Origin of the sequence: Pandoraea captiosa, assembly GCF_902459775.1 — a bacterium.
GTDB lineage: Bacteria > Pseudomonadota > Gammaproteobacteria > Burkholderiales > Burkholderiaceae > Pandoraea > Pandoraea captiosa.
In genome coordinates this window covers 115,343-173,013 of the sequence record NZ_CABPSQ010000002.1, presented here as the reverse complement: position 1 = coordinate 173,013, position 57,671 = coordinate 115,343, and the positions used below count along the sequence as shown (strand labels likewise).

The 57,671-nt window shown below is 62.0% G+C and carries 41 protein-coding genes, 1 tRNA gene and 1 pseudogene (2 of these 43 running past the window's edge); 18 read left to right on the top strand and 25 right to left on the bottom strand.

All coding sequences use genetic code 11. The features are described from left to right. The 5 genes from PCA31118_RS06040 to PCA31118_RS06020 all read left to right on the top strand — a co-directional run. On the top strand, window positions 1–90 hold the end of the coding sequence (locus PCA31118_RS06040) for a type II toxin-antitoxin system VapC family toxin (protein WP_044453217.1). Its footprint begins 315 nt before the window's first position; only the last 90 of its 405 coding nucleotides appear in the window; its start codon lies beyond the left edge, outside the window; its stop codon occupies window positions 88–90. Window positions 91–296: 206 nt separating this feature from the next. Then, a complete protein-coding gene (locus PCA31118_RS06035) occupies window positions 297–830 on the top strand; it encodes a sigma-70 family RNA polymerase sigma factor (RefSeq protein WP_246190101.1) in 534 nt (177 codons plus the stop codon). Beyond that, window positions 827–1,957, top strand: a complete 1,131-nt coding sequence (locus PCA31118_RS06030) for a FecR domain-containing protein (protein WP_150624011.1) — start codon at window positions 827–829, stop codon at window positions 1,955–1,957. Before PCA31118_RS06035 ends, PCA31118_RS06030 begins: the two co-directional genes overlap by 4 nt. Window positions 1,958–2,048: 91 nt before the next feature. Further along, window positions 2,049–4,571 (top strand): TonB-dependent siderophore receptor, encoded by a 2,523-nt coding sequence (locus PCA31118_RS06025; protein WP_174990356.1) that lies wholly within the window; start codon window positions 2,049–2,051, stop codon window positions 4,569–4,571. Between the two features lie 174 nt (window positions 4,572–4,745). Beyond that, on the top strand, window positions 4,746–6,290 hold the full coding sequence (locus tag PCA31118_RS06020) for an SH3 domain-containing C40 family peptidase (RefSeq protein ID WP_246190100.1): 1,545 nt from the start codon (window positions 4,746–4,748) through the stop codon (window positions 6,288–6,290). A 97-nt stretch (window positions 6,291–6,387) separates the two neighbouring features. Here the strand turns inward: PCA31118_RS06020 and PCA31118_RS06015 are convergent, their stop codons facing one another. From PCA31118_RS06015 to PCA31118_RS06005, 3 genes are all read right to left on the bottom strand, one after another. Then, window positions 6,388–7,620 (bottom strand): NAD(P)/FAD-dependent oxidoreductase, encoded by a 1,233-nt coding sequence (locus tag PCA31118_RS06015; protein ID WP_150624005.1) that lies wholly within the window; start codon window positions 7,618–7,620, stop codon window positions 6,388–6,390. A 144-nt stretch (window positions 7,621–7,764) separates the two neighbouring features. Further along, on the bottom strand, window positions 7,765–8,118 hold the full coding sequence (locus PCA31118_RS06010; protein WP_044453215.1) for a RidA family protein: 354 nt from the start codon (window positions 8,116–8,118) through the stop codon (window positions 7,765–7,767). A 102-nt stretch (window positions 8,119–8,220) separates the two neighbouring features. After that, window positions 8,221–8,880, bottom strand: coding sequence for a TetR/AcrR family transcriptional regulator (locus PCA31118_RS06005; protein WP_150624003.1), 660 nt, complete (start codon window positions 8,878–8,880; stop codon window positions 8,221–8,223). A gap of 176 nt (window positions 8,881–9,056) precedes the next feature. On the opposite strand from PCA31118_RS06005, the gene PCA31118_RS06000 reads away from it, so the two are divergent. The 7 genes and pseudogenes from PCA31118_RS06000 (at window position 9,057) to blaPNC (ending at window position 26,512) form a co-directional block, all read left to right on the top strand. Beyond that, a complete protein-coding gene (locus tag PCA31118_RS06000) occupies window positions 9,057–10,349 on the top strand; it encodes an NAD(P)/FAD-dependent oxidoreductase (RefSeq protein ID WP_150624001.1) in 1,293 nt (430 codons plus the stop codon). A 2-nt stretch (window positions 10,350–10,351) separates the two neighbouring features. Then, window positions 10,352–10,840, top strand: a complete 489-nt coding sequence (locus PCA31118_RS05995) for a DUF3331 domain-containing protein (protein ID WP_084070258.1) — start codon at window positions 10,352–10,354, stop codon at window positions 10,838–10,840. A 231-nt stretch (window positions 10,841–11,071) separates the two neighbouring features. Beyond that, window positions 11,072–12,841, top strand: coding sequence for a ShlB/FhaC/HecB family hemolysin secretion/activation protein (locus PCA31118_RS05990; RefSeq protein ID WP_150623999.1), 1,770 nt, complete (start codon window positions 11,072–11,074; stop codon window positions 12,839–12,841). 112 nt (window positions 12,842–12,953) lie between these two features. Beyond that, window positions 12,954–14,135, top strand: a pseudogene (locus tag PCA31118_RS27595) (two-partner secretion domain-containing protein); the annotation flags it as partial. A 78-nt stretch (window positions 14,136–14,213) separates the two neighbouring features. Further along, a complete protein-coding gene (locus tag PCA31118_RS05985) occupies window positions 14,214–22,340 on the top strand; it encodes a hemagglutinin repeat-containing protein (protein ID WP_246190098.1) in 8,127 nt (2,708 codons plus the stop codon). Window positions 22,341–22,942: 602 nt separating this feature from the next. Beyond that, window positions 22,943–23,353 carry a hypothetical protein gene (locus tag PCA31118_RS26970; RefSeq protein WP_174990355.1) on the top strand — a complete coding sequence of 137 codons (411 nt, stop codon included), beginning with the start codon at window positions 22,943–22,945 and terminating at the stop codon, window positions 23,351–23,353. A gap of 1,917 nt (window positions 23,354–25,270) precedes the next feature. Continuing rightward, window positions 25,271–26,512: a PNC family class C beta-lactamase gene (blaPNC, locus tag PCA31118_RS05980; RefSeq protein ID WP_150623995.1), complete on the top strand. Its 1,242-nt coding sequence runs from the start codon at window positions 25,271–25,273 to the stop codon at window positions 26,510–26,512. Between the two features lie 203 nt (window positions 26,513–26,715). Here the strand turns inward: blaPNC and metC are convergent, their stop codons facing one another. The 7 genes from metC to PCA31118_RS05945 form a co-directional block, all read right to left on the bottom strand. Further along, window positions 26,716–27,915, bottom strand: a complete 1,200-nt coding sequence (gene metC, locus PCA31118_RS05975) for a cystathionine beta-lyase (RefSeq protein ID WP_150623993.1) — start codon at window positions 27,913–27,915, stop codon at window positions 26,716–26,718. A 167-nt stretch (window positions 27,916–28,082) separates the two neighbouring features. Beyond that, window positions 28,083–29,684 (bottom strand): rhodanese-like domain-containing protein, encoded by a 1,602-nt coding sequence (locus PCA31118_RS05970; RefSeq protein WP_150623991.1) that lies wholly within the window; start codon window positions 29,682–29,684, stop codon window positions 28,083–28,085. 214 nt (window positions 29,685–29,898) lie between these two features. Beyond that, complete coding sequence (locus PCA31118_RS05965; RefSeq protein WP_150623989.1) at window positions 29,899–30,495, bottom strand: cysteine dioxygenase family protein; 597 nt, start codon at window positions 30,493–30,495, stop codon at window positions 29,899–29,901. 134 nt (window positions 30,496–30,629) lie between these two features. Then, a complete protein-coding gene (locus PCA31118_RS05960) occupies window positions 30,630–31,397 on the bottom strand; it encodes an amino acid ABC transporter ATP-binding protein (protein ID WP_150625135.1) in 768 nt (255 codons plus the stop codon). Between the two features lie 31 nt (window positions 31,398–31,428). Next, window positions 31,429–32,121: an amino acid ABC transporter permease gene (locus PCA31118_RS05955; RefSeq protein WP_150623987.1), complete on the bottom strand. Its 693-nt coding sequence runs from the start codon at window positions 32,119–32,121 to the stop codon at window positions 31,429–31,431. Window positions 32,122–32,123: 2 nt separating this feature from the next. Then, on the bottom strand, window positions 32,124–32,816 hold the full coding sequence (locus PCA31118_RS05950; RefSeq protein ID WP_150623985.1) for an amino acid ABC transporter permease: 693 nt from the start codon (window positions 32,814–32,816) through the stop codon (window positions 32,124–32,126). A 15-nt stretch (window positions 32,817–32,831) separates the two neighbouring features. After that, complete coding sequence (locus tag PCA31118_RS05945; protein ID WP_150623983.1) at window positions 32,832–33,656, bottom strand: transporter substrate-binding domain-containing protein; 825 nt, start codon at window positions 33,654–33,656, stop codon at window positions 32,832–32,834. A 217-nt stretch (window positions 33,657–33,873) separates the two neighbouring features. Here PCA31118_RS05945 and PCA31118_RS05940 point away from each other — a divergent pair, with 217 nt between their 5' ends. Beyond that, window positions 33,874–34,755 (top strand): LysR substrate-binding domain-containing protein, encoded by an 882-nt coding sequence (locus PCA31118_RS05940; RefSeq protein WP_150623981.1) that lies wholly within the window; start codon window positions 33,874–33,876, stop codon window positions 34,753–34,755. 35 nt (window positions 34,756–34,790) lie between these two features. Here PCA31118_RS05940 and PCA31118_RS05935 read toward each other — a convergent pair whose 3' ends face one another. From PCA31118_RS05935 to PCA31118_RS05915, 5 genes are all read right to left on the bottom strand, one after another. Then, entirely contained in the window at window positions 34,791–35,363 is a 573-nt protein-coding gene (locus PCA31118_RS05935) for a DUF1993 domain-containing protein (protein WP_150623979.1), read from the bottom strand. A 155-nt stretch (window positions 35,364–35,518) separates the two neighbouring features. Beyond that, entirely contained in the window at window positions 35,519–36,379 is an 861-nt protein-coding gene (locus PCA31118_RS05930; RefSeq protein ID WP_150623977.1) for a class I SAM-dependent methyltransferase, read from the bottom strand. Window positions 36,380–36,496: 117 nt separating this feature from the next. Continuing rightward, entirely contained in the window at window positions 36,497–37,405 is a 909-nt protein-coding gene (locus PCA31118_RS05925) for a LysR family transcriptional regulator (RefSeq protein ID WP_150623976.1), read from the bottom strand. Between the two features lie 58 nt (window positions 37,406–37,463). Then, complete coding sequence (locus PCA31118_RS05920; RefSeq protein ID WP_246190162.1) at window positions 37,464–38,051, bottom strand: isochorismatase family protein; 588 nt, start codon at window positions 38,049–38,051, stop codon at window positions 37,464–37,466. Between the two features lie 279 nt (window positions 38,052–38,330). Continuing rightward, window positions 38,331–39,203, bottom strand: coding sequence for a nickel/cobalt efflux transporter (locus tag PCA31118_RS05915; protein WP_150623972.1), 873 nt, complete (start codon window positions 39,201–39,203; stop codon window positions 38,331–38,333). A gap of 108 nt (window positions 39,204–39,311) precedes the next feature. On the opposite strand from PCA31118_RS05915, the gene PCA31118_RS05910 reads away from it, so the two are divergent. Both PCA31118_RS05910 and PCA31118_RS05905 read left to right on the top strand, forming a co-directional pair. Beyond that, window positions 39,312–39,581 carry a metal/formaldehyde-sensitive transcriptional repressor gene (locus PCA31118_RS05910; RefSeq protein WP_044453200.1) on the top strand — a complete coding sequence of 90 codons (270 nt, stop codon included), beginning with the start codon at window positions 39,312–39,314 and terminating at the stop codon, window positions 39,579–39,581. Window positions 39,582–39,589: 8 nt separating this feature from the next. Beyond that, on the top strand, window positions 39,590–40,234 hold the full coding sequence (locus tag PCA31118_RS05905; RefSeq protein ID WP_343043261.1) for an ABC transporter ATP-binding protein: 645 nt from the start codon (window positions 39,590–39,592) through the stop codon (window positions 40,232–40,234). A gap of 48 nt (window positions 40,235–40,282) precedes the next feature. Here the strand turns inward: PCA31118_RS05905 and PCA31118_RS05900 are convergent, their stop codons facing one another. From PCA31118_RS05900 to PCA31118_RS05885, 4 genes are all read right to left on the bottom strand, one after another. Then, on the bottom strand, window positions 40,283–40,678 hold the full coding sequence (locus tag PCA31118_RS05900; protein WP_150623970.1) for a hypothetical protein: 396 nt from the start codon (window positions 40,676–40,678) through the stop codon (window positions 40,283–40,285). A gap of 88 nt (window positions 40,679–40,766) precedes the next feature. After that, window positions 40,767–42,395, bottom strand: a complete 1,629-nt coding sequence (locus PCA31118_RS05895; protein ID WP_150623968.1) for a hypothetical protein — start codon at window positions 42,393–42,395, stop codon at window positions 40,767–40,769. A 255-nt stretch (window positions 42,396–42,650) separates the two neighbouring features. Beyond that, window positions 42,651–43,868 (bottom strand): hypothetical protein, encoded by a 1,218-nt coding sequence (locus tag PCA31118_RS05890; protein ID WP_150623966.1) that lies wholly within the window; start codon window positions 43,866–43,868, stop codon window positions 42,651–42,653. Window positions 43,869–44,474: 606 nt separating this feature from the next. Then, window positions 44,475–44,996, bottom strand: a complete 522-nt coding sequence (locus tag PCA31118_RS05885; RefSeq protein ID WP_150623965.1) for a hypothetical protein — start codon at window positions 44,994–44,996, stop codon at window positions 44,475–44,477. Between the two features lie 459 nt (window positions 44,997–45,455). Between PCA31118_RS05885 and PCA31118_RS05880 the strand changes: the two genes are divergently transcribed. Then, window positions 45,456–47,342, top strand: coding sequence for a methyl-accepting chemotaxis protein (locus PCA31118_RS05880; RefSeq protein ID WP_150623963.1), 1,887 nt, complete (start codon window positions 45,456–45,458; stop codon window positions 47,340–47,342). 39 nt (window positions 47,343–47,381) lie between these two features. Next, window positions 47,382–47,466, top strand: a tRNA-Leu gene (locus tag PCA31118_RS05875). A gap of 93 nt (window positions 47,467–47,559) precedes the next feature. Here the strand turns inward: PCA31118_RS05875 and PCA31118_RS05870 are convergent. The 3 genes from PCA31118_RS05870 to PCA31118_RS05860 form a co-directional block, all read right to left on the bottom strand. Next, complete coding sequence (locus tag PCA31118_RS05870) at window positions 47,560–48,096, bottom strand: hypothetical protein (protein ID WP_150623961.1); 537 nt, start codon at window positions 48,094–48,096, stop codon at window positions 47,560–47,562. Window positions 48,097–48,423: 327 nt separating this feature from the next. Next, window positions 48,424–49,761, bottom strand: a complete 1,338-nt coding sequence (locus PCA31118_RS05865; RefSeq protein ID WP_246190097.1) for an MFS transporter — start codon at window positions 49,759–49,761, stop codon at window positions 48,424–48,426. A 182-nt stretch (window positions 49,762–49,943) separates the two neighbouring features. After that, the gene (locus tag PCA31118_RS05860; RefSeq protein ID WP_150623959.1) at window positions 49,944–50,825 is read right to left on the bottom strand and encodes an isocitrate lyase/PEP mutase family protein; all 882 of its coding nucleotides are present in this window, start codon (window positions 50,823–50,825) and stop codon (window positions 49,944–49,946) included. A gap of 325 nt (window positions 50,826–51,150) precedes the next feature. Between PCA31118_RS05860 and prpR the strand changes: the two genes are divergently transcribed. Then, the gene (gene prpR, locus PCA31118_RS05855; protein ID WP_150625133.1) at window positions 51,151–53,169 is read left to right on the top strand and encodes a propionate catabolism operon regulatory protein PrpR; all 2,019 of its coding nucleotides are present in this window, start codon (window positions 51,151–51,153) and stop codon (window positions 53,167–53,169) included. 18 nt (window positions 53,170–53,187) lie between these two features. On the opposite strand, the gene gdhA is transcribed toward prpR, so the two are convergent. The 3 genes from gdhA to PCA31118_RS05840 form a co-directional block, all read right to left on the bottom strand. Then, window positions 53,188–54,531, bottom strand: coding sequence for an NADP-specific glutamate dehydrogenase (gene gdhA / locus PCA31118_RS05850; RefSeq protein ID WP_150623957.1), 1,344 nt, complete (start codon window positions 54,529–54,531; stop codon window positions 53,188–53,190). A 184-nt stretch (window positions 54,532–54,715) separates the two neighbouring features. Continuing rightward, window positions 54,716–55,738, bottom strand: a complete 1,023-nt coding sequence (locus PCA31118_RS05845) for a response regulator transcription factor (protein ID WP_425495326.1) — start codon at window positions 55,736–55,738, stop codon at window positions 54,716–54,718. After that, window positions 55,692–57,671, bottom strand: partial view of an ATP-binding protein gene (locus PCA31118_RS05840; protein ID WP_150623955.1) — the 3' portion only. 1,476 nt of this gene lie beyond the right edge of the window; 1,980 of the gene's 3,456 nt are visible here — the last part of the coding sequence; the start codon falls outside the window, past its right edge — the gene reads right to left on this strand; its stop codon occupies window positions 55,692–55,694. The genes PCA31118_RS05845 and PCA31118_RS05840 overlap by 47 nt, the downstream gene beginning before the upstream one ends.

Here is a 57,671-nt window from a genome sequence, read left to right as displayed (position 1 = left end):
TCGCTCGGCGTCACGCTGGTCACGAACAACGAACGTGATTTCGCCGCCTATCCCGGCCTGCAAATGGAAAACTGGCTGAACGACGCCTGATCTCGACACGATCCGCGCTTTCCGGCGCACCCTTCACTTCGGCCCCCCGATCGACTGTCCGATTGCCCGATCCCCGCTGTTTTCGTCAGTCCCGTCTTCCATCCGTCACCGCGCGATAGGTCATGATATGATGCGAATGATTATCATTAACCTGAACAGCGACTAGCTCAGCGACGGTTGCGTGCCGATGCAGCCAAGCCAACACCATGATGCGTGACGACAACGGGGGACGCCAAGACCACGCACGCGCCGACGCGTCCGGCCTCGCCGCGCTCTATCACGATCATCACGGCTGGCTGCGCAACTGGTTGCAACGCAAGCTCGGCAACCACGGCGACGCCGCCGACCTCGCGCACGACACCTTCGTGCGCCTGCTCAGCAAGGACACCCCGGTGTGCCCGCGCGAACCGCGTGCTTTCCTCACCGTCGTCGCGCAGGGGCTCGTTGCCAATCTGCATCGCCATCGCAAGATCGAAGCGGCGTACTTGGAAGTGCTGGCGGCGCAGCCCGAAGCCGTCGCGCCCGACCCGGAAACCCGCGCGATCCTGCTCCAGACACTCATCGACATCGACCGCCGCCTCGATGGCCTGCCGCCTGTCGTGCGCCGCGTCTTCCTCTTGTCGCAACTCGACGGGCTGGCCCAACGCGAGATCGCCGTGACCGTCGGTGTCTCCATCGCCACCGTCCAGCGTCACATCGTCAGGGCGCTGCACGCCTGTTGCTTCGGAGGTCCTGCATGAGCCGCACGAGCCCCGTGAGCCCCATGAGTCGCACGAGCGGCATTGCGCCGTCCACGCCGCTGCCCGAGGCCATCACGCTGGCCGCCACCGAATGGTTCGTCCGTCTACAGGCCCTTGGCATCGATCCCGGCATCGATGTCAATGCCCGCACAGGGGCACATGACGGTAAGGACGACGATGCGAACGCACAAGCCAGCGCCGACGTCCGGGCCGATTTGCAACGCTGGCAACGTTGGCACGATGCCGATGCACGCCATGCGCTCGCGTGGCAGCGTCTCGTCGAATTCGGCGCCCACCTGCGGACCATTCCGCCACTCGTGGCGCACAACACGCTCGCGCGTGTCCGCGTCAACCCGAGCCGACGCCGCATGCTCGGCGTCATCGCCGTGGCGGGCGTGACCGGCGCCGTCTGGACGGCCAGTGAGTCGAACAGCGTACGCGCCTGGCGGGCGGACCTGCGCACCGGCGTGGGCGAGCGCCGCACCGTGCAACTCGCCGATGGCACCACCCTGGCGCTCAACACCGACTCCGCTGTGGACGTGCATTTCTCGCAGGATGAGCGCCGCTTGCGGCTCGTGCGGGGCGAAATCGCGATCACCACCGGGGCCGACGCCGATCATGGGCATCGGCCGTTCTTCGTCGATACCGCGCAGGGCAGCCTCCAGGCGCTCGGCACACGCTTCGTCGTGCGCGAGCATGACGACAGCGCCGCCGTTGCCGTGCTCGAAGGCGCGGTGCGCGTGGTGCCGGCCAACCGCGCGAGTGCCGCCGTGGTGCTGAGCGCGGGGCAGGGCGCGACCTTCGATCGCGGCGCACTGCGGTACCGCTTCGACGACGCGAGCGCCGCCAACGCCGCCGCCGCATGGACACAGGGGATGCTCGTCGTGCATGCCATGCCGCTTGGCGACTTCCTCGACGAACTGAGCCGGTATCGGCGAGGCCACCTCGGATGCGCGCCGGAAGTCGCCGGGTTACGCGTGTCGGGCATCTATCCGGTCGACGATACCGATCGCGTGCTCGACATGCTCTCGCGGGCGTTGCCGGTAGAGGTGCAGCGCTACACCCGCTGGTTCGTCCGCCTTCAGCCCGGCACGCGCGCCGGGACACCGTCACCCAAAATATTTTGACGTCGGATGAGGGGTTTTCGAATCTCGCGGGGCATAGACAGGAAAGCCCCGTTTCGATGTTTCGATGCTCCAACGAAAGGAATCCGCCGTCATGCCTTCTCACGTCAGCCCCACGCCTGTGCGTGGTGAGACCGTTGCCGCCCGCCGCGCCATGAGCGCCATTGCGCTTGCCGCAGGCACGTTGTTCACCGTGACCGCCCTCACCACCATCACGGCAATCACGGCCTCGAACGCCCGCGCACAATCGGTTGCGCCGGCGCCGTCCACTGCGCCCACCGTACCCGCCACGGCCACCCGCGCCGCTCAGTCGCTGCACATTCCCGCCGGCTCCCTGCAACAGGGGCTCGTCGCCTTCGCCCAGCAAACCGGCCTGATGATTGCCTACGACGCAGCACAGATCGCCGACAAACGCACGGCGGGCGTCTCGGGCAGCTATACGCCGTCGCTCGCGCTCGCGATTCTGATCGAGGGCACCGGCCTGCAAGCCACCGGCCAACCGAACGGCGGCTACATCGTCGCGCCCAGTCCGAACGCCACGACCGGCGCCGATGCGGGCCCCGCCGTCGCGCTGGCGCAGACGAACGTGACCGCACAGGCCGAGCGCGACGTCGCGCGTGGCCCGGTCGTCGGCTATGTAGCCACCCGCAGCGACACGGCAACGAAGTCGGACACCTCGATCATGCAGACGTCCCAGTCGATCAGCGTGATTCCCCGCGACCAGATGAACGATCAGGCCGTGCAGACGGTCACCGACGCACTCAAGTACGCCGCCGGCGTGAATGCCGATCCCTACGGCAGCGACACTCGCGCCGACTGGTTCTACATTCGCGGCTTCAACGCCGACGTCTACTGGGACGGCCTGCGCGTGCCGCAGATCGCCAACCGTCCCGGCAGCTACGCCGCCGTTCGTGTGGATCCGTACACGCTTGAACGCGTGGAAGTCCTGCGCGGTCCGAGTTCCATCCTTTACGGCGCGGGCAACCTCGGGGGCCTCGTCAATCTCGTGAGCAAAGCGCCCAGCGCGGAGGCCTATCGCGAGATCGGCATCGACTACGGCACGTTCGACCGTCGGCAGCTGCGCGTGGACATGACCGGCCCGGCCAACGAAGACGGCACGCTGCTCTACCGCATCACGGGCCTCGGCCGCATGTCGAACGCCCAGACCGACAACGTGAGCGACGACCGTCTCATGATCCAGCCATCCATCACCTGGCGGCCGAACGCGCGAACGAGCTTCACATGGTTCGTGAACTACACGCAGGACAACATGGGATCGTCGGTCAGCTACGGCCCCGCACTCGGCATGGTCAATCCCTCGCGCTGGGGTCGCATCGACCGCGACCTGCTCACGGGCGAGCCGTCGTTCGACCGCTATCGCAAAACGCAGGTGGCGACCGGCTATCGCTTCGAGCATCGCGTGAACGACGCCGTGCAAATCCGCTCCACGGCGCGCTTCACCCACATGGACCTCGATTACAAGTCCATCTACGGCACCGCATTGCTCGCCGATCAGCGCACCTACCAGCGCACGGCCTATCAGGCCGCACCGATCCTCAACGGCTGGCAGCTCGACAATAACGTGCAGTACGACGCGAAGACCGGCCCCGTCGCGCACAAAGTGGTCGGCGGCGTGGACTTCCAGACGCAGCGCTTCCTGAACCGCGTATGGACGGGCACAGCCCCGTCGCTCGACCTTTATGCGCCGGTCTATGGCGTGAAGGGCGTGTTGCCCGCCAATCCCACGACAAGCACCGATCAGACGCAAACGCAGCTCGGTCTGTACTTGCAGGACCAGATGCGTTGGGACCGCTGGTATCTCACGCTGGGTGGCCGCGAGGATTTCACGTGGTCCACGACGGACAACAACATCGCGAAAACGTCGGTGGAGCAAACGCCGAACAAGTTCACGTGGCGTGCTGGTCTGCTGTACGAATCGGCGATTGGCCTGTCGCCGTACTTCAGCTATTCGACGTCGTTCCTGCCTACGCTCTCGACGAACCTGGCAGGCGCCCCCTTGCAGCCGACGACCGGCGAGCAGTACGAAATCGGTCTGAAGTATCAACCGCTGAACACCAACGCGATCTTCACGGCGTCGCTCTTCAACCTGACGCAGCAGAATGTCTCCACCGCCGATCCGGCCAACACGCGCAACACGATCCAGACGGGCGAAGTGCGTTCGCGCGGCGTGGAACTCGAAGCCCGCATGAGCCTGACCTCCAGGCTCAACATGGTCGCGAGCTACACGTATCAGGACGTGGAAGTGACGCGCAGCAACAACACCGATCTGGGAAAACGCCCTTATGGAGTGCCGCGCAACATGGCCTCGCTCTGGGCCGATTACAACTTCGGCAGCGTGGGTGACGCCAAGCTCGGCGCGGGCGCGGGCATCCGCTACATCGGGCAGACGGCGGGCGACTCGGTGAACTCGTTTTCCGTGGCCAGCGTGACGCTCGTGGACGCTTCGCTGCACGCCGACATCGGCTGGCGCTGGCGCGTGCAACTCAATGCGAGCAACCTGTTCGATCGGACCTACGTCGCCGGATGCAACACCACCGTGCAGTGCTATTACGGCACGGGCCGCACGGTGCTCGGTAGCGTCACGGCGCGCTGGTAACGCACGAAGGAGCGTCAACACGGCGCTCCATCCGGTGCCCGTGTCGATGGAGTAGCATGGCGAAATCCAGGCTCTCCTTTGCACGACATGGGCGCAATTCTCGCGGCGCGCGGCAGGTCGCCTCTCTCATGGCCCCTGCCGCTCCGTTCACTCCTTTCACTCCTTTCACTCCCGTTGCTCCTGTCGCTCGGCGCGTGCGCCAGCGCGCCGGACCAACCTCCCACCTCGCCGTCCGCATCGGTCGCATCGGTCGCAGCGCCCGCCACGCGCTACAACGTTGGCCGCTTCCCCATCGAGCACTACGATCAGGACGTCGATCGCTGGATCCGGCCCGATGCCCCCGACTACGATCGGCCGCTGCTCCCGGCCCGGGAACAGGCAAAGCGGTTCGAAGCGTTTCGCGCTCGCTACTTCGGCACCGGGCCACGCGACGCGTCCCCGTGGAACGAGACATGGCTCTCGACGTCGCTCCTGACCGCCGCGGGCGCCGCACAGATCGCAGACGCGCAGGCCCGTCGCGCCCGACGCTTCGACAATGGTCGTCCCGGCGTGCGCAAGACCTACGGTGAGAACTTTCAGCCGCACACCACCGCGTGGAACCGCGCCATCGAAACGAACATGGCGCTCGCGCAGCTCGACGCGGACCATGCCAGTTGGGCCTATGATCCGCGCCGTCGCGGCATTACCGTCGACAACGCCCTTGTGCGACTGCTGCCGACGAACGATCCGGCGTTCTACGATTTCCGTGAAGCGGGCGAGGGGTATCCCTTCGATGCCTTGCAAGACTCCGCGCTGCGTCCCGGCACCCCGGTCTACACGCTGGCGCGTAGCGGCGACGGCGCGTGGCTGCTCGTCTACTCGCCGGATCTGATCGGCTGGATCGACGCCCGCACGGTGGCTACGGTCGACGAGCGTTTCGTCGCCATCTGGCGCACGGCAGCAGACCGGGCTCTCGGCGCCATCGTGCGGGCAAACGCGCCATTGAGCGACATCGCGCAGGGCACCTCGACACCGCTCTACCGAACGTTCGCGCCGATCGGCACGGTATTGCCGATCACGCGTTCGCGCGATGGTCGTCAGATGGCCATGTTCCCGGTGGCGGATACGCAGCGTCAGGCGCAGATCCGGATGGCGGCACTCGACGCATCGAGTCTCGTGCCGATGCCGTGGGCCCTCACGCCGCGCCACGTGGCGCAAGTGATGAAGCAGCAGATCGGACGTCCGTACGGGTGGGGCAATACGCTCTTCTACAACGATTGCTCCGCCGAGACGCGCAGTCTTTTCGCGCCCTTCGGGGTGTGGCTGCCACGGCACTCGTCCGATCAGTTGCGCGCAGGAAAGCGCATCGACCTGCGCAACGCCGACATCGACACGCGCCTGCGCACGCTCGCCGAGCGCGGTCGCCCCCTCATGACGCTGATTCACATCAACGGGCACATCATGCTGTATCTCGGCAATGCCGACCACAAGGGGGCGAGCGTGCCGATGACGTATCAGAACCTCTGGGGACTGTCGCCGGCCGATAACAGCCGTCGCAATGTGATCGGCGGGTCGGTCATCCTGCCGTTGCTCAAGACATTCCCGGAAGATCCCGAAGTGCGTTCTCAGGCGAGCAAGCCGCTGTTCGAGCTCAGTGTGATCGGCGGCGATCTGAGCGACGCCGGTGATGACGCTATACGTGCGCCAAGCGTCGACTCCGAGGAAGAGATGCCGCAGTAGATGTCGCATTGCGGGCGTCGCTCTGATCGTCGCCTTTCTCGCTACCGTGTCATGCAGGACGCCGTGGTGAAGGGCGCCCGCAAGCGGGTGTAGGCGTTCAGAAGCGCTCGGCGCGAAACGGCGACGGATCGACGATCGGTGACTCACCGGTCATCAACTCGGCGACGAGACGTCCCGTTACCGGACCGAGCGTCAGCCCGTGATGCGCGTGACCGAACGCGAACCACAGATCGCGATGGTGCGGCGCCGGACCGATGATCGGCTTCATGTCGGGCGTGCACGGGCGGCGTCCAAGCCATGGCACCGGATCGACGCGCTCGCCCAATGGAAACGTCTCGCGCGCCAGCGGTTCGACGGCAGCCAATTGCGTCGGTGTCGGCGGCGTGTCTCGCAATCCCAGTTCGACGCCGGTCGTCAGACGGATTCCACGCGTCATCGGCGTGATGAGGAACCCATGTTCCGCGTCGAGCACCGGCTGGTTGAGCGCCGCCCCCGGCTGCGCGCGGTAGTGCATGTGATAGCCGCGTTTGACCGCCAACGGGAACCGGTATCCCAATGCGCGCGTCACCGTCTCGGCCCACGGCCCGAGCGCCACCACGGCGCGTCGGCCTTCAATAAGGCCCGCCTCCGTCTGCACCGACCAGTGCGGCCGCAACGTCGTGGCATCCCCGGTGTACACCCGTCCGCCCAACGATTCGAAGTACCGCGCGTACGCACCCACGAGGGCGCCGGGATCGCTGACGGAGTCGGACGCGGTATATCGCAGCCCGCCGACCAGCGCGTGCGTGAGCGACGGCTCTTCGAGGCGCAGACGTGATGTGTCCAGCCGCTCGAACGGCACGTCGTATTCCGTGCGCCAGCGTTCGGCATCGCGCAGTGCGGCGTCCATGGCGGCCGTCGTGCGAAACACTTTGACCCAACCGCCTTCACGCAACAGATCCTGCGCGCCGGACGCCTCGATCAACGCACGATGCTCCGTCACGCAATGCGCAATCAGCGTGCTGTAGTCGCGCGCAATCGCCGCGTGACGCGCCGGTGCCGAGTGATACCAGTAGCGTGCGAGGAACGGCGCGATCGTCCCCATGGCCAACGGGTGATAGCGAACATCGGTCGACCGGTTGCGCGCGAAGCGAAGGATCGTGGCGAGATCGCGCGGAAATGCGTAGGGATACACGCCTTCGCGCTGAATCAGCCCGGCGTTGCCGAACGAAGTTTCGTTGCCGGGCGATTTGCGGTCGACGAGGGCGACCGACATCCCGCGTCGCTGCAAATGCACCGCGACGGAAACACCTACGATACCGGCACCTAGCACCAGGGCGTCAAACGTCATGTGCGTGCGCCTGACGGGCGCGTCAGACGATCCGAAGGGAATAGGGAGGAAAGAGGGGCGAAGCGGCAGCGGCCGGGCCCACTCACGCGAGGTCACGCGGCGGTGAGCCCATGCAGCCCATGCAGGCCAAAGTCCGCAGCGAAATTACGCCAGTGCGGTCACGGCGATTTCGACATCGAGACCGGCGCGCATGAGCGGCGATTGCACGCAGGCGCGCGTCGGGGCGTGGCCTTCGGGCACCCAGGCGTCCCACACGGCGTTGAATTCGGCGAAGTGCTTGGCGTCCGAGAGCCAGATGTTGGCGGTCAGCAGACGCAACTTGCTCACGCCCGCTTCAGCGAGCAGCGAATCGATGCGCTGGAGAATATTGGTGGTCTGCTCGGTCACCGACACGTTGGCCGTCTCCGGGACCTGACCGGCCAGATAGACCACGCCGTTGGCGATCACGATCTGGCTCATGCGGGCGTTGGTGTGCAGACGTTTGATTTCGTTCGACATAGGGGGGCACCGTAGGAAAGGAAGACGGGCCGGGAGTCGGCCCGGGTGCCGCTATCTTATACGACGCTTGCGGACGTTCTCAGTCCAGGGCCCCGCGCGGCGTCATTGCCGGATCAGCGCCATCGCACAGTCGAGCACCGTGCGCTTGAGATCGGCCATGCCTTCGGGAGGCAGGAACGGCCCCATCATGTGGCGGTACGACACCGTCTTGCTGATGGCCGACGTGAGCATGAAGAACATGACGTCCGCATCCGACACGGGACGCTGCTGCGCTGCCAGCCAGTCCGCCACGAGCGGCACCATGGCATCGCGATACGGGCGCACGAGCCGTTGCGTGATGATGTCGAGCCGCTCGCCTTCTTCGGTCGCGGCGGTCGAGAAGAACATGCCGACGTCGGGATTCTCGAACACGGCTTCAACGAACACGCGCACCGCCTGTTCGATACGCTCGAACGGTTCGAGCGGCGCATCGCGCAGCGCAATCGTCTGTTCGACCATCGAACGCGTCAATCCCGCAATCTGATCCACGACCGCGACCCACAGTGCTTCTTTCGACCCGAAATGATGCGAGATCAATGCGGCATCCACGCCGGATGCTTCCGCGATCTGCCTCACGCTACTCGCATAGAACCCGCGCTGCGCGAAGATGCGGCGGGCGTTGAGCAACAACGCGTCGGCACCATGCGTGCAGTCGCACGTAGGTCGCCCGCGCGTGCGTTTGCGGGGCGGTTCGGGTTGCGAGATGGCTTTTGTCGGAGTCATTGAGTGATGGGTTAGTCGAATTTGCGAGAGTTTGCCGCATGAAGACAGGGCAACGCGCCAAGTCTACCCGACCTGGGCGGCCCTGCCTGCCCAGACACTTCCTATTTGACATGCCGGGTATACGCTCGCTATTATGCGCTTATTCATCACTTGTTGAATTTGACATTTCCCCCCGAATGTCTCGCGCAAACCGAATCGTGATTGTCGGTGGCGGTATCGCCGGCCTGATGCTGGCCACTCGTCTGGGCAGAACGCTCGGTCGTGCTGGCGCTGCGCGCGTGACACTCGTCGACTGTCATCCCACGCATCTCTGGAAGCCGATGCTGCACACCGTGGCGGCAGGCACGCGCGACGTTGCGCACACCCAGATCGCGTATCTCGCGCATGCGTGCAGCCATGGCTTCACGTATCAGGCAGGACGCATGAGCGGGCTGGACCGTGTGCGTCGGGAGATCGTGCTGGAGGAAATGGAAGGCCATGACGGCAAGCGTCTGCTGGGCGAGCGTCGCGTGCCGTACGACGCGCTGGTCCTCGCCCTCGGTTCGCAGGCCGACGACGCGTGTGTACCCGGCGTTCGCGACGTCTGCCATTTCATCGATAGTCAGCCGCAGGCACAGGCGTTCCACGCGGCGTTGCAGTGCGAATCGCTGCGCAGCGCCGTCAACGACGACGCCCTGCGCATCGTCATCGCCGGTGGCGGCACGACGGGTGTGGCGCTTGCGGCCGAGCTGAGCCGCACGTTCGCGCTGGCGGCCGGTTACGGGGATCCGCAGATCTGCGAGCGGTTGAAGCTCACGCTCGTCGAGCGCGGGCCGCGATTGCTGGGCGCATTTCCCCCGGACGTCTCCGCCTCGACGCAGGATCAGCTCGAACGGCTGGGCTTTCGCGTGCTGACGGAGACGCGTGTGGTGTGTGCGGATCGCGACGGCTTCTATCGTGACGACGGTCAGCTCATTCCGGGCGATCTGCTGGTGTGGGCGGCAGGCGTGAAGGCGCCGGACTGTCTGCGTGGCATTGGCGGGCTGACGACGAACGACGCCAATCAGCTTGTCGTGCGCGCCACGTTGCAGACGGCGCAGGACGAACGCATCTTCGCGCTTGGCGATTGTGCGTCGCTCACACCAGAGCAAGGTAGCAGTGCGTTGCCGCCGACGGCTCAGGTGGCAACACAGCAGGCGGCGCATTTGGGCCGTCACCTCGGCGCGTGGCTTGAGGGCCGCGCAATTCCGCCGTTCGCGTATCGCGATCCCGGCGCGTCGTTGTCGCTGTCCGGCTACAACGCGTTCGGTGCGCTCGGGCGATTCGGCTTTTTCAAAGGTGGCATCGTGCGCGGACGCTTTGCGCAGTGGAGCCACGCCATGTTGTACCGACGTCATCAGCATGCGCTGCACGGGTACGCTCGTGCGACGGTGTTGTTGGGCGCGGAAAAACTCGGCGGCCTTCGCGGGCCGCGCATCCGGCTGGCCTGATCATGCGAAGCGACCGAACCAATTGCCCGAACCGAAGCGGCAGCAGCCGCACCTCCGGAGCCGCCTCGTCCGCGACTTCCCCGACGTCCACCACCTCCCGCGCTTCGCGCTCGTCGCGCGCGGCACGCGATCAGGGCGTGTGGCAGCACACCGTCGCCATGCTCGACGCCGAGCCGGTGGTATGCCACCCGGTGATTCCGTACACGCGCCGCGCGCCGATCGTGCGTGTGCTGGAGATTTCCAGCGAACTGACGATCACTGTGTCGTGGAACGACCCCACCGGGGGCAACTACGGCGCGCAGATCTGGCGCATCCGAAAGGCGCATCACCCGGGCGTGTGCGCATTGACGAACGAGACGATCGACGTCGGCGACTTCGTCTACCGTCCGCTGTTCGGTGACGTCCCACCGCTCAATGCGGACGCGATGATCTCGGCGGAAGCCATTCGCGCAATGCGCGAGTCGGAAAACCGCGAGCTCGAACCCGCGTAGCAACGCGCGACACGTCTCACCGCCCGAAACACCCACGCGCTGAAAAGTCGTCCCCCCCTCCCCCCGTTTTGTTTTCAGCGTGTTGCCGCCCTTTCAGGGCGGTTTTTTTTATGGGTGCGTCGGTAGTCCGAAGTGTTGGGGTATTAGCGCAAAGCATGCATTGAGCGATCGACGTAGATTTTTCGACTGCCTTCATTGGCGTCCGGTCGACAATTCTTCGTTCAATCCGTAATGCCCATCACCAAAACGCAGGCCTTGTTCACGGCCTACATGCTGCTCGCCTCGGGGACACAGGCGCAGCAGGCAAACACTCAAGCACCTCCATCTCAGGCAGAAGCTGCCGCCAGGCTACGCGCCGAACAGGACCAGCAGCGACAGCAGCAGCAAGACGCCAGACAACGCGAGTCGATGATCCATGCGCCAACGGTGCGATCGGTACGTGAATCGCTCCCGGAATGGCCGACACTTCCGCACGAAACGCCGTGCTTTCGCATCGACGCCATTGAACTCGATACGCCGGAAGCGTTGCCGGACAGCGCGCGAACTCAGGGCGCTTCCCTGCTTCCGCACGACCGTTTCGCTTTCGCCCAACAGTGGACGGACCATTACGTCGGGCGCTGCATGGGGAAGCAGGGTGTGGACGCGATTGTCAAAGGGATGCAACGCGTCATCCTGAGTCGCGGCTATGTCACGACGCGCGTCTTGTTACCCGAACAGGACCTGTCGGGCGGCACGCTGCGCATCGCATTGATTCCAGGAGTCATCGACCAGATACGTTTCGCCGATCCGGGGTTGTACGGCACCTGGAAGAGCGCGTTTCCGGCCCGGGGTGGCGATCTGCTGGACCTGCGAGACCTCGAGCAGGGTCTCGAGCAGATGAAGCGTGTCTCGAATCAGACTGTCTCGATGCAGATCGTTCCGGCACAGGGCCCGGGAAGCAGCGACGTCGTACTCGACGTTGCTCGCACGAAGCCCTGGACGCTTGTCGCCTCGGTGGATAACACAGGCACGCGTGCGACCGGCAAGCTCCAGGGCAGCGTATCCCTCGGCGTCTACAACCCCCTGGGCCTGAACGACGTATTCAACGTAGGTATGACGCACGACTTGTCGGTACGAGACAAGGCATTCCGCTCCCATGGATGGAATGGCAGTTACACCATTCCCTGGGGATATTGGCGCGCAACACTCGCCGCCTATGCAAACCGTTACTACCAGCAAATCGCGGGGGTGAATCAGACGTTTGTCGCCAGCGGGAACTCGCAGACGGCCGACGTCAGCATCAGTCGCGTGCTTTCACGCGGACAGCGCCACGTGTCCGGTGCGCAAATCCGTCTTTCCCGACGATTCGGTCAGAGCTTCATCGAAGACATCGAAATCGCTCACCAGAGGCGCAATGACGCCGCCATCGAGGTCGGTTTCACGCATCGCCAATATTGGGGGACGACACAACTTGACGGTTTGCTTGCCTACCGACAAGGCATCGGCGCCTTCGGTGCCCGGCAAGATCGTCTCGCGGCCAACGGTGGTCCGACGTATCGCTATCGCATGGCGTTGCTCGATACAACGCTCTCGGCGTCATTCCTCGCTGCAGGGCAACCGATCCGGTATGTCACCACGCTCCACGGCCAATACACCGGCAACACGCTGCATTACATCGACACCCTTTCCATCGGCGGTCGCTACACGGTACGAGGCTTCGATGGCGAAACAATGCTGGCAGCCGCACGCGGTCTCTACTGGCGCAACGAAATCCAACTGCCCATAGGGCTTACAGGACACGCGCTCTATACCGGCATCGACTACGGGCAGGTGTGGGGACCGCAACCCGTCGTGCTCAACGGAACTCGACTTGTTGGCACATTCGTCGGCGTCAGGGGAAATGTCGCCACCCGGGCGGGAAGCTACGGCTACGACGTCTTCGCCGGCACGCCCGTGTACAAGCCCGCCGGTTTCCAAACGGCGAAGTGGACGGTCGGGTTTCAGTTGACCGCGCAAATCTGACTGCTCGGAACGGCGTGCGTCGTTCCAGAACGATGCGGCGCTCGACACCGTGCTTCCCAATTCGCCTGGCGTTCCCTGCGCTACGGCAACTTTCATCAGGCCGATCAAGACAATGAACAAGCACATCTTCCGCTTGGTGTACAACCGGTTGCGCGGCATGCTGGTCGCGGTGGCGGAGACCGTGTCCGCGACCGGAAAGGCTGGCGAACGGTGCACAACCGACCGTAACGCCACCCATGGCACCGACCATAAGACTGCCGATAATGCCGACCGACGACTCTGCCGCTTCCCCATACGCGCCTTAACGTTCGCGGCGCTCGTCACATTAGGCACGATCCCTGCCGCCGTCCGGGCGCAGATTACCGGCGCAGGGAGCCACGCGCCGTCAGTCGTCCAGAGTGCGAACGGCATTCAACAGGTCGACATCAACGCGCCGAGCGGCGCGGGGGTCTCGCAAAACACGTACTCGCAGTTCGACGTGCCGCGTGCCGGTGCGGTGCTGAACAACTCATCGGTCATGACGCAGACGCAGCAGGCCGGAATGATCAACGGCAATCCGAACCTTGGTCCCGGCCAATCGGCCCGGATCATCCTGAATCAGGTCAACAGTGCATCGCCGAGCCAATTGAGAGGCTATCTGGAAGTCGCGGGAAACCGTGCCGAAGTCGTCGTGGCGAACAGTGCCGGCATCGTCGTCGATGGCGGTGGCTTCATCAACACGACGCGCGCGGTCCTCACGACCGGCACGCCACTGCTCGACGAACATGGGGCGCTGCGCGGATTTCAGGTCACGGATGGCAGCATCGCCGTGCAAGGCGCAGGACTCAACGGGAAGCACGTCGATCAGGTGGACCTGATTGCTCGGGCCGTGCAGGCGAACGCCGATATTTATGCAGGGTCGTTGAACGTCATCACAGGTGCGAATCGTGTCCATCACGATACGCTCGCCGCCGCGTCGAGCGCGAGTTCATCCGCGCCTCCCACGGTTTCCATCGATGTCAGTGCGCTGGGCGGCATGTACGCGAATCACATCGCGCTGGTTGGGACCGAGAAGGGCGTGGGTGTCACCAATGCCGGAACGATAGCGTCGCAATCCGGTGATCTCACGCTCACGAGCGCGGGCAGGCTCGTGCAGACCGGCAAGGTGAACGCGGCGGGCAAGGTTTCGATCACTACCGACGGTGTCGCGAATGGGGGAACGATTTACGCCAAGGAAAATGCCAGCATTCGCTCGACGGGTGCATTGATCAACGAAGGCGCGTTGGGCGCTGGCGGCGACCTGCAACTCCACGCGAACGACGTCAATTCCACTGGGACCCTCGCGGCCGGTGTGGGCGATGACGGCACCGTGGCGAGGGCCGCAAACCTGCTCGTGCGCGCCGTCGAGCGACTGGATGCCCACGGTCTGAATCTCTCGAGCGGAAACACATCGATTCACGGCGGGCGTCTCGATCTCTCGGGGAGCGAAACCACGTCCAACGGCGAATTGGCGTTGACGGGTCGCGATGGCGACATCGATCTCTCGAAGTCGAACACCCGTGCGCAAGGGCGTTTCGTCGCCAGCACACCGGGCGTTTTGGTCACCGACGGGGCAACGCTGGCGACCGGGCGCGATCTGGCGCTGGTTGCCAACCGCATGTCCAATGCCGAGGGGCGCGTCACGTCGCAAGGCGAGATGGTCGTCACGGCCACAGGGGGAGTCTCCAATCGTCGTGGAGAGTTTGTCTCGGACGGTGCTTTGACATTGCGTGGTGGCGTCATCGAGAACACGCATGGAACCTTGCAAAGTGCCGCCGCGCTCACGCTCGTCGGGGAATCGCTGGATAACGGCGCAGGTCGCGTCGTATCCCTGAACGCCGATGGCCTGAACATCAAGACGTCCGGTGAGCTCACCAACGCGTCCGGGGACGCGAAGCATGATGCCGATCCTGCCGACGGCGGTTTCATCGGTGGAAATGGCGCGGTCACGCTGGAAAGCGGGCGTCTTCGAAATCGTGGAACGATCCGCTCGAAGACCGACCTTTCGATCCACGCGCAATCGATCGACAACGATGCAGGCCACCTCTTTGCCGAGCGTCGCGCCATCGTCAATGCGCAGACAAGGTTGACCAACGTCGGCGGGCACATCACCGCAGCCGACGCGTTATCGATCCGGACCACGACACTGGACAACGCGCGCGGCAACATGCAATCCGGCCAACTGGCAGTCCATGCCACGGATCTGGTGAATCGAGGGGGCGCTATTACGCAAACGGGCGGAGCCGCGATCGACATCGACGTCCTCGCGTCACTCGATAACTCGGACGGCGGCACAATCCAAACCAACAGTGCCGACCTCACGTTGTCGCCCGCCGCCTTGATCAACAGCAACGGCACGATCCTCCATGCCGGGAACGGCAAACTTACCGTCCATTCCGCTCGCGGTGCCCAAGACATCCGCAATGCGAACGGCAAAATTCGGAGCAATGGAAGCGTCGCGATTCATGCAACGCACCTCGATAACTCGGGAGGGTTGGTCACGGGCAGAACGGGGCTGTCTGCGACATTGCGCGGAGGTCTTGACAATACAAAAGGCAAACTGCTGACAAATGAAAATGCGTCGCTTGTCAGCGACCGTCTGACGAACGACGGCGGTGAAATCAGCGCGGGTTCCAGCGCGTCCGTACACACTCAATCGCTGACGAACCACAGCGGCGCCATCCTGGCGCCGACGCTCATTTTGACCAGCGAGACTGCGGTGGACAACAGTGCGGGAGAGATCAAGGCAAACCACTTGTCGCTGTCGACGACCGATCTGACGAACCCACGCGGGGTAATCACGCATTACGGCACATCGGCGATGACGTTTGACGTCAACGGTGCCTTCGATAACGCAAATGGCGGCGTGCTGCAAAGCAATGGCACCGACCTCATACTCCGCCCACGACTGTTGAACAACAATGGCGGGACGATTCTGGCCGCCGGGCGAGGCAAGCTCAAGATAGCGCCCGACAAAGGTGCGGGGCGCGTTCTCAACGACGGCGGGCGAATCGTATCAGGCGGTGAGTTGGACCTCATCGCTGCCCGAATGGACAACGCCGCCGGTGAACTCACGGCCAGAGGAAATGCCATGGCCGACGTTCGGGGCGATATCCAAAACTCACGCGGCCGCATCCGGTCACTGGGCTCGCTATCCGTGAACAGCCAGGGTGCCCTCGAAAACATCGAAGGCCAGATTCAGTCGGGCACTGAAGGGGACGGCAGCACGCTATCGGTAAAAGCGGTATCGATCGACAACGGGCGCGGGCTCATCAGCCATCTGTCGAAGGGCAACACGACATTCGACGGAGGAACGCTGATCTCGAATCGTGGGGGCGTGATAACCGGGAGCGGGCGTGTCGCGCTGGTCGCATCGAAAGTCTTGAACACCGACGGTGCGCAATTGAGCGGGGAACGCATATCGGTGGTCGCCTCGGCGCTCGACAACACGGACAGTGACATCGGCACCCTCACGGACTCGGTGGGAGACGTCGTCCTTGAGACATCCGACGCACTCACCAGCACGAATGGGCGAATCGGGGCGACGCGAGATCTCAAGGTGAGTGCCGCAACGCTCGCGGGCGGCGGCGCGTACCGTGCAGCAAACGACGTGACGGTCAGCGTCAAAGGCAACTTCACTACGACACCGGCACTGGCGTTCTCGGCGGGCCGCACCGTCAAGTTGTCGCTGCCGGGTACGTTCGAGAATGCGACAACGTTCCATGCCGTGAAGCACTTGGACATCACCGCGGGGAACATCGTCAACAGCGGGTCGATGACAGCAGGGGGCAAGCTCACGACACGGTCGGATACCTTCCGGAATACCGGATCGGTCGTTGGCGCGGACCTATCGCTGAACGCCGGATCGTTACTCTCGAACGTCGGCGCGACGGCGCTTATCGGCGCGACAAACGATCAGGGCACGTTAGCACTGCTCGCCCCATCCATCGAAAATCTCGACGAGACGACGGACGTCGATACGCAGGCCAGGACGGCGATCTATGGATTGGGACGTATCGTCATCGCCGGCGGCAAGGACGCCACCGGCAATTATCTGAACGCTAACCTGATTCGCAACCAGTCGGCACTGATTCAGTCCGGCGCAGATATGGCACTGCACGCGGATCGGGTCGTCAACACGCGACGAACCATGCGCACCTCCGGCTTCGTGTCCGCCGTCGATCCCGCGTTGATCTCGCGCCTGGGCATTAGTTTGCGTGGTCGCACCGGCAAAGTGAATACGAAGGATCCAGACGCGATTGGCGGGGTATACGTCAAGCCTCCCGGTGGCGGGGAATGGAACAGCGATTACCTGTTCACGAGCTACTGGGGCGTCGCGACCGCGAACACGGTGACGTCGACAAGTCCACAGGCACAGATTCTGTCCGGCGCCAATCTGAACGCGTCGTCCATCAACGTCTTCCAGAATCATTGGAGTGCGGTAGCGGCTGCCGCCGACATCGAGATGCCGGCGTCACTGGATCAGAACAGTTGGAAAGATCAGACCGCGCCGGCCGTTCGCGTGCGGTATTCCGGTCACTATCACTACGACAACTACGACAGGAGCAAGGCCGACTGGCAGCTTCCGTTCGGCGACGCCACTTTCACGACACACCGCCCCGGTGGATACACGAGCGTCGCGCCCGCTGACATCCGCACCTATGCGCTTCCGGCTTATGAATCCACCTTTGTCGCGAATGGCGTGTTGTCCGGTACCGGCGTGAGCATCGATAACGCAGCCGGGAATGTCGGAATGCCGTCCTTAGGACTCAGGCGCGGGCAATCGATCTCGGAGGCGAATGTCGGCATGGTCGAGGGCGGCCTGGGCGGCCTGGTCGACGTTGAGGCAGGGACGACGTCAGTGACCGGTAACACCGCTTACGTCGACCCGATCGTCGCGCATTCGACGGCTGTCGACGTCATCAGCCGCCTGACGATTCCGCAAGGCGGTCTCTTCCGGCCGGTGACGGCGCCCGACGCGTCCTACCTGATCGAATCCAACCCGGCGTTTACCAACGCAAAAGCGTTCATTTCGAGCGACTACTACCTCCATCAGATCGGCGTGAATCCGCAAACGGTGGCCAAGCGTCTCGGCGACGGCATGTACGAGCAGCATCTGGTACGAAGCCAGATCACCGCGCTCACCGGCAAGATCGTGCCGGGCCCGTACACCGATCTCCCCTCGATGTACGAGGCGATGATGCGCTCAGGTGCGGCGCTTGCGAAATCCCTGGACCTGTATCTCGGTATGAGCCTTTCGGCGGAACAGGTCGCTGCGCTTACCCATGACGTCGTCATCCTGCAGTCGCAGGTCGTCGATGGACAGCCCGTGCTCGTGCCCGTGGTCTATCTGGCGCCGACGACGCAACGGCAGACGGACGGCCCGTTGATCGCAGCAGCCGACGTGCGACTGAAGAACCATCAAGCGTTGACCAATAGCGGCACGATTCGCGCGGACCGCAACCTGACGATTGACGCCGAGCGTATCGATAGCGCATTCGGCGCATTGCAAAGCGGCGGCTTGATGACGCTGACGACTGTGGGGAACGTCGACCTCAGTTCCGCTACGGTGACGGCGGGCGAGTTGGCGCTCAAGGCCGGGGGCGATCTACTGCTCAACACGACGTCCACCACTGTCGATCAAGTGAGCGATACGGGGGCAACACGCGTGTCGACCACATTGGGTCCTGTCGCCACACTCACCGTCGAGAAAGACGCTGTGATCGCAACCGGCGGCAATTTCCAGCAAAACGCCGGGACGCTGAACGTCGGCGGAAATCTCGGGATGGCAGTCGGTGGCAATTGGGAACTGGGATCCGTCGTGACCGGTGAGCGCAAGCGGGTCGAACGCGCGAATGGCGTCTCGGATACGAACATCAATAGGGCGACGGGCAGCATCGTCAACGTCGGAGGTGTCACGCAAATCGGTGTGGGTGCCGACGTGACCGCAACCGGGGCCGATTTGCACTTTCAAGGAGGAGGCGCCATTGCAGCCCAAGGGGATGTGTCCCTGCGAGCCGCAGTGACTACGTCTACGGTACATGGCAGCAGCGCCGGTGCTGACCGAGACGGCAGCTATTACGAATCGTCGACATCGTCAGACGACGCCGTTATCGGCACGCGGATACGAAGTGGCGACAGTCTTGCCATTGCTGCCGGTCACGATATCGATCTCCTCGGCAGCGGCGTAACGCTGGAACGTGGTACAGCCACGCTGGTGGCAGGCAACAATGTGAACATCGGCGAAGTTACCGAAACGCATGAGTCACATGGTCGGAACGGCGGAAGCCGTGGCGGATTCCTCAGTAGTCAACGCACCGCCAGCACCTCCGACTCGAAGACTGTGCAGGCCAATGGAAGCATGGTGTCGGCGGATGCGATCGTTATCGCTGCGGGCAAGAATCTGGACGTTCGGGGAAGCACGATCGTCGGCACGAAGGACGTCGCGCTGCAGGCCGGACAGGATTTGCATATCCAGTCGGCACAAAGCACGTCTGAGCAGCACGCCACTTACGAGGAAAAGCGCTCGGGATTCGGCGTTTCCGGTGGCGTGGGCGTCTCCTACGGTAACAGCGAGCAACGTGACCGCACCAACGACACCGCTGTTGCGCAGACGAGCAGCCTCGTGGGCAGTCTTAACGGCAGCGTCAGCATGGTCGCCGGTAATGACCTGACCATTCGCGGCAGCGACGTCGTCGCCGGTGGGAATGTGACGGGTATCGCGAAGAACATCACCGTCGAATCGGCGACCGACCGACAGCAGCATGACGAATCGCACGAGATGAAGCGCTCGGGCTTCACGCTCGCGATCAAGTCGCCGGTCATCGATGCGGCGCAAAACGTCGTCGGTCAGGCAAAAGCGGCGGTCGATAACGGTGGGGACGCCCGCGTTTCCGCGCTGCGCGGCTACGCCGCCGCCAGCGGCGCCTATAGCGCTTACGGGGAAGGGAAGAGCGCTGTCGATGCGCTGGCCAAAGGCAAGCTTCCTGAAGGCAAGGTCGAACTGAGTTGGGGCGAATCCAGCAGCAAATCGACTTCATCGATGGACAGCACGCAGAACGTCGCCAGCCATATCAGGGCCGGGGGAGCGGCAGCGTTGATCGCGACCGGAGATGCTGCAACGGGCAAGGGCAACGTCAATGTCGTCGGTTCAGACATCGATGCGAAGGACGTGTTGCTTCAGGCGACCAACGAAGTCAACTTGCTGAGCAGCGCCGATAGCGAATCGACCCGTAGCGACAACCAATCGAAGAACGTGGGGTTCGGTGTGTCTTACGGCACGAGCGGATTCGGCGTATCGGCATCTTTTTCGAGGGCAAGCGGCGATGCAAATTCCGACTCGACATTCCAGAACAACACGCACGTCAACGCCAGCCGTTCAGCGGTGATTGCGAGCGGTGGCGACACCAACCTGGCCGGTGCCTCGGTAAGCGCCGAAAGATTCGGTGCGCGGGTGGGGGGCGATTTGAATATCGCAAGTGTGCAGGACACAAGTGAAGGTTCTGCGCATCAGGAGAGCATGGGCGGCGGCGTGAACCTGAGTATGGCCGGCGCGTCGGGCAGCGCGAGCTATGCACGTGGCAACGCCAGCAGCAACTATGCGAGCGTGGTGGAGCAGTCGGGCATCAAGTCCGGCGACGGCGGGTTCGACATCGGCGTTGCGGGGAACACGGACCTGAAGGGCGGCTACATCACCAGCACAGCGGGTCCTGAGGAGAATCGATTGACGACAGGCACGCTCACGTTCTCCGACATCGAAAATCATGCGGACTACAGCGCCAACAGCTTTGGCTTTGGTGGCGGGTTTACCGTCGGAAATGGCGGGGCTAACGAACGCAAGACGGGGAAGACATCCGGCAAGAACACCGGTGGGATTTCTCCGATGTTGCCGCAAATGGAGAGTGGCAGCGAACGTGGCACGACCCGTGCGGGCGTTAGCGAAGGCACGATCACGCTGACCGATGAATCGAACCAGCGACAGGATCTGGCAAGCCTGAATCGAGATACTACCGACTTGAACGGCACGGTCGCTCGCACGCCGGATCTGCAGAATTTACTTAGCGACCAATCTCGTCTGATGCAGGCCGCGACGGCGGCCGGTGAGGCAGTGGCACGCGATATCGGCACCTACGCTGACAAGAAGGCCGAGAAATTGGAGAAGCTGGCCAAGGACACGGATGATCCCGCGTTGAAAGCGCAGTATTTGCAGGAAGCGAAAGAATGGTCCGAAGGCGGCGACTACCGCGCGGCAATGCACGCCGCAGGCGGGGCGCTGGTCGCGGGACTCGGCGGTGGCAACGCACTAGGTGGTGCATTAGGCGCGGGCCTGACGTCCAAGCTCGGTGGCGTGCTCAATGACCTGAGCGACGAGATCAAAAAGAAGCGCCCGACGGGAAATGCCGATGTCGACGAAGCATTGGGCCAGATCGTGGCAACCGTCGTGGGAACTGCCGTTGGCGCAGCCGCGGGCGGGACTTCCGGGGCGTTCACCGGGTTCAATACCGATCGGTTTAATCGGCAGTTGCATCCGGACGAGAAGAAGTGGATTAGCGCCCAAGAGGCCGCGTACGCGAAGCGATATGGTCTCACCGATCAACAAGCGCATGACGAACTTACTACGCAAGCCAACCTGCAAGTCCAAAACGGTTCGACGGGCACCTGGAACCAGCGCGCCAGCAACTTTCTCGCACAAGCGCACGGAATGTTGCCTGCGGACGGTGCGAGCGGCCCCGGATACATGTTCTACGCGACGCCCGATCAGAAAGCGAACGTCGAAATGTACGCGAAACATTATCCCGACGGGATCGGAATGAATGCTCCGAATGCTCGAACTATCACGGAATCGGCCGTCAGTGATCAAACGGCACGCGACAAACTAGGAAAGGAAACCTGGATCGCCACGACGGTCGCAACGTCAATTGCTACGGGCGGGGTAATCGCAGCTATTCCTGGTTCGCCGATTTTTGGTTCTACGGGGGCATTGGGAAGCGGTTCTTGGACGTCTCCCGTTGGAATCGGTGCAATTAGCGGCGGAGTGAATGCCGCATCACAGTACTACAAGAATGGTGAAATCAGGCCATTCGACGTCGGGTATGCCGCACTTGCAGGATGGGGCGGTACGTACACGAAATTTTTGGGGAGCATTGCAATAAACGCAGCGACAGGCGCGGCCAATACCATGACAAATAATTTTATTTCCGGAAAGAACGACAGTGTGCTAATCGGTGCAATGATGAATGCAGGTGCCGCAGGTCTTGGCTACGGCGTAGGCGCGTTCATGAAAAACACGATTTTTTCGTTCGCCAAGTCGAAAGTAAGTTCCTACGAATGGTCTAGCCCCGGCGTTTGGGCGAAACCATCAGGAAGGAACATTTTTACAGCCAACAACACTCCAATGATTGGCTCCGCGGTCGGTGGCGCAACTGGGACAGAGGCTGCAACAGAAGCGTTAAATGGCATGGTTTTTTATTTTAATAATTGACAAATGCTTAAATTTATTTACTTATTTTTTATCGCTTTTTTGTCGTCTTTTTTTTGCTTCCTGATGATCAAAATATATGCATTTTCTGTGATTTGGTATGCATATGGAGTCGCTCCGATGTGGGGGGATGTTGACACGCGGTTCGTCTTAGTAAACGGAACACTTCTAGGGACAGTTTTCTATATATTTGCATTTATTCATTTAATATCAGAAAGCTAATAGCCAGTTCCGCTGAACGTAGATAACCAGGAAATTCGCCGCCGCACCGGCGTCGAACTTTAAAACTCAGTGACAATAAAATGACTCACTGGCTCATTGCATTTCTCAGGTCACGGATAATTTTCCCCAACAGGAACGCTAATTAATTTTTGTACCGCAATTAAATCCTCGAACGTCAACACCGCAGTGAACTGCGGCAAAGCGGGAGTCCGCAGTTCCGCAACTTACGTCGATGGAAAATTGGCCGGCGCAGGATATGACATCGACTGGACGGGCGTTCCGTCCGTGACCGGAGGTACCACTTCTGCAAGTGGAACGACGACCTGCACCATGGACATCTGTAACGCTTTAAGCAAGGCGACTCAAAGCTTTTTGCCATCTACATGAACATCATTATTTGCAGACGAATCGTCGCATTTCTTGCAATTCTTTCATTTCAGATTTTTTCGTTTTTTTCGATATTCAAATCTCTTGTCGACAAAAAATCATTGACCGCTAGAATTCTCGCCTCCACGACGACCACCTTTTTTTGCACATCCATAGTCTTCGGAATTTTATCTCTGTTTGCGGCGGGTTTTTTCTTTATCAAAATGATTAATAGCCCGCAACCAGGAAAGAGCATTTTTGGTGCAAATGGATTAACGCATCACTCACTCATCTCCGACGACTATCTCAACAGTCGCGGAAAACTCTATCGGACCCGAACGATTCAATTTCTTTTGATTTTCGGTGTCTGCTGGCTTGCAGGCGTAACATCAGGAATCACTTCTATCTGGATTGTCAACAACGAATAACGATCATTTCGCCACATCCCAAGCGAATGTGACAAGAATCTTCATCAGATAGAAAGTCCAATTCGGGAGTTTATGAAAAAAGTTAATTTCTCAAAAATGGGTGAATTTCTTCTTATTTTCATTTCAAGCCTCTTGGTGTGCTGGGCCCTCTTGTCAATCGCCTGGATTATCGGGTTATTTATCCATTGTTTATTCACTACAGGGTGCTACAAGAAGCTTGAATTTATCGACCTAATAGAATTTATTAACATAAGAAGCGTGATTTTCCGAGGGCTTTTGATGTCCTTAGCTTTCACGCTAATTCTGTACACCAGCGCTTCCTTCCGAAAGTGATCTACGGTAGCGGTTGGAGAAGCGGTGGCGACGCATTCGGCTCCGCACGATGCGAGGCTGACGTCCAAACACGGCGACATGTTCGCTTACGTGAGCAACCTACGGCGACAGTAGCACCCGGCAAGCCTTCATAAAATTACCAGCAATCAACTCGACGCTTATGACGGTCAGTTTTTCGATTGAATTATTCGCAATTCCATTTTTCTTATTCATTCTCACCGTAGTCCCTGCGATTCGGCGACGCGTAGACCGTGTCGGGGGGCGAAGTATTTGCAGCATCCGTGCGATAGTGATTATGGGAAGCGGAGCGATTCGTAGTGCCGGAACATTCTATCGACTAACTCTCTACGAGCGACACCTCGTAACTTGTCTTTTGTTTGGAACTTCATACCGTTATCGAGACGTGAAGGTGATATCTAACGAATGGGGAAGTGGGAAACTCTTGATTTCCATACATGGAATCAAAATCACTATTTACGGAAGCAAAAGATCGATAGACGAATTTAGAAGAAATCTTGAAATTAAACTAGGCAAGAACTCCACCAAATAGTCAAATATCAATTTTCATAATCTCAATTCCGATGAAGCGTGATTTTCCGAGGGCTTTTGATGTCCTTAGCTTTCACGCTACTTCTGTACACCAGCGTTTCCTTCCTAAAGTGATCTACGGCAGCGGTTGGAGGAGCGGTGACAACGCAATAGGCTGCGCGAGGGGTGGGGCGTGGGGCTGACGTCTAAGCGTGCAAGCACGTTCAATGACCTGAGCGACGATACCGATAACGGTGACGCATTCGTGACTGGCGCTGTCGGAAGACCCTATCCTGCACCGGTGGGAAAACTTGAGTTCTCAATCGTCGCCGGAAGCAACGTAGCGGGGGCCAACGCTGAATCCACGAGCGACTATTTGCAGGGTGGCTCGTTTGGCGCGTCCGGATTTGTTCCAACTGCAAATCCTTTCGTCGGCGTGGGCGGCGGTATCAATCATTCGTACACAGGTGGTTGGGCACTCGAGTCCGCGATCGGAACGACAGGTGCAGGTGTGACTCCGATTGGTCATGGACATAAACTTGGCGAGTGAGCAATGTCATGAAGAAGCCATGGGAACAGATGTTGCGCGAAACTTTCACCAAGACTCTTACTGAGAAATACGACGAGGCAACTCGATCACAAAGAGCGGTCTATTGGATGACGATTGTGGTCGTGTGCCTCGTGATCGTTACCGTATTGGTTAAATATTCATGAGTTCAAGCTGCTGCTCGCGATCAGATTTCATCGTTATGACGCTACCTTCGGCCAGCCTTGATGAGTTCCACTGTCACGACTGCGCAATGCATTTCCTCAAAGGCGTTCGACGACGTCGTCAAGTTTCGAAGCGGATGGACTGAGCTTGTACGTAGAAGTGAATCGTGCTTCATGTGCCTTTCCGCTTACGACGCTTCGCTCGAGCCGACATAAGTTGCGTCCGTTACATCCGTTACGTCCCCCCGCTGCGCCTCCCCTCAAATTTGGGTTTACGCTTCGTGCATCGCTCGCAAGGGTTCAGAATGAACGGCCCGATGCGCCTTCATACGGAGATGACCGTCGATGAACAAGCCCTACTTCACCCTCTTCGCTGCGCTCGCAGCGACTGCCGCCATCGGCTGGATGGCCTTCAGCGCACGCAGTTATGCCGCGGAGGCGAACCCGCTGGATCAGACGAATCCTCGACAGGCCGAAATCAAATCGCTCGTCGACAAGACCATCGGCCCGCTCATGGCGCGTCAGGAGATCCCGGGCATGGCCGTCGGGATCGTCTTTGACGGACAGTCCTATCTCTTCGATTACGGCCTCGCCGATAAAGCCGCCAACAAGCCGGTGACGAACGACACGCTGTTCGAAATCGGTTCCGTCAGCAAGACGTTCACCGCCACGCTCGCCGCCTATGCGCAAGCCGCAGGCGCCCTCTCCCTTACGGACAAGACAAGCCGTATCGCCCCCGAATTCGCCGGCACTCCGTTCGGCGACGTGAAACTGCTGAATCTCGCCACGCACACCACCGGCGGCATGCCGCTGCAGGTGCCGGACAACATCGGAAACACCGACGAGATCACCCAATACCTCAAAGCGTGGAAGCCCGCCAAACCCACCGGCACGGTACGAACGTACTCCAACGTCAGCATCGGCGCGCTCGGTTGGCTGACCGCACGCGCCATGCACGGCGACTTTGCCACGCTCATGAGCGACCACGTCTTCAAGCCGCTGGACCTCAAGCACACCTACCTGAGTGTGCCGGAAGATCAGCAGGCCAACTATGCATGGGGATATAAGGATGGGAAGCCGGTGCGTGTGAGCCCCGGCGTGTTCGAGCCGGAAGCCTACGGCGTGAAAACGACCGCGAGCGACCTGCTGCGCTTCTTGCGGGCGAACCTCGGTGAGACAGTGCACGACCGACGTCTTCGCCACGCGATCTATGCGACTCGCTCCAGTTACTTCTTCGATGCACCGATGACGCAAGACCTGATCTGGGAGCAATACCCGTATCCGGTCACCGTCGACACCCTGCTCGAAGGAAATTCGTCGCGCATGGCCTACGAACCGACGCCCGCTCGCGAATTTGCCCCGCCGATGGCGCCGTCTCCCGTCTCGTGGGTCAACAAGACCGGCTCGACGAATGGCTTTGGCGCATACGTCGCCTTCGTGCCGTCCAAGCAAATGGGTATCGTGCTGCTCGCGAACAAGAACTACGCGATGGATGAACGCATTCGCGCCGCGCATCTCATTCTGACCACGCTCGACGGCGCGCGAACGCCCCCCGCTCCGACACCTACGCCGACGTCCACGAAGTAGTCACCAGTCAGCCGACGAAAACGGCATGCGGCCGGATCGCATGCCGTTTCCTTTTTCGACGTGACCTCGACCCGACTACGTCTCCGTCCCACGAACAGCCAGCGCATCGCGGCGACACGACAGCCGCAGTTCGGCACCTCCCGGCCATCGCGGACACGCCCACCGCCGATGCCGAACGTCGGAACGTCGGTCCCGCGTAAATCTCAACCGCCGAACACCTTCCCGAACGCCGCCGCCAGATCGTCGATCAGATCCTGAGGATCTTCCAGGCCGATATGCAGGCGAACGATCGGCCCCGCATGCGACCAGTCCTCGCACGTGCGCGTGCCGACCACGTTCGACACCGTCGCCAGGCTCTCGAACCCGCCCCACGACGCGCCAATGCCGAACAGCGTAAGCGAATCGACGAAATGATCGGCCTGCTCCGGCGTTGCGTTCGCAAACTCGAACGACACCAAACCGTTCGTGCCGAGACAATCGCGTTGCCACAACGCATGTCCCGGATCCGTCGGCAACGCAAGACAGAACACGCGCGCCACATCCGGCAACCCGTCCAGCCAATGCGCCACCTCCAGTGCATGTCGCTCATGCATCTGCAAACGCGCAGCGAGCGTGCGTGTGCCGCGCAGCACCAGATAGGCGTCGTCCGGACTCACGGCGACACCCTGCGCGTCGGCCATCGTCGAGAGCGTCTGCCAGACTTCCTGTGTGGTCGTCACCGTCCCCATCATGACGTCGGAGTGGCCACTCAGGTACTTCGTCGCCGCCATCACGGAAATATCCGCGCCCAACATCAACGGACGGCATTGCACGCCCGATCCCCACGTGTTGTCGGCCACCAGCAGCGCACCATGGCGATGGGCCAGATCGGCCAGCGCCGGGATGTCGCACATCTCGTAGACGAGTGAGCCGGGCGCTTCCACGTAAATCAACTTGGTGCGCGCCGTCATGTGCTCGGCGGCGTCGCTGCCATCGGCACGGAAAAACGTGACGTGCACGCCCCATGGCTTGAGAAACGTCTGCACGAAATGACGCAGCGGCTGATACACGCAGTCCGCAACCAACACGTGATCGCCCGGCCGCACGTATGCGAGGAACACCATGGAGATCGCCGCCAGCCCCGTCGGAAACAGACGCGTCCGATATCCGCCCTCCAGCCCGGCCACGACGTCCTCCAGTGCAAAGCCCGTCGGGTTCCCCCGCGCGCCGTACGTGAACATACGCTCGGTGCCACGACGGCGACGAGCATCGTTCATCGCATCCATCGACTCGAACAGCACGGTGGAGGCGCGCACCACAGGCGGATTGACGGCATGACCGCCAACGACGACGGTATCCGTGCCGCCCTTCACCAGGCGTGTGGCGAGACGGGAAGGGCGAGTATGGGGGGCTTGTCGGGACATGATCTGGCGTAGTGAAGGCGATTCGGACGATTCAGGGAGTGCTGACAGTTCGGACGATGGCGTCGTGCGCATCTCGGCGCACACGACGCGCCGACGCTGGCGCCTCGATTTCGGATAAAGCACTCACGCCTGGATAGCCACATCGGCACCAGGCGCGTCTGCACAGCTTACTTCGTGGCAGCGGCATCACCAACACGGAATGCGCCGCGCTCCTGCTCGTCGAGCTGCGCGAGCAAGCCGGTCTCCCACGCGAGATACTGACGCGCCGCAGCCTTGTTGCCATCGTGCCGGTCGTGCACGAAAAAGAGGTAGTCGATGCACTCCGCATCCGGCGGAGACTCGGGCGACGCCTCGACCGGCTGCCCCGCCGCCGACCACGCGTTGAAACCACCGGCGAGCCACGAGAACGTACGTGAGTCCTGCGCATGCGCGCGTCGCCAGTCCGCAACGAACAACTCGGCAACACCACGCTCATCGGCGATCACCACGACGTCGCGTCCGGCAGGCAGCGAGGTCGGTCGCGGACGAATCGCCCATTGCGCGCCCGGCACGTGGCCGCGCCGGAAACTCATGCTCGGTCGCACGTCGATTACCGTCACGTCGCCGTTTGCCAGCCCCGATGCCAACGTGGCGACGTCGACTTCGGGCAGCGTCGCGACAACGCCCGGCACCGGCTCGGCCAGCGACGCACCGCTCGCAAGTCCATCGCGCAACACGTAAGCATCGTGGCCGAGCTGACGCAGCCAGCTCGCCACGATCGGCGCACGCACGCCGTCGTTGTCGAACAGCACCACGCGCGCATGCCGCACCCCCACATACTGGTCCGTCGCCTGAATCAACTGACCGCCCGGCGTATGCTGCGCACCCGGCAATGTGCCCGCAGCGAACTCCTCCGGCGTGCGAACGTCGCACAGGAAAAGCGTTCGTGACGTATCCTCCGCCCATTGTGCGAACGTCGCGGCGTCCACCTCGGGAACGCCGAAACGCTCGGCAAGCGCGTTGCTGGCCTCACGCATCGACGCAACGCTCGACGGCGTGACCGTGTCGGGATAGCGACGCGTGCTGCCATGTTCGAGCGGGAGGTCTTCGAGATACCAGCCCTGCGTGCCGTTCTCCAACGCCATGACCGGATTGGGAATGCCGAGATTGATCAGCGTCTGCGCCCCGATGATGCTTCGGGTGCGGCCCGCACAATTGACCACGATAGGCGTCGTCGTGTCCGGCACGAGGTCACGAATGCGGTAACCGAGTTCTCCGTTCGGGCAGCAGATGGACGACGGAATCGTCATCTTGAGGTATTCGTTCACCGGTCGGCCGTCGAGAATCACCACGTTGTCGCCACGCTCGCGCATGGCCGCGAGCTCGCGCGCCGTCACGCGCGGCGTGTGATACGCCATCTCCACGAGCTCACCGAACGTCTTCGACGGCACGTTCACGCCGGCGAACAACGTGAAGCCCGCCTGACGCCAAGCGTCGGTGCCGCCCTCAAGCACGTAGACATCCGTATATCCAAGCGCCGCCAGACGTTGCGCCGCCAACACCGCCACGCTTTCGTCGGTGTCGTACACCACCACGCGTGCGTTGCGACGCGGCGCGAGCCGCAAGATATCGAGTTCGAGCCGACTGTATGGCAACGTCACGCCATAGAAGAGATGCGCCTCGCCGTACTGGCCGTGCTCTCGCACGTCGAACACGGCGATCTCGGCGCCGTCGTGCAACCATGCCTTGAGTCTGGCAGGCGGCACAAAATGAGGAGTGAACGATGTCATAGCCGATGTCGTAACGTAATGTCGGTTGTCGGTTCCGCCAGGCCGAGGCCAAAGCGTAGGGATGAGTCAGTCCGCACCGCCTGTATTGGGCGGTGTGATGCAGTCGCAAAAGGTGGCGCAGGTGGCGCGGCGGGTCCCGCGCCGTCAGGAATATCGGCGGTCGCGCTCGACCGATGGCGGGCTTCGCATCGGTCGATGCGGCATCACTGGTGCATCAGCGGCGCGTCTTCACACCGATATCCATCACCTGATACGTGCCTTTGGCGAGATCGAAAGTGATGCGCTCGGTGAGCGTTTCCAGCGCACGGCCATACATGTGCAGGTGACGAATCGGCGCGTCGCCCTGAATCTCGACCGCGTGAATGTCGTCCGACGCGAGCGCAATCCCGTGCCCCGGGTCGACCACGACCGTGTCGCTCACTTCGAGCGTGCCCACGCCGGGCGTCTTGCCGTCGTCGGTACGACGATAGACATAGTTGTATTCGACACCTTCGACCGCCGCGATGCACGCCCACGTCGTGTGGTTATGCGGCGTTATCTTCTTGCCGGGACGCATGACGTTCAGATACAGCGCATACGTTTTGTCGGCGTCTTCGTGAATGAGATAGCGCGCTTGCAACTCATCATTCGACGGCGGCGGAAAATCGGCTTCGCTCCAAAGCGCGGTGCGTGCCGCGAGCGATTTCACCTGTTCGAGCACGGCAGCGAGCGCAGGGCGCGTTTCGCCCGCCGGGGCGAGCGCCGCCTTCATGGCGGCAATGGCGTCGCGCACGGCAGCCTGGCGCTGTTCGGTCATGGGGGATGTGGACATGATGAAAGTCTTCTCCGTAGTGCTTTGTTTTACGAGGTGCGCGGGGCAGAAGTTGCCAGCCCTTGCCGGACATTACGCGCGGTCGTTGGTTGATGCGTTCCAGTTATCCGGTCTGTAGCGCGAGGACGCGTCCGTCAGACCAGCACGGCCTCGCGCGGCACGCTGATCGTGGGCGACGGTCGCAGCACGTCCTGCAGGAACCGCTGCGCGCGGGCGTGCTTCGGCTGGCTGAAGAATGCCGACGGCGGCGAGTCCTCCAGCAACTGTCCCTGATCCATGAACCAGACGCGGCTCGACACGTCGCGCGCGAATCCCATCTCGTGCGTCACGATCATCATGGTCAGTCCGTCGTCGGCCAGCGATCGCATGACTTGCAACACCTCCTGCACCATCTCCGGGTCAAGCGCACTTGTCGGTTCGTCGAACAACATGAGCGGCGGCTTCATGGCAAGGGCGCGGGCAATGGCCACGCGTTGCTGCTGCCCGCCCGACAGGTTCGCGGGCATGGCGTCGATCTTGTGCACTAGGCCAACTCTGGCGAGCAGCGACTCGGCTTGCGCTACGGCTTCGTCGCGCGACATGCCGAGCACCTTCGTCGGGCCGAGTATCAGGTTCTGTCGCACGGACAGGTTCTGAAAGAGATTGAAGCTCTGGAAGACGAAACCGATGCGCGCGCGTAGCGCGTTGAGCTTCACGTCGCGCGCATTCACATCCTTGTCTTCGAAGAGAATCCGTCCGCGCTGAATCGCTTCGAGTCGCGTAACGGTACGAATCAGCGTCGACTTTCCCGAGCCCGAAGGTCCGCACACGACAACGACCTCGCCGCGCTCGATGGTGGCGTCGATGCCCTTGAGCACATGGTGTTCGCCGTAGAACTTGTCGACCTTCTCGAATGCGAGCATGCTCATGATCGCGTTCTCCCTTGTTGAACTCTCATGCCAACCCCGCGCGCTGACGTGCGATGCGTCGCTCCAGCCAGCCGGCAAAGCGAGAGATGGCGAAACACAACACAAAATAGAATGCTGCGAGAACGAGAAACGTTTGCAGCGGCTTGGTCAGCGTGATCGTATTGACCTGCGCGGCCGAGTAAGTCAGTTCCGGCACCCCGATCACATAAGCGAGCGATGTCGCCTTGATGATCGACACGAACTGATTGACGATGGAAGGCAGCATGTTCGCGAGCGCCTGCGGCAGCTGCACGTAACGCATGCTTTGCAGCCACGACAATCCATTCGAGCGCGCCGCTTCCATCTGGCCGCGCGGCAGGCCTTCCAGCCCGGCGCGCACGATCTGCGACAAAAAGGCGCTCTCGTAGACGATGATCGCGCATACCGCCGTCGTGAAGGCCGACACCTCGGCGCCGACCAGCAACGGCACCGCGAAGTAGGCCCAGAAGATGATCATCAGCAGTGGAATACCGCGCACCAGCCGTGTCCAGATACCGGCGGCACGTCGCATCCAACGCCACGGCGAGACCTGCGCCAGCCCGATGAGCACCGATATCGGAAACGAAATCACGAGGCCGAGCGCCGACAGAATCAGCGTGACGGCGACCCCGCCGAGCGGGCCATTGGGCCAACTGCCAACGAGAAACAGCGCGAGATAGTCGTGAAGAATCTCGTACATCGTCAGACTCCCGAGGGCGCCGCGCGGCGTCTGGCGAAGTGCTCCGAGAGCGCCATCAAAGCCAGCGTGCCGATCAGGTAGAGCACCGTTGCCACGAGAAACACGTCGAACGTGCGAAACGTCAGGTTATCGATCTGGCGCGTGCGATACAGCAGTTCGTGCACGCCGATCGCCATCGCCAGAGAACTGTTCTTGAAGAGCAGCAGCGCCTGATTGAGCAACGCGGGCAGGGCGACGCGAATGCCTTGCGGCAGGATGACGTAGCGAAACGATTGCAGGTAGGTCAGCCCGATGGACCATGCCGCTTCCTGCTGCGTGTGGGGAATGGCACGCAGCCCCGAGCGCATGTCCTCCGAGATGAAGGCCCCCGCGTTGAGTGCGAGCGCCACCGTGGCGAAGAAGAACTCGGTGTTGCCCGCATTGATCCAGTCACGCAAACCTGTCGGCAACAGTTGCGGCACACCGAAGTACCACACGAGGATCTGCACCAGCACCGGCACGTTGCGGTGATACTCCACCACCGCGATCACGAAAGCCTTGAAGAGCTTCACCGGCAAGGCGCGCAGCGTGGTAAGGACCACGCCCACCACGATCGCCAGCATCCCGGAGACCACGAACAGGCGCAGCGTGGTGAGCACCCCGTCGCGAAACAGCTTCAGGTACCCGTCTTCGAGCAGAAACGAGAGATCGAACATTGTGCGACGTCTCGCTCACTGCACCTTGATCGGCTCGACCTTGTAGTCGCGCGTGAACTTGTAGACCGACTTGCTGCCGAGCCATTTGTCGAAACTGTCCTGCAAGCCGTTCGTCCTGTCGTATTCGACGAGGATCTTGTTCACCGCCTCGCGCAATGTCGGCTCGCCCTTGTTCATCACCACGCCCCAGCGCTCTTCGAACACCGGCTTGGTGAGCAGGCGGTATTGCTGGCCACCCTTGACGGCGGCTTCGTTGGCGAAACGCGCGAGAATCAGCTGACCGGCGACGAGACCTTCCACCTTACCCTGTTGCAAGGCGAGGAATGCGGACGAAATGTCGTGGAAGGTGAGCAGGTTCGAGTCCGGCAGACGAGTGACCGACACGGCCGCAGAACTGGAGCCTTCCGATGCCGCGATCTTCTTGCCCGCGAGCTGATCCAGCGTCTGCACCGGCGAATCGGCGCGCACCAGCACGCGAATCGGCGCGACGAAGTACTGATCGCTGAAGTCGACCTGTGCGGCACGTGCAGGCATCCAGGCAACGGCAGCGGCGAGCACGTCGACACGCCGGGTCTTGAGTTCAGGGATACGGGCGTCGGTCGACAGCGCCCGGTGTTCGAGCTTCACCCCGAGACCCTTGGCGAGCGCGTTGCAGACATCGACGTCGAATCCGACGATCTTGCGCGTGGCGGCGTCGGGAAACGCGTAGGGCTCGCTGGCGTTTTGCGTGCCGCAGACGAGCGTGCCGCGCGCCTTGATGTCAGCCAACTGGTCGGCGTGCGCGATACCCGTCATGGCGAGCGTCGCGAACAGCGCGGCGGCGAGATGTCGTTGCCACATGATGCTGAGTCTCCTTGGGGGGAGTGACCGAGAGGCATCGATCGACACCAGGGCTAATGACGCGAATCGATTAGCGCAGAAGCCTTCGATGCCGGATACCCTCGGATCACATAAATATTGCTTGAGTGTCAGGCAGGTTATCCACCAAAATTCTCAAGAACAATTTAATTTTTATCCCGAAAACATTAGCGTTTCTGAAGTATCGACATCCACGATCATGCGAAATCTCGATATCGACCTGTTGCGGACTTTCGTGGCGATTGCCCAGCATGAGACGTTTGCCGCGGCCGCCACCCGGGTCGGGCGTACGCAGTCCGCCATCACGCAGCAGATGCAACGGCTAGAGCAAGAGATGGGGTGTGCGCTGTTCGAAAAGCAGGGGCGGCAGAAGACGATGACGGCCGACGGTCTGCGGCTCGTGGCCTATGCGAACAAGATCCTCGCGCTCAACGATCAGGCGGTGCAGGTGATGCAAACGCGCGGGCCGGCGGAGAAGTTGCGCATCGGCTCGCCGCACGATGTGGCGGAGTCGATTCTGCCCAGCATGTTGCGACGGTTGTCGAAACTCTCTGCGGAATTGCAGCTGGAAATCATCGTCGGACGCAGTCCGCATTTGATGGACGCGCTGCGCGATAACGAACTTGATCTGGCCATCTCCACGCGTTACGACGAAGGCTTCCCCGGCATCAAGCTGCGCACCTCGCCCATGGTGTGGATCTGTGCGGACGACTTCATCTTCAACGCGGCGGCGCCCGTGCCGCTCGTGATGGCGGACGAACTCAGCCTGTTCCGGCGTCTGTCGATCGAGCGGCTCAACGCCGCGGGCATCGCGTGGCGCACGAGCTTCATCTCGCCCACGCTCACCGGCATCAAGGCAGCGATCAGCGCAGGCCTCGGGGTGACGGCCCGCACGACCGAACTGCTCGACGCGAACATGCGAGTGTTGTCAGAAGCGGACGGGCTGCCGCGTCTGCCCGACGTGGCGTTCTATCTCTACGTGCAGCCCACCTGCACAAGTCAGGTGCTGCGCGAGTTGTTCGAATCGACGGAGCATATCGCCACGCGCTTCGGCCCGCCCTTCATCATGGGCGATACGTGATGCGCGTGATGCTTGACTGACGGTGCGCGAATCTGTCATCCCTTCGGTGCAGTTCCGGGACGCAGATACGCGACGGCATGCGCCACGTACTCGGCCTTGCCCAGCTCAACGCCGTACTGACGCAGGATGCTGTAAGCGGTGTTGGTATGGAAGTAGAACTGCGCGAGGGCCCAGTCGCGCGCGTATTGCCCGCCGGTCATGTCGAAGACCACGCCGTTGGGCAATTCCAGCGCGATGTCGATGTACTCCCCGGCGTCGAGCGCATTGCCGGGAAGCGTTTCGTGAAAGGCAATGGCATTGGCCAGACATGCCTTCGCCTGGGCGAATGTGCCGGGATGCTGTGCGCTGTTCCAGCCTTCACGTTGAATCGCCTTCGCCGCTTCGGGAATCGCTTCTCCTCTCAGGCGGTACACCGGCTCCATCGACAGATAGCTTGCAAAACGCGCCTGCGCCGCGAGCGGGTACATGTCGGGGGCGAGTCGCAGCGTCATCAGCGTGTCGGCGTCCTTGCCCTGCGTCTTGGCGTACGCCGCGGCCTTGTCGAGCCACGCCGACTGGCCGCGCAGCATTTGCACGAACGTGGGGATGAGAAGTTCGGTCAGCGTCATACGGTCCCTCCGGTGGACTTTTATGGATATGCGCGGCAAACCGCACCGCCGGGGCAGCTTATCGCGATATCGCGCCATTCGCACAACAGGGTGGGTCGATACCCGTCAGGATGCACGTGGAATATGACGACTTGTGCGCTACCGGCATCGCGCCCTCACGTCATGGCGACCAGCAGTTCCTCTGCGTTGGCGGGGGGACGCAGCCCGTCGGCCCGGTTCGCAAAATACTGATCCGTCAACGCCGTCGCCGACACGTGCTGCACGTGCGCAAAGCCGTTCGCCCTGGCCAGGTCCATCATCTCTTGCGGCGTGAAGAAGCTGATGAAGGGCGTGCCGCTCGCGCGCGCCCCTTTGGCCGCCATTTCCAATCCGGGACGCACGTCGGCGTCCGCCATCTCCAGCGGCAGCAGGAACGTCATGGCGAACGTCGATCCCGGCGCGAACGACGCCACCTCCCGCAGCGTCGCGGCGTTCGCCTCGCGCGTGAGATACATGCTCACGCCCGTGGAGACGATCACCGCGGGTTGCCGAGGATCGAAGCCCCCGGCGAGCAGCGCATTGCGCCATGCGTCTCCGGCTTCGAAGTCGACGGGCACGAAGCGCAGCGCGTCGGGCACACCATAGCCGGTGGCGATGAGACGATCGTGCTTCCAGCGCTGCGGACCGGGCCGGTCGACTTCGAAAACGGTCAACGATCCGGCCAGTTCCGGATGACGCTGCACGAAGCTGTCGAGCCCCGCGCCGAGGATCACGTACTGGCGTACACCGTTGCGGCATTGCGCCACCACGAGGTCTTCGATGTAACGCGCGCGGGCGACGATGGAGGCGCGAAATGCCCGCGTGAACTCCGGATTCATGTCACCGCGCTCTCGCCAGTCGTCCGGGGGTTCGAGCAGCCGTAGTCCCACGATGTCGGTGAGCACATGCGGTTCGGCGTCGACTTCGAGATGCAATGCCCGCCACAACGCCACACGCGCCGCCGTACTCTCGGGTGCAATGTCTTTCGGATCGGTCATGAGATGCCTCGCGAATCGGAACGGAGGTTGCCGTCGAATGGGTAATTCTCACATGACGTCCGAATCTTCGCCGGGCAATGGCACTGGCATCGCACCGGCAGTCGCTCTGGCAATCCTTCATGCGACGGATTGCGCCTCGCGATAGTGTTCCCCCATGAAATCGATGAACGCCCGCACCCTGACGTTCACGTGGCGCGTACGCGGGTACAGCGCGTAATACTGGCTTCGACCGAGCGAGTATTGCGGCAGCACGCGCACCAGTGTGCCGTGGGCCAGCGCCGCCCGCACGGTGTGCCCGGTAAACGCCGCGATACCTGCACCGGCAAGCGACGCCGCGTAAAGGGCGGTAATGGCATCCGTGGTGAACCCGCCGCGCAATGCGACATGCTGCGTGGCGCCGTCCGAGTCGGCGAGACGCCACTCGTCAGGGTTGCTTGCGCCCGCGAAGCGCAGACATTGATGTGACGCCAGATCGTTCGGCGTGCGCGGCAATCCGTATTGCGACAGGTAGGCGGGAGACGCGACCAGTACCGTGTCCGATGTCGTCAGGCGCTTCGCCATCAAGCCGCTGTCGGGCAACGGTGCGCTGCTGATGCGCAGTGCGAGGTCGAACCCCTCGGTCAGCAGATCGACGAATTGATCGCTGCACGACATCGTCAGATCGATGTCGGGATAACGCAGACGAAACGCGGGCAACCATGCCGACAGTTCCAGCGTGCCGACGGCCAGCGGCACGCTCACGCGCAACGGGCCGACGGGATGCTCGCGCTCGTCTGCAATCGTGTCGGCCATGGCGTCGATGCGCGCGAGGATGTCGACGCAATGCCGGTGGTAACGCTCGCCCGCGTGGGTCAGCGAGAACCGACGCGTGCTGCGATTGACCAGCGCCACGCCCAGCGCGGCCTCCGTCTGCGTCAACTGACGCGACACGCTCGAATGCGACATTCCCAGCGATTGCCCCGCGCCGGAAAAACTTCGGGCCTGGACCAAAGCGACGAAAACGCGCATGGCGAGCAATGAATTCATGTCGAGTGCAGCGAGAACGCAAAAACGGAGAAACCGAGAACGACGGTCGGGGATTTTGTCAGCGCAGCGGCAGCTCGAGCACCCGGTCAGTGGTCATCACGTCACCGAAGGTATCTTCGATCTCCGCAAGGGCCGCGCGATGCAGGGCGGCGTGACTCACACGGGAGCCGTCGGCGCGCACGATGTCGCGGGTTGCCGAGGCGTCCGATGCTACCACGACGCGATAGCCCAACGGCACGGCGTCGCGTGCCGCGCCGGCAACGCAGGCGTGCGTCATCAGCCCGGCGATCAAAAGCGTGTCGATGCGTGCGGCCTTGAGCCTTGCGTCGAGATCGGTACTGGCGAATGCGCTTACAGACGTCTTCTGTAGCACCGTGTCGCGCGGGCGAGGCGTCGCACCGGGTGCGAAGTCGATGGTCTTGCCGTCCTGCGCGAAGACGGCGGCGCCCGCCGGGGCAATGTGCTGAATCTGGAAGACGGGCATCCCGGTGCGGTCGGCCAGTGCAAGCAGTCTCCGTGTGTTGGCGAGCGCCTGCGCGCCGTCCGGAATCGGCATGCGGCCCGTGAAGTATTCGTTCTGGAAATCGATAACGACGAGTGCCGTGCGTTTCGGGTCGAGACTGTCGATGGGCGTTGCACCCAGCATGGCGCGAATCGTCGGGGCGGCGGCGGGTGTGGCGCTATGCTCCGCAGCGGCGGTGGTGGCAGTGGTGGCGTGGGCTGTGCCACCCGCCGCTGCGCATAGCGACAAGCCAAGCGTCGCGAGTTTCAGCGTGTCGATCAGCAGTTTCGTCATGGGTCGTCCTCTATCGATGTCGTGGAGGAGACCAGTCTAGGCACGCATCTTCATGCGAAACAGACCCCGAACGACACAGCACCTGTGCAGCGGCTGCACGAATCGTGTTCGGTGGGCGTCAGATGTGAATCAGATGTGAGTGAGGCCCTGATACAGCACGTACAGCCCCACGAGTACGATCAGCACACCGGAAACGTACGGCGCCTTGCGCGCGAATTCGCCGAATCCGTGCCATCTGCGAGAGATGTGGCGCACGCTGAGCGCCGCCAGCGCGCCGGATGCCACCATGGTCATTGCCAACCCGATGCTGAAGCACAGGACAAGTCCCGCACCGAGCGCGAAGCGTTTGAGTTGCAGGCACAGCAGCAGCACGGTGATCGACGCGGGGCATGGCACCAGCCCGCCCGTCAGGCCGAACAGGACGATCTGACCGGTGGAGACGTCGCGCCCGGAAAAGCGTCGTTCGATGTCGCGGGCGTGGGCACGTTCGTGGGCGTCCTGATAGTCGCCGGTTTGCCCCAGCACGGGTGAGCCGGTGTGGACACGACCGTGCGCCGAAGCGCCGTGGTCGTGGTCGTGGTCGTGGTCGTGGTCGTGGTCGTGGTCGTGGTCGTGGTCGTGGTCGTGGTCGTGGTCGGCATGATCGTGCGCCTGCGCGCTGACGTTGTCGCGCCACGTGCGCCACAGCATCCATGCGGCAACGGCCAGAATCAGCACGCCGGAGGCCACCTGGAAATACGATTCCGTCGCCTCGGCATTCCAGTTGCGCCCGAAGTACAACCCCGCCATCGCCACGATCCACACGACCGCCGTATGCGAGACCGTCGCCGACAGGCCGAGCAACACCGCCTGCCCGACGGTGCCGCGAATCGCCACGATGAACGCGGCCATCATCGTCTTCGAGTGTCCCGGCTCAAGGCCATGCAGCGCGCCAAGCAGGATCGCGCTAGGAATGAAAAGCCAGGCATTGCCTTGCTGGAGGAGGGTGGAAAACTCAGTCATGACACAGCGCTCAGGAGAAAACGTCGTCCGCGCAATATACTCCCCCTCAGTATATTTGTGTTAGCATTTTTTCCATCTAATTCGTGACAGACAGGAGCGCGACAGACCGTGCACACGATTCGGGACAAGAACAAGTTGCTGGCACGCGTGCGTCGCATTCAGGGTCAGACGCAGGCATTGGAGCGCCAGTTGACGCAGGAGGGCGATTGCGTGGAGATCCTTCAGCAGATCGCGGCCATTCGCGGCGCGATCAATGGGCTGATGGGGGCCGTCATCGAAGGGCACCTCGCCGATCACGTCATCAACGAACCCGACCAGGCGCATCGCGAAGCCGAACTGGCGCCGCTGCTTCATGTCATCAAGGCTTATCTAAAATGACCGATGTCATGGGCCAAGAACCGCTGCTTCGCTTCGAAGGGCTGACCCAACGCTTCGACGATTTCACACTTTTCGAGAACCTGCGCTTGAGCGCGGGCCCCGGCTGTTTCGCGTTGCGCGACGAGGGCGGCGGCGGCAAGACCACGCTGCTGGGCATGCTGGCGGGCACCGTCGATACGGGTGGCGGCAAGGTGTGGATCGCTGGGCATTCGTTGCAGAGCGCACCAGATGCGGCACAAGCAGCGCTCGCAGTGGTGCCCTTCGATTGCCTGACGCAGCCATCGCAGACCGGGCGCGAATTTCTGGCGCAACGTGCGGCGGCGCGTCAAACGACGGTGGGAGCAGATGTTCTCGATCTGGCCGATCGCTTCAGCCTCACGCCGCACATCGACAAGCGCTTCGAGCAGATGTCGACGGGCACGCGCCGGAAGTTCTATCTGACGGCCCTTCTGTTCGGCTCGCCACGCGTGATTCTTGCGGATGAGCCGACCGGTGGCCTCGACGGCCCTTCGCGTGCGGTGCTCATCGACCTGTTCACCACGTTTGGCAAGGACCGCTGCGTCTTCTTCTCTACGCATGACGATGCGCTTGTCGAGGGATGTCACGCCAGAACGGTGGGGTTCCCGGAACTCGCGGGCGGCGGCCTTCGGTGAGACGGGGCAGCGGGGCAAGCTTGCCCCGCTGCGTTCAACGCATTGCAATCAGGACTTCGGCATCAACATATCGTAGTCTTTCAATCCGTCCAGCACGGCGCTCAGAGACTCGATCCTGCAGACCTCTTCCATGATGAACTGCGGCACGGTGTGCTTCAGGTAAGGCTGAACGTCCTCGTTTTCTGCGAAGGCGAGAAACCATTTCGCGGTCGCTTCGTTTACTGGACAGAGCATCCAGTCTACGGTGAGTTTGGCGACAGCCTTCCGCCCGTCTTCGTCGAGCGCCAGGAATGAAGGGAGCGTTTGCATGGTAGTCCCCGTTCGATACCCGTCGCGAATGGCTTGCCGCGTGCCCTCCTTCGCGTGCTCGATCCGCGCCGGTTCGTCGGTCCTGAGCAAGCACACCTGCACGTTGCTTTCGGCTTTGTGATGAGCGGTTCTCAAGGGTCAATCTTGACGTATGTCGCCATGCACAGCCGCATCTTTCGCGCGGCCCACCGGATGCGTTCCGAGCGAAGGGCACGTAACGGAGTTAACCACGCATCTGGTACTTCTCAATCTTGGCCGTGACTTCGCGCCAGATCTGGATGCTGGTGAAATACTTCAGTTTGCTTTCGATCGCGACATAGTGGGTCTTTGTCATCGACCCCTTCAGATAGGGCTCAACATCCGGGTTCGCGGTAAGACAATCGAAATGCGACTTGATCTGCCACGCCTGCAGGGACTTCAGGCGGCTAACCGCGCCTTTGACGGCAGCTTGTTTATTGTCGGACGAAGAGAGATTCCTGAACGAAGCGGGCGTAGTGGCTTCCTCGTCATCGGACACGCCGTCGAGCACCGCTTCCCATAAGTCATATCTGGCTTGCTCCACAGGATCTTCGGAGCGGTAGGCGACCATCCTGTATTGATATATCCGGGACATGACATTGGATAGCACCTGGCTGCCAGCGTTTTCCATCTTGCGCGAAATTCCATCCGCGTCGCTCTGCAACAATGTTCCTTTCAGAAATGGCTTCACGTCGTTATTGGCGGTGAGCCGATTGAAATGGTCTTCAAACTTCGTCGATCCAACGGGAAGCAGCCTCGCAACCGTGTGTTGCACGACCTGGCGCCTTTCCGCTTTCGACAGCCCCCCGAACGACGCGGGCGTTTTGGCATCGCACCGGTTCGCAACGCCGTCCAGAACCGCACGCCATAAATCGCCGACGGCAAGTTTAATTCGCGAGTGCCCCCCTCCTTCCTCTACCAACATGCCGTACTCGTCAACTGTCTCGCGGACGAAATTCAATCCGATTCGCACGGCCTTGTCGTAGGTTTCCCGTGGGACGGTATGCTTTAGATAAGGCCGGAGACCCTCTCCCGCGACAAGGCACTCCAGCCACCGATGCGTGTGTTTATCGACGGGCGAAAACACCCAGGAGACCGTTAGTCGGACAACCTCTTTCTTATCCTCTTCGTGTAGCGCGTGGAACGACACCGGCACCGCAACGCTTTGACGGTCACGGAATGCCTCGCGAAGCGCTTCCCACATCTCCTCTTTTGCGTTCTCGATCCTTTGCGCGCGGCTCCACCTGTCAAGCGGCGGACGGATGTCGTTGCCTTGCCCTTCCAGCATGCCGTAATTTTTGATTCTTTCTTTGACATGCCTTAGGCAAGTGAGTCGACCGACTTCCTCGTATGTTGTTTCGGAAACGGTATTTTTTAAGTACTTCTGAATATATTTGTCTGCGGTAAATCGGTTGAACCAACGCTCGGTTTCGTTATTGACTGGACTAAACACCCAGTCGACAACCTGTTTTGCAACCTTCCGCTTTGCATCTTCAGAGAGCTCTCTAAACCATGGCGGAGCCACAACGTCCTGCTTGTTGCGAACGCCCTCGCGAACTGCCGCTTTCATGCGTTCCGTTGCCGGCAAAATGTCCTCCGTTTCGGTGCGAACCGTCGCCGAACGAAGATTTTCGGCCGTCGACACTATCGCGTCCCGTCCGATCTGCAGGCCTGCCAGTGACGGTACCGGGCTGTGCCCAATCGTGCTTAGCTCGGCGGCCATTTCCGCCGTTTTAGGGGGACAGTTTTTTGGACTGGTGTCTTCCGGTTGCAGCCTTGCAGGGATATTCGTAGCGCCACCGGCGGACCCGGTCGTACTTGAGGGGCTGTACATGATTCTGCTCCTGAGTAATCAGAGAATTCGAAGGGAAATTCGACTGGTGTGACGTGCGGTAGAGGCGTCCGCGATGCCTGTCCTCTGTCTGATGGGAATTTCAGATTGGCACTGATCTCGCGGTGCACTTTTGCTTTCCGACCGGCCGCTTTGGGACGGTGAAGCGAGCCGGTCACGGTTGGGAGATTGAGGAAGTCATTGATTGGGGAAAGGCCTGACGCACGCTTGGCCCTTGCGCGGAGGCATTCGCCAATCTCAACCTTGCAGCATGTCGTAATCCAAAATCGTATCTTTCACGCGCCCAAGTCCGCCGCACTTTATGATCGCCTCATAAGTCGCCTTCGGGACAGTGTTCTTCACGTAATTTCTGAAAAATTCTTTCCCGACAACCTCGTAAAACCAAAGCTCCGTTTCCTGATTTATCGGATTCAGCGCCCAATCGATGGTCAGTTTTGCGACTTTGCGCTTGGCGTCCTCGGTCAGGTACATGAAGGACTCCGGGCCGGTAGTGTTTTTTCGCTCGGCAACACCGTTTCGAACGACTTCCAATATCTCGGCTTTCGCGGTTTCAATGGTATTTTTCGTGTCCTCCTCACGCATGCCATACGCGTCGATCAGATCTCTGACGCGCGCCAGACTTTCCGCTTTCGCCACTTCTCGGTACGTTTCGTAGGGCACGGTATTCGTCAGATAGGGCTGGATGGTCGTGTCCGCGGTGAATTTTTCAAACCATGGAGCGGTCTCGTCATTCACCGGACTGAACACCCAGTCGACCGTTAGTTTTGCCAGCTTTTTCTTTTCGACTTCCGTTAAGTTGTCGAAAGACTCCGGCACCGAGATCGCCTGTTCCTCATATACGGCTTTGCGAACCGCGCTCCACATGTCGTCTTTCGCGTGTGCCAGATGCCAGCTGTCGTCGCTATAGACCATGCCATATTTGGTTATTCGATTCATAAGATGCGTACGCTTGTCGGAATACACATCCAGGTTTCCGAACAACGCATATGCGGCGTCGCGCGTTCCCTGAGATATCGATTTTTTTAGGTGCTCCTTGACATCCGCATTGGCAGTGAGGCGATTGAAGTATCCGTCGATTCTGTTGGCGTTTTCCTTGAACACCTCATCAACTGCGCGCTTGACCACTAGCCGCTTATCGGACTCCGACAACGAATAAAAGGATTTAGGCGTCCTGGCGTCGTGTTCGCGTCGATATCCCTCCTCGACAGCCCTCCACAAATCATTGAACTCGCTATCCACGCGAGCGCAAGCCAATCGCCGACGCTCCGTAACGTCCGCAATGGCGTTTGCTCTCGCGGGTGCACTCGCCATCGACATGACGGGGCCGTGCCCAACATTGGTTAGCTCGGCAGCCATTGGCGTCGCATCCTGCGCACGTGGCGATTCGGTCCTCAGGGCGACGGTCTGCGCGGCGGCCGCGACCGGGTGCAGGCTGGAAGAAATCCGGTTTTCCATAGGTCAACTCCTCAACGATGAGAGAGGGGTCCGAAGGCTCGAACCGGCGATGCCGATGACCGGAACGTTGAAAGCGCAACACCGTTAGGCCGACGGCCATTTCACAGTGGCACGCATCGCGCGGTTCACTTTTGTTTTTTAGCGCTGGGCTGTGCGCCCGCGTATGGCTTCGACCCGCCTTGTGACGTTCGCCCGGGCAGCGAATAGGGGTGTGCCCATGCCCCTTCCTCGCTTTTGCATTGACTCTCAGCAACGTCGGTTGCAGGGCCACAGGAAAAATCTCGCCGTGAAAATGCGAGGTTCGGCGACGAGGGGATTGTCGGGGTGTGGAATGCCGTTCCCGGAGAGAAGAATGTGTGCCTGCGGGGCAAGACGTCGAGACGTTGTGCTGCGCGCGACTGCGGCAGCAGCGGAACCGTTTGGCGCGTCGAGCGTGACCGGTCCGGCATTGAGGGCCGCGCCGACTTCCGAATGGCGCGCCGTCTGTTGCGCGTTCAATCGGCTGGGCGGATAAGACCTTCTTCTCCACTGCGCCTACCCCGGCGGACTACAACCCGACCGCCGCGCCCTTGGCACAAGAGCGCGGTGGCAGCCAGCGAGAACCGCTCATTCACTGCGTCTGACAGACTGCAAGAGGCCTATCACTGCTTTTCTATGCGTCTCGTCAAATTTTTCCAGCCACGCAACGTCAAAGGACAACGCACACAAGACCAGTGCAGACTTGTCGTACGGCGGTACGATCTCGACGATGACTTTTAAGGCAGTCTGGCGGTCCGGTTTATCGAAGATGTCGATGTTGTTCAGGATCTCCTTGAAGTTTTCCGGACTCGGCCTGAATTCCTCAAGCTCCTCTATGTGTCGCTCTTCCAGCCCGCCCACCGCGACGATCTTCTTCCAGAGCGCGTAAAACGCCTCGAAGGGAAACTCCGAAGACCGCGCATTAGCCGTGCGTAGCGCCTGAACGGGAGCTGCCGCGCTCTGCTGCCCAAATGGTTGTGTGCTCGCCGTCTGCGAAAGGCCTGCCACGTCCGCAGCGAAACCCTGAGGCATGTCGGCGTATGGACGATCACTGTCGGAAAGCTGAATCGGCGAACCACGGCCGCTGAGGTTGATCGATGACGACTCCATGATGGAACTCCTTCGGTTGGTTGGGGATTTCATCATGTCACTCCGATGGCGCCTCTCTTTCAGATACGAACCGCCCGCTTTGCGATCCAGCGGCCGGTAGCGTCGCTTCCCAATCGCGCCACGGGGTCTTCCATCTCGCATCACGATTGAACAATCCCGATTCCGAGTCGCCTTTCGCCCGGAGGGACACCAATAGAGGGAGAGGCTGCCCAAGGTGGGTGCACGTCTCGCGGACCGAAATCGATGGTCGACGGCCATCGAACCCCATGAAGCGCCGCCGTTGAGGCCCCAGGCACGGGCATTGATCTGCGTTCATTAAAGTTAACGCCGCATTGCGCCGTAAGCGCAGAGAGTATGGACGTAATGGCACCAATGTTTCGCTGCGACGGCACCGTCAGTCCCGCCCGAGCAGTTGCCCCCCAATCCACGGCTCGCTCGCGGGCCTACCGATGAAAGCCCATGAAAGTCACTTCGTTGCGAACCCGGATTCTGCTCATCACCTGCCTGACGGTCGTGGGCGCGCTGATCCTCTCAGGCGTTACGACCTACGTGATCGTGCGCGACAGCATGATGTCGAGCATCGAGCACACACTCTCGGCCGTGGCCACCGGTAATGCCGGCACCGTCGAGCGCTGGTCCGCCGACAAGGCGCAGGCCGTCGTGGCGACGTCGCAAGTCGTCGAAAAAGGCGACCCGGGCGGGCTTGTAAAGCTCATGGGCAAGACCAACGACTTCCCGATCACCAGCATCGGCTGGTCGGACAAGACCTTCTTTTCCACTGCGCCTACCCCGGCGGACTACGACCCGACCGCCCGCCCCTGGTACAAGAGCGCGGTGGCGGCCGGCAAGCTGACCGTCACGAAACCCTACGGCGACTCGTCGACGGGCATTCCCTACGTCGCCTTCACCGCACCGCTCGTGCGTGACGGCCAGACGATCGGGGCCATTAGCGGCGCGGTGGCGCTCACTGGCGTGCAGGACATCATCAAGGCCGTGCACCCCACGCCGTCGAGCCTCGCGCTCGTGGTCGCCAGCGACGGGCAGGTGATCGCTCACCCGGACAGCAAGTACTCGCTCAAGCCCTCGACGGATGTCTCGCCGACGCTCACGGCCGACTCGCTGGCCGGCATGGCCGCTGATGGCGCCGCACCGGTGTCGATGGAACTGTCCGGCGCCCTCAAGCTGCTCAAGGCCAAACGCATTCCCGGTACGGACTGGTATCTGGTCGTCGCCCTCGACCGTGCGGAAGCCACCGCCGGCCTCACGCATGTGCTGACAGCCACCGTCGTGACGCTGGTCGTGCTCACGCTCGCTGCGCTGCTGATCGCCTCGGTCTTCACCTCGCGCGCCTTCAAGCGCCTGTCGATCGTGCGCGACGCCATGGACACCATCGGCTCGGGCGACGGCGACATGACGCAGCGTCTGGATGTGACCGGCCACGACGAAGTGGCGCAGATCTCGAAGTCCTTCAACGCGTTCGTCGACAAGATCAGCACGGTGATGCTCGACGTGCGCACGGGCGTGTCGTCGATGACCTCCGCCACGAGCGAGATCGAGATGGGCAACCGCGACCTGTCGCAGCGCACGGAGGCATCAGCCGGGTCGTTGCAGGAGACGTCGTCGGCCCTCACCGAGCTGACATCGAGCGTCAAGCAGACGGCGGACACCGCCGAGCATGCGACACGTCTGGCCAACGAGGCCAGCGCCGCAGCCGCGCGTGGCGGTCAGGTCGTCACCGATGCGGTCGGAACGATGGCCGCCATCACGCAATCGTCGGAACGCATCACCGAAATCATCAGCGTGATCGACGGCATCGCCTTCCAGACGAACATCCTCGCGCTCAACGCCGCGGTCGAAGCCGCACGGGCCGGCGAGCAGGGACGTGGCTTCGCCGTGGTCGCCGGTGAAGTCCGAACGCTGGCGCAACGCAGCGCGGCAGCGGCCCAGGAAATCAAGGCGCTGATCGAGACGTCCGTTCAGAACGTGAAGAGCGGCACCGAGCGCGTGCAGGCGGCCGGCACGACGATGAACGAAATCGTGGACGGCATCGCGCGTGTGCAGCGTCTGGTCAGCGAGATTCACGGCGCGATGACCGAGCAAAGCGCGGGCATCAGCCAGATCGACCGGTCGGTGTCGGAAATGGATCAGGCGACGCAACAAAACGCGGCACTGGTGGAAGAGTCTGCGGCGGCATCGGCAATGCTCAGCGAGCAGGCCCGCATGCTGGCGGAGACGGTGGCGCGCTTCCGCCTTCGGGAAGGCCATCATGTGGGCGCCAACGGCTTCGGCAGCCCGCATGCGCCCGCGCTGTCGGTGGTCGGCGGCTCGCAACGGCTTGCCGCCTGATAATTTTCCCGTTACAATCGCGCTCCCTTGCAGGACAAAGCCGACGTGGTGAAATTGGTAGACACGCTATCTTGAGGGGGTAGTGGCGAAAGCTGTGCGAGTTCGAGTCTCGCCGTCGGCACCAAGGTTTCAGAAGGCAGAAGATCGAAAGGTCTTCTGCCTTTTTCGTTTTTCCCCGGCCAAAAGGCTTCTCCCGGCGCCGCGTCCGTCGGCCGTCTCACCGTAGCAATCCCGCCTCACGCAGCATTCGCTGCACCGTCGGCCACTGCCCGCGCGCGAATTTGCCGAGCCCGATCCGCTTCCAGTTGCGCTGCACGGCGGCCCGCCCCTGCGGTCCATCCGCCAGAAAGCACGCCAGCGCGGGAAGCCGCAATCGCGGATCGAGCCGCCCGAAGTGAAGAATCAGCAGATGGAACAGCGCGTAGCGTTTGTGCAGGCCGGGCATCGTCGCTTGCCATCGCGCGACAAACGCCTGCCATTGCGGCGTGCCGCCGCCGCGTTGCACGGCGCTCGCCCAGTGCATCACGATGTCAGAGGACAGGTCTTCGCTCAGGCCAACAAAGTCCGACTGGAATCGAAAAGCCGTGTCCGGATCCGGCGGCACTGGCGGGAAAGGCAGGGGACCGAGCGGTTCGGTGAAGTTGACGACGCCCGCGAGATCTTGCCCGATATCGGGCGTCGCGGTGGCCCGGGACGCCTCGTCCATATCCGAAGGCAGGACAAGACTGAGTTCCGGAATGGAAGACAACAGCATGCAAGCAGTCTCCGTAACAACAAGGGACACGAACGAAGGACACGACCCACCACGCGCCATTCGCCACGCGCCGTGTTCGAGATGTGCCTGATGCGTTCGACGCGCTGACGCGTGAGGCGGTCAGGTGGTGACAGCCCGTATCCCACGTATTCGCGATGGAAGCCCCATGCTGTCACCCATTTCACGCCGTTCTTTGCGATACCAACCGCCGGTCTTTGGATTCCGCGCGCATGCGAGGGCGCTCCCTCGTTGCCATATGGGACATTGCGCAATCCCTTCGCCCTAGCGGCGCGGCGCTGCGACAGGCCACGCCGCCGAGTGGCGTCGTCAGTCGAATTTGCGACCGCGCGTCTCCGGCATCTTCAGGTAGACAACCAGCGAGATGGCCGCGCAAATCGTCACATACCAGTAGAAATATGCTTCGTGACCGCTCGCCTTGAAGCGCAATGCGACGAACTCCGTCGTGCCGCCGAGAATGGCGGTGGTCAGCGCATACGGGAACCCGACGGCCAGCGCACGGATGCGCGGCGGAAACAGTTCGGTCTTGGCGAGCATGTGGACCGACGTAAAGCCGGACAGCATGACCAGCCCCGCAAACGACAAGGCGAACGCGACCAGCGGGTCCTGCGTGTGGCTCAACGCCGTGAAGAGCGGCACGGAGAAGAGGGTGGTGCTCACCCCGAAGATCATCAGCACCTTGCGACGGCCGATCACGTCGGACAACAGCCCGAACAACGGTTGGAGCGGCATGTAAAGCAACAGCGCGATCGTGGAGACGAACGTCGACGTCTCCTTCGACAGGCCGACCGAATTCACGAGGAATTTCTGCATGTAGACGGTGAACGTGTAAAACGCCACCGTTCCGCCGATCGTGATCCCGATGGCCAGCAGAATCTGCCGCCAGTGCGCGAGCACTTCGCGCGTGATCGATGCCTCGCGCTTGCGGGCGCTGTCGACGAACGCTTCGCTCTCGGTCACGTTGCGGCGCATGTAAAGCGCAAACAGCGCCAGCACGCCACCGAGCACGAACGGAATGCGCCATCCCCAGTGCTCGATCTGCTCGGCGCTCAGCCACCAGCGTTGCATCACGAGCATCAGCCCGAGTGCGACGAGTTGCCCCGCCACCACGCTCACTTGCAGGAACCCGAGGAAGAAGCCCTTGCGATTTTCCGGTGCGACTTCGCTCAGGTACGTGGCGCTCGTGCCGTACTCGCCGCCCATCGACAGGCCTTGCAGCAAGCGTGCAGCGATCAGCACGATCGGCGCGAGAATGCCGATGGTCGCGTAGCCGGGCGTGAGCGCAATCATCATCGAGCCGACGCTCATCGCCAGCACCGAACCGGTAAGCGCCGCCTTGCGGCCGCGACGATCCGCGTACAACCCGATGAGCCAGCTACCCAAGGGGCGCGCCACATAACCCACGGCAGCAATGGCCGCCGTATTCATCAGTTGGACGGTCGGGTTGTCGCCGGGGAAGAACGCCTTCGCGAAGTAGATCGAGAAGATGCTGTAGGCGAGAAAGTCGTACCACTCGATCAGGTTGCCCGCGAGACCGCCGACGATGGACCCGAGTTTGACGGGCGCACGATCCGCCGTGGGCGAGGTTTTCGAGGAAAGCGAGGCGGGGGTTTGACGTGCGGCAAGCGAATCCTGGGGGGGCGTCACAATCTGTCTCCAATACTTGTTGTTTGATGCGGTCATGCAGTACTGCCGGACTGCGGTGATACAGGGGTGCCGCGGTACGGCGGCAAGACGAACGAGGCACCGGCGGCGCGCCGACGTCGGCGCGACGCCGTCGTGCGTGGGCGCCTGCGGTGTTGCAAGCGATGTCGGTAACGTCGTCGCACTCAGTCGGCGGCGTATTGCTTGTCCAGCGCGTCGTAGAACGGCTTGTTCACCAGACGCTGGCGCTCCGCGAACGGCACCACCAGCGAGGGATCCTCATCCAGACGCCCACTATCGCGCAGCGTGCCCAGTGCTTTTTGCATGCCCAGCACGGCACTTTGCAGCGCGGCATTCGCGTACAGCACGATGCCGTAGCCGAGTTCTGCCAGACGCGGTTGCGATTGCGTCGGGGTCTTTCCGCCAATGACGATGTTGATGAGTTGCGGACGCTCGAACAACGCGGGCAGGCGTTCGATATCCGCCAGCGTTTCCGTCGCTTCGATGAAAAGAACGTCGGCCCCCGCCTCGATAAAGCGATGGCCACGCTCGATGGCGGCCTCGATCCCGTCGACCGCAGCCGCGTCGGTGCGCGCGACGATCTGCAGATTGCTGTCTTCACGTGCATCGACCGCGGCACGAATCTTGCCGACCATCTCACCGGCGCCGATCACGGCCTTGCCGTTGAAATGGCCGCACTTCTTGGGCAAGACCTGATCTTCGAACTGGATGGCGTCGGCGCCGCTGCGCTCAAGCACACGCACGGCGTGGCGCACGTTCAGTGCATTGCCGAAGCCCGTGTCGGCGTCGACGATGATCGGCAGCGACACGGCGTCGCGCACCCGGGCGGTGTGCTCGGCCATCTCCGCCAGCCCGACGAACGCCAGATCGGGCAGGCCGAGCGACATGTTGGTCACGCCGGCGCCCGTGAGGTAAAGCGCTTCGAAACCGGCGTCTTCGATGACGCGCGCCGAAAGCGCATTGAAGGCACCCGGCACGAGCAAGCCCTGTCGGGCCTCGACCTTGCGGCGGAATTCGGCGCGGCGTTGGGCAGTCGCGGTGGTCATGATGAAGGGTCTCCCTGTGAGTTATCGGTCAATGGAGACCCTGTTCGCAATCTGCATGCCAGCCACCGCATGACTTGAGAACGTCTAAAAATGCGCTGTCGAATCAGCCACTTGTGCTGGACAGCCCGTCGTCTGCGGATGTGGCAGAATTCACGCAACGCATTTGAAACGTTTCATGGAACACCCCTGAAACGTCAATGAAACATCAGCGAAACGCACCGCACACGGTGACGTGAAACGTTTCGGCGCCGCCGCCAGCGCTCGGTGCCATCCGGAGACAGTCGTCATGCCCCCCAGCCTTTCCGGCACACCGCCGCCACTTGCCATGGACGCCCGTGGCGCTGCGTCCACGCCCCTTGATTCCCGCGCACGTCGTCCGGGCATTGCGCTGGTCAGCATCAGCCGCTTGCAGACCCTGTGCGAGACGGTCGCGCCGCGCTATACCGACCGCGCACGGTTTTATTCGGTACGGGAAGGCTACGGGGCAGCGGTGAGCGCGTTGCAGTCTTACGTGGAATCGGGCGCGGTCGATGTGGTGCTGGCTGCCGGATCGAACGGGGCGTATCTGCGCGAGAACCTGTCGGTGCCGGTGGTTACGGTGAAGGTCAATGGCTTCGACGTGCTCAGCGCCATCACCCGCGCGACGACCACGTGGCCGGACCAGCCCCTGGGTCTGGTGCTGCACGAGACGGTCTCGCGCGAGCTGGACGATCTCGGACAGCTGCTGAAGATCCGGCTCCTTCAGCGTGCTTATCGCTCGGTCGACGAAGTGCAGCATGCCGTCGACACGCTCGCCGCACAGGGCTGCAAGGTCATCATCGGGCCGGGCATGGCATGCGATTTCGCGCAGCAGGCTGGGCTCGAACACGTCTTCCTGTATTCGCTCGGCGCGGTGGAGGAGGCGTTCGAGCGGTCGGTGGAGCTTGCGCGCGTGAGTCGCGAGAAGGAATCGAAGCGCATGCGTCTGAACACCATCGTGGCGCACATGCGCGACGGTGTCGCGGCGTTCGACGAGAACGGTCAGCTCGAAGCGGTCAATCCCGCCATGTTCACGCTGCTGGGCGTGGACGCCGAGCGGGTTGCCACGCCGGGCGCGCGTCAGTTCGAACTGTCACGCAAACTCGGGCCGATGTTGCGCGAGCTGTCCGAGAGCGGCATCGCAATCGAAGAGCGGCTCGAACATATCGACGGACGTGCGTTCATTGTGAGTTGCGTGCCGATCTACGAGCACGGCATGCGCTCGGGCGCCGTGGCGACGGTGCAGGACGCGCAGATGGCACAGCGCATCGACCGCTCACTGCGCACGACACAGCGTCCGAAGCACCTCGTGGCGAAGCACGAGCTTGCCGAACTGGTCGGCGATTCGCCGCAGATCGAAAAAGTCCGGCGTCTGGCGAGCACTGGCGCGTTGCACGACGCCACGGTACTCCTCACCGGCGAGAGCGGCACGGGCAAGGAACTGGTTGCACAGGGCATCCACAACGCGAGCGCGCGACGTGGCAATCCGTTCGTCGCATTCAACTGCGCCGCGTTGCCGGAAGGCCTGATCGAGAGCGAACTGTTCGGGCACGACGAGGGCGCGTTCACCGGCGCGCGCCGTGGCGGAAAGGCGGGTCTGTTCGAGATCGCGCATACCGGCACGATCTTTCTCGACGAAATCGGCGAGATGCCCGCCGCGATGCAAAGCCGGTTGCTGCGTGTCTTGCAGGAGCGCGAAGTCATGCGGCTGGGCTCGGGACGCCCGGTGCCGGTGGACGTTCGCGTGATCGCCGCCACGCACCGCGATCTGAACGCACTGGTCGCGCAAGGGCGTTTTCGCGCCGACCTGTATTTCCGTCTGAACCTGTTGCAAGTCACATTGCCCGCGCTGCGAGAACGGCGCAGTGACATTCGTCTGCTGGCCCGAGCACTACTGGCCAGAAGCGCCGCGCAATACGGACTGGATACGCGCGCGTCGAAGGCTATTCTCGAAGCGCTCTCGCCGTTGTTCGATCATTACGACTGGCCCGGAAACGTGCGTGAGCTGGAGAACCTGCTCGCACGTGCGGCGATCTACCTCGACAACGACGTCGCGCGTCACGCACAAACCTTGCACGAGGTGTTCCCGGAATTGTTGCGTCTGCGGCCACGCCGCGAAGCGAGGGGCAAAGCGGGGGGTGAAGCGCAGCACGAGGCCAGCCACGAAGACGTCGGTCGCCGCGATGTCGTTACGCGAGACGCCGCCCTCGCCGCATTGCAGGCGTGTGGCGGCAATCGCGCGAGCGCGGCGCGCGCACTTGGCATTAGCCGGACGACATTCTGGCGACTGATGAAATCGGGCGAGCGAATCGCGACACCACGATAGCCCCGATACCCGTTCAGCTCAGATAACGCCCTGCGCGAGCATCGCGTCAGCCACCTTCACAAAGCCCGCGACGTTTGCGCCGTTGACATAGCTCACCGAACCGTCCGGGCGACGACCGTGTTGCAGACAGACTTCGTGAATGCTGCGCATGATGTCGTGCAAGCGTGCATCGACTTCCTCGCGCGGCCACGAAATACGCATCGCGTTCTGGCTCATCTCGAGCCCCGACGTCGCCACACCGCCCGCGTTACTCGCCTTGCCCGGCGCGTAGAGAATGCCGCGACTTTCGAAGCGCTTGGCGGCTTCGTTGGTCGACGGCATGTTGGCGCCTTCCGCCACACAGATCACGCCGTTGCGGATCAGCGTTTCGGCGTCGTCGGCGTCGAGTTCGTTCTGCGTGGCGCAGGGCAGTGCGACGTCGACCGGAACATGCCACGGGCGTTCGCCGGCGAGGAACCTGCTGCCGGTGCGCTTCGCGTAATCGCTCACGCGTCCGTAGTGGTGATTCTTCACGTCCATCAACTCGGCGAGCTTCTCGGGCGTAAAGCCGTCTTCATCGACGATGGTGCCGCTCGAATCGGACACGGTGACGACCTTCGCGCCGAGCGCCATTGCCTTTTCGACGGCGTATTGGGCGACGTTACCGGAGCCGGACACGCTCACGCGCAGACCGTCGAAACTGCGGCCCGATTGCTTGAGCATTTCCTCGGCAAAGTAGACGGTGCCGTAACCGGTCGCTTCCGGACGAATCAGTGAGCCGCCAAACGACAACCCCTTGCCGGTGAAAACGCAATCGGCGCGATTCGACAGCTTCTTCATCATGCCGGCCATGAAACCCACTTCGCGACCGCCCACGCCGATATCGCCGGCGGGCACATCCGTGTCGCTGCCGACGTGGCGGAAGAGCTCGGTGACGAACGCCTGACAGAAGCGCATGACTTCACCCGGGCTCTTGCCCTTCGGGTCGAAGTCCGCGCCCCCCTTGCCGCCGCCCATGGGCAGCGTCGTGAGCGCGTTCTTGAAGGTCTGCTCGAAGGCGAGGAACTTGAGGATGGACAGGTTGACCGACGGGTGAAAGCGCAGGCCACCCTTGTACGGGCCGATGGCCGAACTGTGCTGAATGCGATACCCGCGATTGACCTGCACGTCGCCGTGATCGTCGACCCACGAAACGCGGAACATGACGGTGCGCTCCGGTTCGACAAGGCGGTCGAGCAAGCCATGCTCGGCATACTTCGGGTGTTGCGAAATGAACGGCCAGAGACTTTCCATCACTTCCGTGACAGCTTGCAGGAACTCCGGTTGGCCAGGATTGCGCTCGGCGGTCGCGCGCAGAAAGTCGTCAAGCGATGGGTATTTCATCTCGGATGCCCTTCAGTGGTGCTTATGCTTTTTCAGGGAAAGTATTTTGCACCAATTAGGATCGCGACATGAATGCAATTTGGGAAAATCAGGGGAAATACCGGGTATTTGTTCTGATATATGACGTAGTGCCAAACAGTTATGCCGCCAGCGTCGCCAGATGTATTTTCTGCCTACATTCCCCCTACATGCGATCGAGCGCCTTCACGGCGAGCGCAGCAGCGGTTGCCCGCGTCTCCACGTGCAGCTTCTGAAATAGATGCTCGAGGTGCTTGTTCACCGTGCGTGGCGCCATGCCGAGAATGTCGCCGATGTCGCGGTTCGCCTTGCCGCGCGAGACCCACAGCAGCACTTCGGCTTCGCGTGCCGTCAGGCCGAAGCGCAGGGCAAGCGCGTTGCAGGACGCCGTATCGTCGGCTTCCATCAACGTGACGATCCATTCGCCGGGCTTCGGCCCGGCAGCGGCGCTCGCGGAGCGGCGAACGTTGCCGAGCGTGAATTCGTACATCGCATCTGTCCTCGCCCCGTGCATCAGCCAGTCGACGAACCAGTTCAGCAACGGGGCTGGCAGACGCGGCTCGATGGCGTCCACGGAGCCATTCGCGTACGCCGCAATCTGTCGGGCCGCTTGTGGACTCTGCCAGCGGATGGCGCCATCGGCCGACACGATGACGGCCGCTCTCGCGTCGAGCGCCAATGCCGCCTGTGCATAGGACTGCGCACGTGAGCGAACGACATGCGCCCCAATCCTGGCGCAGACCTCTTCCGGGCGCACCGGTTTGGTCACGTAGTCGATACCGCCGACGCGAAAACCGCGTACCACATGCTCGCTTTCGGTGAGCGAGGTCATGAAGATCACCGGCAGATGCTCGTGCCGCGCGTCCTGCTTGATTCGCGCGCAGGTCTCGAAGCCGTCCATCGCGGGCATCATCGCGTCGAGCAACACGACGTCGGGTGTCACGCGCGACAGGCATTTCAGGGCGGCCTCACCACTCAGCGCCACGAGCACGGCGTAACCATTCGCCTGCAAGGTGTCCGAGAGAAACGCCAGATTGTCGGGCGTATCGTCGACGATCAGCACGACAGGGCGGTTGCCGAGCCACGCCGGCGGGTCACTCGTGCCAACGCCGGCTTCATGCAGGTCACGCACGTCACCCATGTCAGGCGTGGCGGGCACGGTCGGTGGGGGGCAGACGGTCAAGCGCATTTTCGAGATCCTTTAGCGCAAAGCGTTCGGCAAGGGCACGCAGCGTATCGATCTGTGTGCTGAGCGCCGGATAATCGGTTCGCGCGGCATCGAGTTGTTCCATCACGCCCTGCACGTAGCCGACATCGAGATGCTCACGTATGCGCGCCAGAACCGGTTCGGGCAGAGCGAGCCTGATCTCCTCCACCTCGCCCGTCGCCGTGCGCTCGGGCAGCAGCGCGGCGTTCGTTTGCGCAGGCGCGATCGCGTCTGACGCGATCCATTCGAGCGACAGCAACTGGGCGAGCTTGTCGAGCAACAGATTCACGCGCAAGGGTTTAGCCAGATAACCCGCGCACCCGGTGGCGCTGGCTCGCTCACGGTCGTCCGCGAAGGCGTTGGCCGACAGCAACAGGATGGGGGCTGCGGATAGCTGGTTTTCGCCGATCAGGCGACTCGTCTCGTAGCCGTCCATCAGCGGCATGGAAATGTCCATGATGATGGCGTCGGCGGCATGTGTGCCGAGCCATCGCAATGCATCCGGACCGCTCGCGACCTCGTTGACGTCGAAGCCGAGCGGCGTGAGCAGTTGCACGACGATGCCGCGCTGGTCCGCCAGATCGTCCACGACGAGAATCGTGCGACGTGGCCCGCGATAACCGCAAATGCCCGCCAGCTCGGTGTACACGTCCGGTGCGCTTTGCACCGCCGGCGCAAAGAGCTTCACCACGAAGCGGGTGCCTCGACCGAGTTCGCTGTCGACTTCCAGACTGCCACCGAGCGCATGCGTGAGCAAACGGCAAATCGTCAATCCCAGCCCCGCGCCGTGATCGTCCGCGTGAGCGGCGTCGCCGCGCTCGAACGGCATGAAGAGCCGGCTCATCGCATCGGGCGCGATGCCCGGCCCGGTATCGATCACTTCGAATTTCAGCGTGTCGAGTGCGTGGCTCACGCGCAGCGTCACAGTCCCGGCGGACGTGAACCGAATCGCGTTTCCGATCAGGTTGGTGAGGATCTGTCCGAGATATTTCTGATCGCATCGCACCGTGGCCGGAAAACGGCCGACGGCCTGCACGTCGAACGCCAACGCCTTTTCCATCGCCAGGGGACTCATCATCGACGACACGTGCGACACGAAATCGGTGAGCGACACCTTCGTGATGTTCAGTTGCAGCTTGCCCGCCTCGATGCGCGCCACGTCGAGCAGCCCGTCGACGAGCGCAAGCAAATGCTCTCCGCTACGGTGAATCGTGCGAACGGCGTTCAGACGCGTGGGCGTGAGTTCATCCTTCGCCTGCATCAATAGCTGCGCGTAGCCGAGAATGCTGTTGAGCGGCGTGCGCAGTTCATGACTGAGGCCCGAGACGTAACGACTCTTCGCCTGATTGGCCGACTCGGCGGCGGCTGTGGCGCGTTTGAGCGCCTCGTCGGTCTTTTGGTGCGCTTCGATTTCCTGCATCAGCAGTTCGTTTTGTCGCTGCGATTCTTCCTCGGTGACGCGCCGACTCTCGCGCTCCAGCACGAACCACCACGCGGCGATGCAGCCGACGAGCGCCAGCGAAAAGAATATCTTCAGGAAGCTGCTCGCAATGACACTCACCTCTGCCTCGCTGATCGCGGCCACGCTCTGCGACCAGATCAGATACAGCACGCCCGCGAGCACGGCGAGGATTGCCACCACGAGGCTGGCGTAACGAATGAGTCGCAACGCCGCGGGCCCCAGCCGCAGGCGCGGAAAGACCCGATGCAATGCACGGTCGGCCTGCGCGGAGAATCTGGCGTGCGGCTTGCAACGATCATGACAACGCGAGTCCAGCGAACAGCACAGTGAACAGATCGTGCCGCCATACGCCGGACAATGTGCCGTATCTTCGGGCTCGAACGCGTGTTCGCAGATCGCGCAACGCAGCGACCTTGCGTCGCCGTGCGATTGCGGTTTGCGGGCGAGGTAATA

What these genes read in the sequence shown, in the direction of transcription:
- PCA31118_RS06035 (WP_246190101.1), top strand. Translation starts at nt 297, where the DNA reads ATGATGCGTGACGACAACGGGGGACGCCAAGACCACGCACGCGCCGAC.
- PCA31118_RS06030 (WP_150624011.1), top strand. Translation starts at nt 827, where the DNA reads ATGAGCCGCACGAGCCCCGTGAGCCCCATGAGTCGCACGAGCGGCATT.
- PCA31118_RS06025 (WP_174990356.1), top strand. Translation starts at nt 2,049, where the DNA reads ATGCCTTCTCACGTCAGCCCCACGCCTGTGCGTGGTGAGACCGTTGCC.
- PCA31118_RS06015 (WP_150624005.1), bottom strand. Translation starts at nt 7,620, where the DNA reads ATGACGTTTGACGCCCTGGTGCTAGGTGCCGGTATCGTAGGTGTTTCC.
- PCA31118_RS06010 (WP_044453215.1), bottom strand. Translation starts at nt 8,118, where the DNA reads ATGTCGAACGAAATCAAACGTCTGCACACCAACGCCCGCATGAGCCAG.
- PCA31118_RS06005 (WP_150624003.1), bottom strand. Translation starts at nt 8,880, where the DNA reads ATGACTCCGACAAAAGCCATCTCGCAACCCGAACCGCCCCGCAAACGC.
- PCA31118_RS06000 (WP_150624001.1), top strand. Translation starts at nt 9,057, where the DNA reads ATGTCTCGCGCAAACCGAATCGTGATTGTCGGTGGCGGTATCGCCGGC.
- PCA31118_RS05995 (WP_084070258.1), top strand. Translation starts at nt 10,352, where the DNA reads ATGCGAAGCGACCGAACCAATTGCCCGAACCGAAGCGGCAGCAGCCGC.
- PCA31118_RS05990 (WP_150623999.1), top strand. Translation starts at nt 11,072, where the DNA reads ATGCCCATCACCAAAACGCAGGCCTTGTTCACGGCCTACATGCTGCTC.
- PCA31118_RS26970 (WP_174990355.1), top strand. Translation starts at nt 22,943, where the DNA reads ATGAACATCATTATTTGCAGACGAATCGTCGCATTTCTTGCAATTCTT.
- blaPNC (WP_150623995.1), top strand. Translation starts at nt 25,271, where the DNA reads ATGAACAAGCCCTACTTCACCCTCTTCGCTGCGCTCGCAGCGACTGCC.
- metC (WP_150623993.1), bottom strand. Translation starts at nt 27,915, where the DNA reads ATGTCCCGACAAGCCCCCCATACTCGCCCTTCCCGTCTCGCCACACGC.
- PCA31118_RS05970 (WP_150623991.1), bottom strand. Translation starts at nt 29,684, where the DNA reads ATGACATCGTTCACTCCTCATTTTGTGCCGCCTGCCAGACTCAAGGCA.
- PCA31118_RS05965 (WP_150623989.1), bottom strand. Translation starts at nt 30,495, where the DNA reads ATGTCCACATCCCCCATGACCGAACAGCGCCAGGCTGCCGTGCGCGAC.
- PCA31118_RS05960 (WP_150625135.1), bottom strand. Translation starts at nt 31,397, where the DNA reads ATGCTCGCATTCGAGAAGGTCGACAAGTTCTACGGCGAACACCATGTG.
- PCA31118_RS05955 (WP_150623987.1), bottom strand. Translation starts at nt 32,121, where the DNA reads ATGTACGAGATTCTTCACGACTATCTCGCGCTGTTTCTCGTTGGCAGT.
- PCA31118_RS05950 (WP_150623985.1), bottom strand. Translation starts at nt 32,816, where the DNA reads ATGTTCGATCTCTCGTTTCTGCTCGAAGACGGGTACCTGAAGCTGTTT.
- PCA31118_RS05945 (WP_150623983.1), bottom strand. Translation starts at nt 33,656, where the DNA reads ATGTGGCAACGACATCTCGCCGCCGCGCTGTTCGCGACGCTCGCCATG.
- PCA31118_RS05940 (WP_150623981.1), top strand. Translation starts at nt 33,874, where the DNA reads ATGCGAAATCTCGATATCGACCTGTTGCGGACTTTCGTGGCGATTGCC.
- PCA31118_RS05935 (WP_150623979.1), bottom strand. Translation starts at nt 35,363, where the DNA reads ATGACGCTGACCGAACTTCTCATCCCCACGTTCGTGCAAATGCTGCGC.
- PCA31118_RS05930 (WP_150623977.1), bottom strand. Translation starts at nt 36,379, where the DNA reads ATGACCGATCCGAAAGACATTGCACCCGAGAGTACGGCGGCGCGTGTG.
- PCA31118_RS05925 (WP_150623976.1), bottom strand. Translation starts at nt 37,405, where the DNA reads ATGAATTCATTGCTCGCCATGCGCGTTTTCGTCGCTTTGGTCCAGGCC.
- PCA31118_RS05920 (WP_246190162.1), bottom strand. Translation starts at nt 38,051, where the DNA reads ATGCTGGGTGCAACGCCCATCGACAGTCTCGACCCGAAACGCACGGCA.
- PCA31118_RS05915 (WP_150623972.1), bottom strand. Translation starts at nt 39,203, where the DNA reads ATGACTGAGTTTTCCACCCTCCTCCAGCAAGGCAATGCCTGGCTTTTC.
- PCA31118_RS05905 (WP_343043261.1), top strand. Translation starts at nt 39,590, where the DNA reads ATGGGCCAAGAACCGCTGCTTCGCTTCGAAGGGCTGACCCAACGCTTC.
- PCA31118_RS05895 (WP_150623968.1), bottom strand. Translation starts at nt 42,395, where the DNA reads ATGTACAGCCCCTCAAGTACGACCGGGTCCGCCGGTGGCGCTACGAAT.
- PCA31118_RS05890 (WP_150623966.1), bottom strand. Translation starts at nt 43,868, where the DNA reads ATGGAAAACCGGATTTCTTCCAGCCTGCACCCGGTCGCGGCCGCCGCG.
- PCA31118_RS05885 (WP_150623965.1), bottom strand. Translation starts at nt 44,996, where the DNA reads ATGGAGTCGTCATCGATCAACCTCAGCGGCCGTGGTTCGCCGATTCAG.
- PCA31118_RS05880 (WP_150623963.1), top strand. Translation starts at nt 45,456, where the DNA reads ATGAAAGTCACTTCGTTGCGAACCCGGATTCTGCTCATCACCTGCCTG.
- PCA31118_RS05870 (WP_150623961.1), bottom strand. Translation starts at nt 48,096, where the DNA reads ATGCTGTTGTCTTCCATTCCGGAACTCAGTCTTGTCCTGCCTTCGGAT.
- PCA31118_RS05860 (WP_150623959.1), bottom strand. Translation starts at nt 50,825, where the DNA reads ATGACCACCGCGACTGCCCAACGCCGCGCCGAATTCCGCCGCAAGGTC.
- prpR (WP_150625133.1), top strand. Translation starts at nt 51,151, where the DNA reads ATGGACGCCCGTGGCGCTGCGTCCACGCCCCTTGATTCCCGCGCACGT.
- gdhA (WP_150623957.1), bottom strand. Translation starts at nt 54,531, where the DNA reads ATGAAATACCCATCGCTTGACGACTTTCTGCGCGCGACCGCCGAGCGC.
- PCA31118_RS05845 (WP_425495326.1), bottom strand. Translation starts at nt 55,738, where the DNA reads ATGCGCTTGACCGTCTGCCCCCCACCGACCGTGCCCGCCACGCCTGAC.